Here is a 47,908-nt window from a genome sequence, read left to right as displayed (position 1 = left end):
GCGGGAATCTGGGTGTACACATTTCCTACACAATTTGGGATCCGACTAACGTTTGCCAGCCGTTAACTACCGCTCACCGAGCATCTCTTTATATAAGGCAGTCTCATGGTTAAAGCGGATACGTTCCCCTAGCTAAAGCACAGCCAGCATCGAGCAACTCATCACGTTTTTCCACCGAGAACCCCTCGGCGTAGACGCGCACCACTGGTTCGGTCCCGCTAGGACGGACCAGCAGCCACGTGTCATCCTCGAATGCTAAACGCAAGCCATCCATATGACTAACGTTTTGCGGCACCTTGCCACAAATCGACTTGGGGTTTACGCCCGGCAGCAGGGTTCGTAACGTTTCGGCATCTTCGGCCTCAAGGCGCAAATCGCGTCGACCGTAACTCGTCTTACCAAAACTGTCCTCGAGTTGGTCGACCAGAACGCCCAAAGGCGCGTCCGTCTTTGCCATAAGCTCACACAGAATCAGACAGGCGAGGATTCCATCGCGCTCGGGCATATGCGCGGCGATGCCGATACCACCGGCTTCCTCGCCGCCTATGAGGACGCCACCCTTCTTCATCTCTGCCGCTATATATTTGAAACCGACTGGTTTGACGGTCACGCGGCAGCCAAGCGCCTCGGCAATGCGACGCACGAGCGTCGAGCACGAAAGATTGACGACGACGCGTCCCTCCAAATTACGAAATTGAACCAAGTCGCCCAAAACGAGCGCCATGATCTGATGCGGATGTATGTATCTGCCGCGCTCGTCAACCGCGCCGATGCGGTCGGCGTCGCCGTCGGTCACCAGGCCAGCGCAAGCTCCGTCCTCGATAACCGTATGCTCGCAAGCGTCCACCCACGGCTCAACGGGGTCGGGGCAGATATCTTCTTGGTCAGGCGCCTGCCCGGCGTGAATCTCGTGCACCTCAACGCCAAGCTCGCGCAGCAAGTCGGCTAGATAGCCCTGGGCTGCGCCGCCCATGGGGTCAACAACCACGCGCAGGTGCGCGGCGCGGATGGCTTCGGCATCGACAAACGATGCCACCGCTTGCATATAGTCAGGAATGATATCCGCGGTGCGATATTGCCCCTCGATCCCCATTGGCTCGGGAGCCATGGTCTCTTCGAGCTCTTCGATGACATCCTGGTTGGCGGTCGAGCCGTCACCCATGCGAATCTTGAGACACAGATAACCCTGCGGATGATGGGACCCCGTCACCATGAGCGCGCCGCACGCCTCACCGTCATAAGCCGCCGCCCACGTAAGGGCAGGGGTCGGAACAGGTCGCGAAGCGAGCACGGCGTCTAGCCCGTGCGCTGCTAGCACACCCGCCGCAAGCTCAGCGAACTCGCGCGCCAGGGGCCGAGTGTCGAACCCTATATATACCGTTTTGCCCGGATTGGTCTTTTGCCACAACTCGCCGACGGCATCGGCGATACGGGCAACGTTATCGGCAGTGAAGTCCTCATCGACGCGAGCGCGCCAACCGTCAGTTCCAAAATGAATTATCGCGCACACGCGCAGACACCTCACAGTGTTTGGATCATGGTACGCATGAGGTATACCCGCGATACACGCTCGGCAACCTGCCGGCACCAGCATTCACCATTTGGGCAAATGCTGCCGAGGACATGCAGGCAATAAAAAAACCGCCCCGTATGGAGCGGTTTTGCCCTTTATATATCGAGCGCCTCGGCCATCGCTGCCGTAGTGATTGCCGTGGTTCCACAGCAACTGCCCACCATTGCGGCACCGGCATGTCTCCATTCGATGCATGCGCGCGCGAAAGCTTCGGGGTTCTCGTGCCATACGGGGCCATCCTGAGTCTGGACCGGATCGCCCACGTTGGGACGCACCGTGACGGGAGTAGTCGCCGATGCAACCATCCTGGGCACCGCCGCGTTCGCGGCCGCAAGCGAACAGCAATTAACACCAACCGAGTTTGCGCCGTGTTTTTCGGCGTACAAAACGGCTGCCTCGATGTTGAGGCCATCGCCCAACAGGTCGCCCTTATCGTCAACGACAAAACTCACCAGAACAGGCATGCCGTCGGCGGCATCTCGGGCGCCGGCAAGCATGGGCTGCAAATTACGGATAGACGTCACCGTCTCGATCAGCAGACCGTCAACACCAGCATTGAGCAAGGCGTGCGCCTGTTCGCGCGCAATGCCTCGGATCTCACGAAACTCGGCCGAGTCCTCGGCAAACCACTCAATACCGATCGGACCCATCGAGCCCAGCAGCAGCTGAGGGTGCGCCTGGCGGGCATCGTCGACGGCCCCGCGATTGACCTCTGCCACGGACGGCGCAATCTGGTCGTGCTTGAGGGCATAGCTTGATGCCTGAAAGGTATTGGTAATGAGTACCTGCGCGCCGGCGGCGACATACAAGCGATGGATACGAGAAACGGTCTGCGGCTCTGCCAGATTCCAAAACGCCGGTGGAATATCGGCGGCGTCGTACTCACTCAACAGAACACTGCCCATGGGGCCCTGCGCCAACAAGGTCTCGCTCGACAAGCGGCGCGTAAGTTCCTCGGCACCAAAGCGATTGTAATAACTCGTATCCATATATATCCCGCTATTCCTCGACGCTGATTCCCTGCTTTTCGAGATAGGCGAGCCAGCGGTTCATCGTGTCCTCGGATAGCGCATGCTCCATCATGCAGGCCTCGGAATCGGCTCGCTCAAATTCGACACCGAGCTCCTGAACCAAAAACGTGCGGACGAGGCGATGACGGTACCAGATAGCCGTACCAACCTCGCGGCCGCGAGCGGTCAGGACTACCTTGCCGTAGTGCGATTGCTCGACAAGTTCGGATGCCTTGAGCGCCGAAACCGCTTTATTGACCGATGCCTTGGAGACGCCAAGGCGCTGCGCGATGTCGACCGATCGCACGCCGTTGGTTTCCCCCTCTTCGCTTTCAATGCGAACCATGCACTCCAAGTAGTCTTCGTTCGCCACCGTCAGATGTAGTTCGCGCGAGCTATTTGTCGTATCCATGATCTTCCGTCCCTTCTGCATTCATTGGCTGATTCTACCCCATCCAAGCGTCGCGGCATGCCGTGGCATACCGTGCTAGAGTTCTTGTTGCACACGACGACCAAGATTGGAGCGGTCTTTATGGAAAACACCACCACGAACCCCGATGTCCTCGAGCGCTTTTTGCGCTACGTCCAGATCAACACGCAGTCCGAGGATGCAAACTGCGACCAGGTACCCTCGAGCGCCGTTCAGTTTGACCTTGCCAACGTGCTGGCTGAAGAGCTGCGCGAGCTTGGTGCGGAAGATGCCCACGTGACCGAGCACGCCTATGTCTGCGCGCATATCCCCGCAAGTGTGGGCGCTGAGGACAAGCCCGCCCTGGGCCTGATCGCCCATCTCGACACCACCGAAGTTGCACCGGGCGCCGGCGTGAAGCCGCACATCGTGCACTACGAAGGCGGCGACCTGGTCTGCGGCACGGTTGACGGTAAGCCCGTTGCCATGAGTACCGCCAAGCTTCCCGCCCTGAACGACCTCGCGGGTGAGGACCTGGTCTGCAGCGATGGCACCACGCTGCTGGGCGCGGACGACAAGGCAGGCGTCGCCGAGATCATGTCGCTTGTCGCGCGTATCGCTCAGGACCCTTCTCTGCCCCATCCCGCACTCGGCATTTGCTTCTGCCCTGACGAGGAGATCGGCCACGGAGCCGAGCTGTTGGATATCGATACCTTTGGCTGCAAGTATGCCTACACGGTCGACGGTGGCCCCATCGGCGAGCTGGAGTGGGAGTGCTTTAATGCCGCTGAGGCGACCGTCTGCTTTGAGGGCCAGTCCATCCACCCGGGCGACGCCAAAGGCCGTATGGTTAACGCAGGCAATCTGTTCTGCGACTTCAACGCGTTGCTCCCCTACGTGCAGCGCCCGGAGTATACGGAAGGCTACGAGGGCTTTTATCACCTTGAGGGTGTATCTGCGACCGTCGATCACGCCACAGCGCGCTATATCGTCCGCGACCATGACGCAGCCAAGTTCCAGCAGAAACTCGACCTTATTGATGCCGCCGCCTCGATGCTCAACCAGCGCTTGGGTGACAAGCGCGTGACGGTCGAGATTAAGCAGCAGTATCGAAATATGGCCGAGATCGTTCGTGACTATCCCGAGCTTATTGATGTTGCCAAGGAAGCCTACCTTGCCTGCGGCGTTGAGCCCCAAGTGCTGCCGATTCGCGGCGGCACCGACGGCGCGCAGCTGTCGTTCCGCGGTCTGCCCTGCCCCAACCTTTCCACCGGCGGCTATTGCTACCACGGCGTCAACGAGTTTGTCCCGGTCAGTTCGCTCGTCAAGATGACCGACGTCCTGCAGGAGCTCGTCGCCCGTTTCGCATAAGCCTGGCTGCATAAGCCCAAAAGACGAATCGCCCCGTCCTCAACCGAGAACGGGGCGATTTTTTGCTGCAATGAGAACAGGTTGACGCACGCCAGCCTCTTAACGCAAGGAGTGTCCCAAACTGCCGGCACAAAAGGAACGTCCCCAAGTACCGCAAAATGCCGGCGACGGCAACGCCAATGTCTTGGCAACGACAGCGAGCGGGCCGCATTTGAGACAAGGTGACGTGAAACGAAAGGGCGCTGACCTTCTGGTCGCGCCCTTGAAGTTGAACGTCAGATTGTCCAAATGCGGCCCGCGCAGCGTCGAGCCGTTACGGCGTTTGGCAAAACGCCGTAACTTAGTAGTTGGCCTCGTAACCGTTGCCGTCGCCGGTGGGCTCTTCGTAGTAGTCCGAATCGCTCGAATCGCTTGAGTCATCGGAATCGTCAGAGCTGACCGATGAGGTTGCGGTACCGTTTGCGTAGTCGTCAGACGTGTTGTTGCTGAGGTCACCGATCGTGGAGCTGGAGCCGTCGGAAAGACCCATGGTGTTGGGGCCCTTGGGGTCCTTGCCGGCGTCGACACGGGCCATCATTTCCTTAAGCTCGTCTTCGTAGACAAAGACATAGCTCACGCCGTCGATCATGGTGCTGTCGTCGGCGTACGAGGGCAGGTTGGCCGAGTAGATACCGTCGACATCCATACCGCGCATGGCATTGACCGTAGCCACGATATCCTGAACGCTCATATCGGTTACGAGCATATCGGACAGCGAATTAACCAGGCCAAAGATCTTCGTGGCATCGAAGTTATTGAGAATCTGGTTGGCAAGGGCGCCAAGCACCTGACGCTGGTGGCGCATGCGCGTGTAATCGCCGTCGGCATAGGTGTAGCGGCAGCGGGCATAGGTAAGGGCGGTGGCACCGTCCATATGCTGTTGGCCAGCGGTAATCTTAATATCCAGGTGCTCGGGGTCGTCAACATCATCGGTTGCGTTAATGTCGATACCGCCAACCGAATCAATCAGCGCCTGCATACCGTCGAAGCTGACCTCGGCATAGTGGGAAATCTGAACACCGCACAGCTCGTTGACCGCCTCGACCATGGCCTCGGCGCCGCCAACGGTATGGCAGGCGTTGATCTTCATGGTCTCGCCCTTGTACTCGACCTTGGTGTCGCGCGGAACGGAAATGAGCGTCGCCTGCTTTTGCGTGGGGTCGATGCGAGCCAGGATAATCGAGTCGGCACGATACGTATCCTCGCCCGGACGGCCGTCGGTGCCAAGAAGCAGCACGTAGAACGGATCCTTTGCCTCATCGGTGTCAACCAGAACCCGACGCAGATTGTCAGTAATGACATTAGAATCGCCGAGCTTGCCCATAATGGTGGCAAACCACAGGCCGGCAGCGGTAGTGGCACTCAGCAGCACGCCAAGCACGACAATGAGCGCGACGTGACGAATCGTGTGGCTACGGCGGCGTTGACGAGCGCGCTCGGAATAGCGAGCCACGTTATCGCGACTGTAGATCTTGGCCTGCGCACCAGTTGAGGGTCTTCGGGTGGTGGTATCCGCGAGGGGCTTTTTATTAAACATAGGCAACCTGTATTAGTAGATGACGGGATCGGGGACGGTAGCATGCTCGACATGCGCGCCAAGCGCCTGCAGCTTTTCGACAAACTGCTCGTAGCCGCGCTTGATGTGATGGATAGCCGAAACCTCGGTCGTCCCGTCGGCGATCAAGCCCGCTACGACGAGGGCCGCTCCGCCGCGCAAATCGGGCGAGGTAACCTGTGCACCCGAGAAGCCCTTGACGCCATGAATCATGGCATGATGGCTCTCGATACGAATGTCGGCACCCATGCGCACCAGCTCAGAGGCAAACATAAAGCGATTCTCGAAGATGTTTTCGGTAATAACGGAACTGCCGTCGGCAAGGGCGGAGAGCACCATAATCTGCGCCTGCATGTCGGTCGGGAAACCGGGGAACGGAAGCGTCTGGATGTCGACCGGCTTGATACGCTCGGCACGGTTCACATGGACGCCATCCTCGACGCGCTCGCAGTCGATACCCATAAGCTCCATCTTCTTGAGCACCATGCCCAAGTGAATGGGGCAAAAGCCCGTGACATCGACACCGCGATCGTCGGCCATCAACGCACCGGCAACGATAAAGGTACCGGCCTCGATGCGGTCGCCCACCACGCGATGGGTAACGGGATGGAGCTCTTCCACGCCTTCGATCGTCACGACGGGCGTACCGGCGCCAACAATCTTGGCGCCCATCTCGTTGAGCATGTTAGCGAGATCGACGATCTCGGGCTCGCGGGCGGCATTGTCGATAACCGTGGTGCCCTGTGCGCGCACAGAGGCCATGATGAGGTTCTCGGTCGCACCGACGCTGGCGAACTCGAGCGTGACGGTGGTACCGCGCAGACCTTGGGGCGCATTAGCGTTGATGTAACCGTGGGCGGTATCGAACTCAACGCCCAGGGCCTCAAGACCAAGAATGTGCATATCGATCTTACGAGCACCCAGGTTGCAGCCGCCCGGCATGGCAATTTTGGCGCGATGGAAGCGGCCCAGCAGGGGCCCCATGACGGCGGTGGAAGCGCGCATCTTGGCAACGAGCTCGTAGGGGGCCTCCCATGAATCGACCTGAGAGGTATCAATCTCGAGCGTGTGCTCGTCGAGAACATCGATCGTAGCGCCCATGCCCTTGAGCACCTTGCCCATCACGTGGACATCGGAAATATCGGGCACGTTCTGCAGCGTCGTCTTGCCCGGCGCCAGAAGCGTTGCCGCCATGAGTTTGAGCGCGGAGTTCTTGGCGCCCGAGACGGGCACGGAGCCTCCGATGGCGTGGCCACCCTCAACGCGGATAATATCCAAGGTCTACCCTTTCAAAAAGCATGCCCGGGGTGGCTGGGCCATCCCGGGCATGATGTGTTCGCAAATGGTCGAACGCTAAATCGTTTGACTATTGGGCAAGCTTGAGCTTACACCATGCGATTTCATTATAGAGGTAGGCGCGGCGTGCATCATCCTCCGACAAATTACCCAGCTTCTCTTCAAAACCTTGAATATCAGCTTTAAGCTTGTCGGCATCGACGGTCGCCAAATCGCAAGCGCGCTCGGCGAGAACGGTCACGACATCGTCCGCAACCTGGGCATAGCCGCCGGCCACGGCAAACGTGTGGTCGACAGTGCCCATGGCCTTATCGGAAACGCGAACGTAACCGCGGTCGATCGTGCAAATCTCGCTGGAGTGAGCAGGCAGGACGCCAAACTCGCCATCCGTGGACGGAATCGACACAAACGCAGCGTCGCCCTCATAGGCGCAGCTCACGGGGCACACGATGCGGATACGCATAACCTACTTCTCCCCCATCTTGCGGGCGCGCTCGCGCACGTCCTCAATCGTGGAAGCATAGCGGAAAGCCTGCTCGGGCAGGTCATCGGCCTTGCCGTCGACAATCTCGGCGAAAGAGCGGACGGTATCCTCGACGCGGACGTAGACACCGGGGTTGCCGGTGAACTTCTCGGCGACGTGGAAGGACTGCGAGAGGAACTGCTGAATCTTACGGGCACGGTTGACCGTAAGGCGCTGCTCCTCGGACAGCTCGTCCATACCCAGAATGGCGATGATGTCCTGAAGGTCGGAGTACTCCTGCAGGAGCTCCTGGACCTTGACGGCGACACGGTAGTGCTCCTCGCCAACGATCGAGGGATCGAGAGCGTCGGAGGAAGATGCGAGCGGGTCGATAGCCGGGAACAGGCCGAGCGACGAAATGCTACGCGAAAGAACCGTGGTGGCGTCGAGGTGCGTAAACGTCGTGGCAGGCGCCGGGTCGGTCAGGTCGTCTGCGGGGACGTAGACAGCCTGGACGGAGGTAATGGAGCCCGTCTTGGTCGAGGTAATGCGCTCCTGGAGGTCGCCCATCTCGGTTGCCAGCGTGGGCTGGTAACCAACGGCGGACGGCATACGGCCCAGCAGTGCGGAAACCTCGGAACCTGCCTGGGAGAAGCGGAAGATGTTGTCGATGAACAGCAGAACGTCCTGGCCGCCATCGCGGAAGTACTCAGCGGTGGTAAGGCCGGCCAGACCGATGCGCAGACGCGCTCCGGGCGGCTCGTTCATCTGACCATAGACCAAGCAGGTCTTGTCGATAACGCCAGACTCGCTCATCTCGAGGAACAGGTCGGTGCCCTCGCGGGTACGCTCGCCGACGCCGGTGAACACCGAGGTGCCACCGTGCTCCTGGGCGAGGTTGTTGATGAGCTCCTGAATCAGAACGGTCTTGCCGACGCCGGCGCCGCCGAACAGGCCTGTCTTGCCGCCACGGATGTAGGGCTCGAGCAGGTCGACGGCCTTGATGCCGGTCTCGAAGATCTCGGTCTTGGTGGTGAGCTCGTCGAAACGGGGCGCTGCATGGTGGATGGGGTAGAACTCCTCCACCTCGGGCATGGGCTTGCCGTCGACGGGCTTGCCCATAACGTTCCAAATTCGGCCGAGCGTCTTGGGGCCAACGGGCATCTTCATGGGCTCACCGGTATCGGTGGCGATGAGGCCGCGCTGCAGGCCGTCGGTCGAGGACATGGCGACCGTGCGGACGACGCCGCCCGGAAGCTGGCTCTCGACCTCGAGGATCGTGCTCAGATGACCGATCGGGGTCTCGGCCTCGACCGTGAGCGCGTTGTAGATCGGGGGCACCGCGCCGTCAAACTTGACGTCGACGACAGGGCCGATGATTCGCACGATGCGACCATCACCGGCAGTCGTCTTCTTGGTGGCTTCCTCGACCGCAAGCTTTACGGTGTTATTAGCCATTACTGTTCCTCCAATGCTGAGGCTCCGCCGACGATCTCGTTAATCTCGGTCGTGATCGAAGCCTGGCGCACGCGACTATACGTGCGGGTAAGGGTCGAGATGATCGCGGTGGCGTTTTCCGTCGCGGAGTGCATGGCCTTGCGGCGTGCACCCTGCTCGGCAGCCGCCGAATCGATCAGGGCCTGGTAGATGACCGTCAGGATGTAAGACGGCACAAGCTTGCCGAGAACATGCTCGGGAGAGGGCACGAACTCGAACGTGGACGAGATGCGCTTAGGGGCGTCGGTCTCGTTCTTACGCGGACCGTGGGCCATAGCGATCATCTCGGGGTCGAGCGGCAACAGATGCTCGACGCGAAGCTCCTGATCCACGCGGTTCTTGGCGTGGTGGTAGACAAGCTCGACACGGTCAAGCTCACCGGCACGATACGCATCGCAGATATGAGAGGAGATCATGCGGGCCTGATTGAAATCGGGCTCAGAGGAGTTGCCCTCAAAGTGCATGACAACGTTTGCGCGGTCACGGAAATACGTGGCCGGCTTACGCCCGCACGCGATGATCTCGCACTCGATGCCGTCGTTCGCCCAAGAAGCGGCGAGCTTTTCGGCCGTGCGCTCCACCGTCGTATTGAAACCGCCGGCAAGGCCGCGGTCCGAGGCAATAACGACAATCAGGCCATGCTTGACGCTCTCATGCTTCTGCAGCATGGGATCGGTGCCCGAACAGGAGGCGTCGCCGGCGACCGTCAACATGACGTCGGTCAGCGCCTCCTTATAGGGCTCGGCCTGCTTGGAGCGATCGAGGGCACGACGGATCTTGGCCGTAGAGACCATCTCCATCGTGCGCGTGATCTGCTTGGTCGTGGTAACCGAGGAGATTCGCTTCTTAATGTCGCGAAGGTTAGCCATGGGGCTTAGTTCTCCTCTGATCCAGAAACATCCGAATGGTGCTTGGCCATGAACTGCTGCTTGAAGTCGCCGATGACGCGCAAGAGCTCAGCCTTGGTGTCATCATCGATCTTCTTGGCGCGAACCTTGTCGAGCAGCGAGCCAAAGCCATTGTCCATGTACTCGATGAGCTCGGCACGGAAGGGCAGCACGTCGGCGATCTCCAGGTCATCCAGGAAGCCCTCGTTGCCAGCGAACAGCGTAACGATCTGCTCGCCAACCTCAAACGGCTTGTAACGCGGCTGCTTCAGGAGCTCGGTCATGCGAGCACCATGGGTCAGCTGCTTTTGCGTGGCCTCGTCGAGGTCGGAGCCGAACTGCGTGAAGCCGGCGAGCTCCTGGTACGAAGCAAGGTCCAGACGGAGGTTGCCGGCGACCTGCTTCATGGCCTTGGTCTGCGCATCGCCACCGACGCGGGACACGGAGATGCCCACGTCGACTGCCGGGCGCTGACCCTGGAAGAAGAGCTCGGACTGCAGGTAGATCTGACCATCGGTAATGGAAATGACGTTGGTCGGAATGTAGGCCGAGACGTCGCCGTCCTGGGTCTCGATGATCGGCAGTGCCGTCATGGAGCCGTAACCGTTCTTCTTGGACATCTTGACGGCACGCTCGAGCAGACGAGAGTGCAGGTAGAAGATGTCGCCAGGATAGGCCTCGCGTCCGGGCGGACGATGCAGCGTCAGCGACATCTGACGGTAGGCCACAGCCTGCTTGGACAGGTCGTCGTAGATGACGAGCACGTGGCCGCCGGGGTTGGTCTCGCTGGCGGGCTTGCCGTCCTCGCCGTTGTACATGAAGAACTCGCCGATAGCGGCACCGGCCATAGGCGCGATGTACTGCATAGGGGCGGAATCGGCAGCGGTGGCCGAAACGATGATGGTGTAGTCGAGCGCACCGTGCTGAGCGAGGGTCTCGCGGATGTTGGCAACCGTGGAGGCCTTCTGGCCGATGGCGACATAGATGCAGACCATGCCCTTGCCGCGCTGGTTGAGGATAGCGTCGATGGCGATGGCGGTCTTACCGGTCTTACGGTCGCCGATAATGAGCTCACGCTGACCGCGGCCAATAGGCACCATGGAGTCGATAGCGAGCAGACCGGTCTGAACCGGCTCGCACACCGGGGTACGATCGATGACGCCGGGAGCCTTGAACTCGATGGGGCGACGGTGCGTGGCGACGATGTCGCCCAGGCCGTCGATGGGCTGGCCGAGCGGATTGACGACGCGGCCGAGCATGGCACGGCTCACGGGGATATCCATAATGCGGCCAGTGGTGCGGCACTCGTCGCCTTCCTTGATGGAGTCGACGGCACCGAACAGAACGGCGCCGACCTCGTCACGGTCAAGGTTCTGGGCAAGGCCGAAGACGGTCTCACCGGTATCGGAGCTCTTGAACTCCAGAAGCTCGCCTGCCATGGCGCTCTTGAGGCCGGAGACGCGCGCGATGCCGTCGCCTACCTCGTCGACCGTTGAAACCTCATGCGTATCGACCGTCGCGGAGAGGCTCGTGAGCTGCTCCTGCAGTTTCTTGGCGATATCCTGGGCATTGAGGGTTTCGGACATTAGGCTTCACCTCCGTACGAATTAGCAGAGTTTGCGAGGGTCTCCTGCGCGATGCGCAGCTGCGTCTTGACGGAAATATCACGACGCTCGCCGCGGGCCTCGAGCACCAGGCCGCCCACGATAGACGGGTCGACCCGCTCGATAAGGAATACCTTGCGGCCGAAGTCCTGCTCGCATTTCTTAGTGATGGTTTGACGCAGCTCGTCGTCGAGCGGGATCGCCGTGGTGACGGTCACGCCCACTACATCCTCGTCTTCCTCGGCAACATACTTAAAGGCAGCTGCCACCTTGGGAAGAAGGTCGAGCTGGTCGCGCTTGGACATGGTGTCGAGCACGGCGATGATCTCGGGGCTGGCAGAAGCCAAGCGCTCGATCATCTCGAGGTCCTCGAACACATGGTTCTCGGCCTTAGCGGCTTCCAGAAGGGAGCGCGCGTAGGTCTCGAGCACCTTGTCCTGATAGCGGCTAGTCGGCATTCAGGCTACCTGCTTCCTGGATGTAGCGCTCGATGAGCTTCTTCTGCTCGGCATCGTCCTCGAGTGCCTCGCCTACGATCTTGGTGGCGACGGCAACGGACAGGTCGGCGATGGAGCTCGCGGCACCGGCGTAAATGGACTTGCGCTCGTCCTCGACGGTCGTATGGGCCTTGGCGATGATCTCCTCGGCCTCCTTGTGAGCAGCCTCGATGATACGGGCGCGCTCGGACTCGGCGTCCTTACGGGCCTCGAGAACGATGTCGGCAGCCTGACGACGGGCGTCGGTGACGATCGAGTCGGACTCAGCGCGCTTGGCGATAGCCTCCTGCTTGGTCTTCTCGGCCTCGTCGAGGCTCTCCTCGATCTTCTTGCCGCGCTCCTCCATGGTTTTCATGATGCCCGGCAGGGCGACCTTGGCCAGCACGATCCAGATAATCAGGAAGGCGATAAGCGCCGGGATGAACTCCGCCATCTTAGGGATGAGGATGTCCGCACCGGCAGCGCCGTCCTCAGCGAACGCGGAAACCGGCATGAGCAGCGCGGCCGCGGACGCGGAGAGTGCGATCGCGCTCTTCTGGGATGAAAGATTCATACTTGACGCTCCGTGCTATTTAACGATCAGCGCGACAACGAAGCCGATCAGAGCCAGAGCCTCGCCGAAGGCGGAGCCCATGATGAAGACGGTGAACACGCGGCCCTGGACCTCAGGCTGACGGGCCATAGCACCCGTAGCACCCAGAGCAGACAGGCCGATAGCAAGACCAGCGCCGATAACACCGAGACCGTAACCGATAACTCCCACGATTCCTCCTTTGTCGTGCGTGTCTTATTTCACGCAGGATAACCTTTTTTATAACTGCCGGGCTCCATGGGTACGGGCACCGGCGGTTTAACGAATTGCTTACCTTTAAGGCGCGAGCGGAAGGCTACTCCTCCTCCGCGACCTCCTCTGCCTCGGAGACATACACGGCGGTAAGGACCGTGAAGACGTAAGCCTGGATGGCGCCGACCACAAGCTCGATCGCATAGATCAGGATGAGGATGGCAAGCCAGGCTAGCGAAGGCAGGGCGCCAACGGCGTGGGCCGCGGAAACCTGCTGAAGCAGCGGCTGCATGAACATGCTCGCCATGATGGCGAACGAGCCCATGACCACGTGTCCTGCGAACATGTTGCAGAACAGACGGACGGCGAGCGTGATGAGACGCAGGAAGGTCGAGAAAAGCTCGACGACCCACACAAGCACGTTCATCGGGAAGCTTACGCCCTGCGGGGCGAGGCTCTTGATGTAGCCGATCACGCCGTGAGCCTTGCATCCGTAGTAGATGAAGTACACGAAGGCGAAGATGGCGAGCGCGGCGGTGGAGCCGATTGCGCCGGTGCCGGGCTTCATTCCCGGAATCAGGCCGATCATGTTATTGATCAGGATGAACAGGAAAAGCGAGCACAGGAACGGGAAGTGCTTCTTCCAGTTCTCACCCACGACGCCCTTGCCGATATCGTTCTCGACGTACTCGATGATGTACTCGAAACCGTTGACGAAGAAGCCCTTGGGGACCAGGGTCTGCTTCTTCTTGAACACGGCCAGGACGATCAGGAGCACGATCGTGGAGACGATCAGCCAAAACGAGTACTGCGTGATGCCGCAGCTCAGATCGCCCACGACAGGGGTGGAGCTGAACTCGCTGACCAGATGATTAATCTCATCAGGCAGCTTTTCAAAAATTTCCACGACTTACCTTTCGACCTCATGAGGATCCCGCAGCGCCTTGGCGACGCGGACCGTGCAGGCGGCCATAAAGGCCACAAAGCCGATCGCCTCGCCCAGGAGGAACATGCGAAACGCCTCTCCGAACAACGCGAACACGACCAGGGTAAAGGCAAGCAACGCGATCGCCGAGACCGCGAGACTCACCATGCCCTTGAGCATGTCCGCATTCTGTTTATCGTCAAGAACCGGCTTGAGCGTAAAAACAAAGGGAAGAAAGGCGACCGCGCCCGCGATGGCGCCTGCAACGATAGCGAGCAGATCGGCTATCTGAAACACTGGCGTCCTCACTTTCCTTTTTAACGCTTCACAGAACAGTTCCAGCCGAACATTGGTGACTATTGTACGAGCCAATCGCTAAAGTACAACCGAGAAAACATCGGTTAATACGCACCTGTTCATTTTCTTAAGACCTTCTTTATGCCGCAGGTACGGTAATACGTTTTTCTCGAACCCTGCAGGGTAAAACGTCCGTTAACAGGAGCGCGTGCGGTCGCCTTCTGCTTGACCGTGCGCACCATTTCTTCGTATTTGCGACCGTAGCCGACAAGGCCCAACGACTAGAGCGTACCGTAGATGCGGTCGCCGGCATCGCCCAAGCCAGGAACGATGTAGGCGGCCTCGTTGAGATGGTCATCGATGGCGCACGTATAAATATGTACGTCGGAGTCCTTTGCGGTCAGTGACTTGAGGCCCTCGGGCGCGGCGACGATACACAGCATGCGGATATCCTTGACACCGCGCTCGCGCAGGTAGCTGATGGCCATCTCGGCCGAACCGCCCGTGGCGAGCATGGGGTCGACAACCAGGCAGATGCGCTGGTCGATATCCTTGGGCATCTTGCAATAATACTCATGCGGCTCGTGGGTAACCTCGTCGCGCTCCATACCGATGTGGCCCACGCGAGCGGAGGGTACCAGGTCGAGGATGCCATCGACCATGCCGAGGCCTGCACGCAGGATGGGAACGATGGCGAGCTTTTTGCCGGCGAGCTGCTTAAACGTTGCGGTAGTGATAGGGGTCTCGACCTCGACGTCTTCCATGGGCAGGTCGCGCATGGCCTCGTAGCCGTCAAAAAGTGCGAGCTCGCGCACGAGCTGGCGGAACTGGTTGGTGCCGGTGCTCTTGTCGCGCAGGATCGACAGCTTGTGCTGGACGAGTGGGTGATCGACAAGAGTCACACGGGACGTATCGTAGGTGACGGTCATGGGTTGATGCCCCTTTCGTTGCGGCCGGAAGATGGCCTTGCTGACAAGGCGCATGGCGTCGTTGTTGCCGCGCGCCGTGCATAAATGTAACGGTCTGTTATATCGAGCAGCTCGTCGCAGCCCTACCGTACGGTGCTGAGCGAGCGTTTGACGGCATCCCGCCAGCCCGCCAGGTTTTGCTCGCGGCGCTCGGCGGACATATGGGGAAGGAAGGTCTTAACGATCTGAGCGTTTTGCTCCAGCTCCTCCAAATCCCCCCAATAGCCGACGGCAAGACCCGCCAAGTACGCGACACCGATCGCCGTGGTCTCCACCGTCTCGCACTGCAGCACGGGGATATCCAGCAGATCGGCCTGGAATTGCATGATGAACTCGTTGCGCGCGGCACCGCCATCGACGGACAGGCGCTCAATCGAAAGTCCCACGTCCTGCTCCATGGCGCGCAGCACGTCATAACTCTGGTAAGCCATGGACTCGCAGGCCGCACGCACAATGGTCGCGCGACTCGAGGCACCGGTCAGTCCGCACACGATACCGCGAGCATGCGGGTCCCACCAGGGAGCGCCCAGGCCTGCGAAGGCGGGGACGAAGTAGCAGCCCTCGTTGTCGTTGATCGAAGCGGCGAGTTGCGCGGACTCGCTCACGCTCGAGATGATGCCCATGTTCTTGCGCAGCCAGTTCACGGTTGAGCCGGCGGCAAAGATAGAACCCTCGAGCGCATAGCTGATCTTGCCGTCCGCGGCGATGCCGATCGTGGAGACCAGACCGTTCTTGGATTCGACGACCTCGTCGCCGGTGTTCATGAGCATGAAGCAACCCGTGCCATAGGTGTTTTTGGTCTGGCCAGGATGGAAACAGCAGTGGCCGAACAGCGACGCCTGCTGGTCGCCCGCCACGCCCATGATGGGTGGCATGTTGGTCATGATGTCGCTCGCGACGCGGCCGTAGTCGCCCGAGCTCCAACGAACCTCGGGCATCATGGAACGCGGGACGTCGAAAAGCGCCAGCAGATCGTCGTCCCAATCGAGCGCATGGATATTAAAGAGCGCGGTGCGGCTGGCATTGGTGTAGTCGGTGGCAAAGACCTGACAGCCAGTGAGGTTGTAGATGAGCCAGGTGTCGATGGTGCCGAACATAAGGTCGCCCGCCGCCGCGCTCTCACGCGCACCGTCGACGTTGTCGAGGATCCACTGCACCTTGGAAGCCGAGAAATACGGATCGAGCGTGAGTCCCGTGCGGGAGCGCACCAGCCCTTCTGCGCCCCGCTCGACCAGCTCGTCGATCAGGGGTGCGGTTCGACGGCACTGCCACACGATGGCGTTATAGATGGGTTGGCCGCTTATGCGGTCCCACACCACCGTGGTCTCGCGCTGGTTGGAGATACCGATGGCGGCGATGCGGTCAGAATGGATGCCGCTCTTAAACTGGACCTCCATCATCACGCCGATCTGGCTGGCAAGCACCTCCATGGGATCCTGCTCCACCCAGCCGGGGCGCGGGAAGCTGGTTTTGACGCTACGACGCGCCTGGGCGACGATGCAGCCGTACTCGTCTACGATGGTCGCGAGTACCGAGGTAGTGCCGCAGTCGAGCGCCATGATGTAGGAACAGCCAAAGCTAAACGAGGCGTCTTCCACACCCAGGCTACCTAGATTCAACGACATCGCATACGCCTTTCTATTGCATCGGGTCGGACAGAACCCGTTCGATATCTAATGCGGGAAGCGCGCCTTGGCGCAGGATCTGGAGCTCGCCGTGCTGAAACGACACAATGGTTGAGGCATCGCGGCACGGGGTCTCGCCGGCGTCGACGGCCACATCAACCCCCTCCAGGATGCGCTCCTCCACCGTGGCAAAACTTGCCGGCGCGGGCGCGCCATGCGTGTTGGCGCTGGTGCAGGCAAGGGGGCTGCCGCAGGCGCGGATGAGCGCTTGCACCACGGGCGAGGCCGAAGCGCGAAGTGCCACCGTGTCGTCGGCGGCGCGCATAAAGGTCGGCACGCAGGGGGCCGCCTTGACCACGATAGTCAGAGCGCCCGGCCAGCATCGTCGGGCAAGCGCGCGGGCCTCATTAGGGATATCCACGCCATAGCGGTCGAGCGCCTCGGCATCATCGACCAGCCAGGCAACCGTTTGGGTGAGCTCGCGCTGCTTAAGGGTAAAGATACGACGATAGCCGGTACCGAGTGCGGGGACCGCGGCGCCGTTGACGGTGGCCTGCGGATCGCGCGGCCACGGCAGAGGTTCACTTGTATCTTGTGGAACGGCATCCGAGAAGGCGTTGACCGCCACGGCGACACCGTAGACCGTCTCGGTTGGAATAAGCGCCAGGCCGCCGCGACCGAGTAGCTCGGCCGTGCGCTCGACTGCAAGCCGATGCGGCTCGCACGCTCCCTCGTATACCCGATAGACCGTCTGCATGTGTATGCCAGCCCCTCACGCTCTGATGCAAGTTTGTTTACTGTGGGGCATTCTCGCACGAAACGTTCAACCTAATTGCCCAAAGCGCATGTTGGTTTGGTGAGCGGCTCTAGTAGTCGGTGAAAGTGAGGGGGTTATTGGACGGCCACGAAGTTCTTTGGTCTTCCGGCGTGGCGTTCTTGGGCGGCGTAACGCTCGATGCTGTCTATCGTTATCATCCGACGGCCGTCGACGAGTTCAACATCGAGCTTTCCGGCTTTGACCAGCGCGGTAATCCGCGGAGCGGAGACTTTGAGGTCCTGCGCTGCGTCTTTAAATGTTCGGCACGCCGCTTCCCGAGCGTCCTCGTGGTCGATTTCGACTGAAAGGGCCACGACCTCGGCCGAGCGTTCGTACCCTGCCGGAGTCAAACCGTTGTTGAGGTCGTCGGCCAAAAACGCCATCAGCGCCTCGGTGGCATGGGCAATCGCTTCTTCGCGCGTATCGCCATCGGCAAAGGCGCCGGGAATCTGCGGGAAGCTGGCGCAGTAACCGTCGTCTTCTTTTATGAGAACGCAGTCATAGGTAAATCGCTGCCTCATTTTGCCTCCAACTACCATCCAGCTTGGCGTCGAATACTTGCCCACGTGCCCTTCTTTGGTCGATCACCACCAGAGCCGTTCACGGTGACGACACGGTCACCAGAAACATACTTAGCGTGACTACCGACTTGCGCGACCTTCACGAATCCATCGTGCTTGAGTAGGGCAATGATTTCCCGAAAGGTAGGAGGTTGCATGGGCCGACCTCTTTCAGCCGTCCTAATTATAAACTAATTTATAATTTTTGCTAACTAGTTAATAAATATTACTGGCGCTGCTTGGGCTCGGTGACGATAGCTCGGACGATGCGGGGGCGATCGGTGAGGTCGTGGACGATGCGTACGTCCGACAGACCCGCTTGACGGCAGAGCTCGGCCGCGGCATCGAGGGCGCCCTCGTAGAGCTCGCAGGCAAACAGGCCGCCGGCGCGCAGCATGTAAGGCGCCGCATTGAGCAGGCGGCGAAAGATATCGAGGCCGTCGGCGCCGCCCTCGAGCGCCAGATCGGGCTCAAAGTCCTTGACCTCGTGCGGCAGCGAGCGCATGACGTCGGTCGGGATATAGGGTGGGTTGGAGACGAGCACATCAAAGGTGCCCCACTCCTCGCGGGGAATGGAGCTCACCAGGTTGGTGAGGCTGAAGGCAACCTCATCTGCCGTGAGGCCAAGGGCGTCGCGGTTTTTGGTGGCCAAATCGATGGCGCGCGGTTCGATATCGGTAGCGGTGCAGGTGACGTGGTCGCGGCGCTCCCAGGCAAGGGAGAGCGAGATGCAGCCGGTGCCGCAGCCGACCTCGAGAACGCGGGCGATGCGGGGCTCGGCTGGGGCAGGCGCAGCGGCATCTTGCGCGGGAGTCGTCTGTTGGTCGTTGCCCTCAATGGCGATACCGTATTCGTCGAGATCGGGCTCGGCGGCTTCGGCTTCTGCTGCCTGCGCGGCGGCTTCCTCGGCCTCGCGGTCGGCCAGCTCCTCGGCATAGGCGCGGCTGCCCAGTACGTCGCTGCCTAGCGCCGCCTCATCAGCGGCCGTCAGGTTGGCAGCACGGCGCTCGGCGGTCGCGCGTTCGTCGGCCAGCGCCGCCTCGGCTTTGCGGGCCTGCTCGACCTCATCGTTCCAGGGCAGTTCCACGCGCTGACGGGCGGCGGCCTCGGGACTCAGCACCTCGGCATCCAGATAGTTCAGGACTTCCTCGACGAGCATCTCGGTCTCGGGGCGCGGAATGAGCACACCGGGGGCGCACGCGACGTCGATCATGCGAAACTGCGTGCTGCCCGTGATGTATTGCAGCGGCTCGCCCTTCGCGCGACGGACGACCGCCGCGTGCATGGTTTCGAGCTGGTCCGCGTTAAGCGTCTCGTCCATGCGCATATATAGGTCAATGCGCGCCAAGCCCGTGGCGGCGCACAGCAGCCACTCGGCAGAAAGACGGGGATGCTCCTCGCCGCGCTCGGCCAGGTACTCCTTGGTCCACTCGAGACAACGCTTGATGGTCCAGATCTCGTTTGCCATGGGGTCCTCCCCTCTTATGCGCCGGGCGGCGCGCGAATGTCGGAGCAGATTGTACGCGAGGGCGACGCACGACAAGGGACGATTGAAGGCGATTATCGAGAATCAGCCCAGAATTTTTGTTTGTCCCCGTCCAAAGTGTTCATTTGTCGACGTTCATATCTGCATCCGTCAAGCTTTTGGCAAGGTTGCCCCAAAACTGACCAATACCTAACCAAATACTTGCCACATCGCTTGACGCGCGACGCGCCAAAAAGGGCCCCGCGACTTGTTGGACGATTTTTTGAGCAATATTTTCAATTGCAGATGCATATCGTTAATTGCTTTAAGCAGGTAGCTGGCTTAATGGCCATCAAAGCCGATTAAATAACATCTCAAAGCAATGTGCACAACCTAGTCATTGGGGACGTTCTTAAACGACTAGTCATTCAAGAACGTCCCCAACGACTACTCATTTAAGTCTGTCCCCAATGAGTGCCCCGCCACAGGTTGAGCATAAGTCAGCGAAAACGCCCCTAAGCGAGCAAGGTGATGTGGAAGAGGAGGGAAGCGTACTTCGGTACGCGACCGACGATTGAACGTCAGATTGCCGCTTAGGGGCGTTTGCAGCGTCGAGCCGTTACGCGGTTTGGTAAAACCGCGTAACCTACTAAACGGCCTGTGCCAGCTTCTCGGCTCGCTCGGCGGCGGCAAGCGCCTCGATGACGGTGCCGAGCTGATCGCCCAGAAGGACGCCGTTGTAGGTGGAGTTGAAGCCGATGCGGTGATCGGTCACGCGGTCCTGGGGCTGGTTGTAGGTACGGATCTTCTCGGAACGGTTGCCGTGGCCAATCTGGCTCTGGCGCTCGGCACCGAGCTCTGCCTGCTGCTTCTCGAGCTCCATCTCGTACAGACGGGCGCGCAGCATCTGCATGCAGACTTCGCGGTTCTGGATCTGGGAGCGCTGTTCCTGTGACTGCACCACGGTGTTGGTGGGCAGGTGGGTGATGCGCACGGCGGAGTAGGTGGTGTTAACGCACTGACCGCCAGGGCCGGAGGCGCAGTAGGTGTCGATGCGCAGGTCGGACTGGTTGATCTGAACGTCGATCTCCTCGGCCTCGGGAAGTACGGCGACGGTAGCCGTGGAGGTCTGGATACGGCCCTGGGACTCGGTCTTGGGGACGCGCTGGACGCGATGCACGCCGGACTCGTACTTCATGACGGAGTAGACGCGGTCGCCCTCGACCTTGAACTCGATGGACTTAAAGCCGCCGGCCTCGCTGGGGCTGGAGTCAAGCACGGTGGTCTTCCAACCGCGCGACTCGCAGAAGCGCTGGTACATCTTGTACAGATCGCCGGCGAAGATGGCCGCCTCGTCGCCACCGGCGGCGGAGCGGATCTCGACGATGGTGTTCTTGTCGTCGTTGGGATCGCTCGGGATGAGCATGTACTTGATGTCTTCCTCGAGCTGGGGAAGCTTCTCCTCATTCTCGGAGATGTCCATCTGGAGCATCTCCTTCTCGTCCGCGTCGGTCGTGTCGCGGAGCATCTCCTTGGCGGCCTCGATGTCATCGAGCGCGCCGATGTACTCACGCGAGGCGGCGATGAGGTCGGACTGGTGCGCGTACTCCTTGTTGAGACGCGTGAACTCCTTGATGTCGGAGGCGACGGCCGGGTCGGAGAGCTTCTTCTCGAGCTCTTCGTAGGCCTTGATAATCTTTTCGAGCTTGTCGCGCATGGCGGGACTCCTTTATATGCGTGAAGGTGAAAATCGGCAGAGTTGATGGGGCACGCGGCGCCACTGCGGGGGTAAGCCCGGCTAGAACATGTCGATCTTCAGATACATGCGCATCCCTTCGCGTATGGGGTACATAGTTGCGGTCTAACCTATACATGATAGCGTGCGCAGGCAAACCTGCATATAACCCGCATGGAATGATTGGTGCAAACAAAGCTGACGTTAGATAACGATACTTTTGAAAACACTGGAAAATCAAGGTTTTTCGAGCGACGGACAAGCAGGGTATTGTACTAAAAACTGAATACGACGCAGAAGCGGCGTTTCTTACTCTCTACATGGGAGAACAGGAACGCCGCTTTTTTATGCCCTTTGTTACGCAGTAGGGGCAGAAAAAGCCTTGCTACAAGCGATTTTGCGGGCGCGTATCTGGCGCGGCAAGGGATTTATACCTTATCCCCCGAAACCGCGCTTCTACTGCGTAACAAATCCACAGCAAAAGGAGTGATTTACTATGGCAGTTTTCAGAGTGGAACGGAACAAGGGCTACACCGTAATGAGCAACCACCACCTACGCAACAAGGAGCTTTCCTTAAAGGCAAAAGGGCTGTTGTCGCAAATGCTGTCACTCCCCGAAGATTGGGACTACACCTTGAAAGGCTTATCCCTTATCAACCGGGAGAAGATAGACGCTATCCGCGAAGCCATTAAGGAGCTTGAACGCGCCGGGTATATCGTTCGGTCAAGGGAGCGCGACGAGAAAGGACGCTTGCGGGGCGCGGACTATGTGATATTCGAGCAGCCGCAGCCGCCTACGCCGGATTTACCTACATTGGAAAATCCAACATTGGATAATCCAACGCAGGAAAAACCAACATTGGAAAAACCTACGTTGGAAAATCCAACGCAATTAAATAAAGATATACAAAGAACTGACTTACCAAAAAAAGAAAAATCAAATACAGATTTATCAAGTACCCATTCCATTCCTATCCTTTCCCCTAACCCCTCTCCTTGCAGAGAAGCGGCTACGCCGCCGGAACGGAAAGGAACGGAAGCGGCAGCACAGAGCGCAGTTGATATATACCGGGAAATCATCAAGGACAATATCGACTACCACATTCTCAAACAGGACATGAAGTTTGACGGGGACAGGCTGGACGAGATTGTAGACCTCATGCTTGAAACCGTATGCACCGCCAGAAAGCGGGTACGGATTGCGGGGGACGACTACCCGGCAGAGCTTGTGAAATCTAAGTTTATGAAACTGGACGGCGAGCATATCCGCTTTGTGCTTGACTGTATGCGGGAGAACACAACGAAAATCCGCAACATCAAGCAATATCTGAAAGCAGCCCTTTTCAACGCCCCGTCCACTATCGGCAATTATTACACTTCCCTTGTCGCCCATGACATGGCAAGCGGCGCACTGTCACCGAAGAAGCCGCAGTACGGCGACCCGGACTATTATTCATTCAAACCGGGCGAAAGCCTGTAAAACAACAAAAGGAGGATTTTATTATGGCACAGAAAATGACAGGAGCATTGGTATTTGACGAGCGCACCGACCGTTACGACATTCGCTTTGACTTAAACAGCTACTACGGGGGCTTGCATTGCGGTGAGTGCTTTGACGTATTCGTGCGGGGCAAGTGGAAGCCGACCCGGATTGAGTACGGCGACAACTGGTATCTTGTGGGTATCAGAGCCGAGGACTTGAACGGGCTGCGGGTGCGTATCTGACCGCCGCCCCATAAAGAAACGCGAAAGGAGGACGCGAGGAATTGCAGGACGAAGTAAACGAAAAGACCATAGCCCTTTACATCAAGACCGGGAAGCTGACCGCCCAGACGCTCCAAAAGGCAATGAAAGCCATACTGTCAAAGGGCAAAAAGCAGCTTGCAAAACCGCCACAGGGAAAGCAGAGCTTAAAGCAGCTTATGAAGCAGAACGCGGGCGTTTCCAACATTGAGATTACCGAGGGCAATATCAAAGCCTTTGAGAGTACGGCGAAAAAGTACGGTATCGACTTTGCGCTGAAAAAGGACGCAACGGAAAGCCCGCCCCGCTATCTGGTTTTTTTCAAGGGGCGGGACGCGGACGTGCTGACCGCAGCCTTTAAGGAGTTTTCCGCAAAGAAGCTGACACAGGAGAAAAAGCCCTCTATCCGAAAGCTGCTCTCTACGCTCAAAGAAGCCGCACAGGGCAAGAACGCGGAACGGGCAAAGGTCAAGAACAAGGACAGGGAGGTATCGCTATGAAGCCGGAAATCAAGAAGCTGCTTATCCTAAATCTCCCGTATCTGCTCTTTGTCTGGCTCTTTGATAAAGTGGGCGCGGCTGTCCGTCTATCCCCCGGCGCGGACGCAAGCGCAAAGCTGCTACATCTTGGGGACGGTTTTACCACCGCCTTTTCCAGTATCGCGCCGAGCTTCCACCCGGCAGACTTACTTATCGGCATTGCGGGGGCGGTCATTGTCCGGCTGATTATCTACACCAAAGGCAAGAACGCGAAGAAATACCGCCGCGGGACAGAATACGGTTCGGCGCGTTGGGGCGGGGCTGACGACATAAAGCCGTACACAGACCCGGTATTTGAGAACAATATCCCCTTAACGCAGACGGAACGGCTCACCATGAACAGCCGCCCGAAGCAGCCGAAATACGCAAGAAACAAAAATATTCTTGTAATCGGCGGTTCCGGCAGCGGCAAGACCCGGTTCTTTGTGAAACCGTCGCTCATGCAATGTACGTCAAAGGATTTTCCAACGTCGTATATCGTCACTGACCCGAAAGGAACACTGATTTTGGAAACCGGGAAAATGTTGCAGCGGTACAAATACCGTATCAAAGTGCTAAATACGATTAACTTCAAAAAATCCATGAAATACAATCCCTTTGCCTATCTGCGGAGCGAAAAGGACATTTTGAAATTAGTCAATACCATTATCGCCAACACCAAAGGCGACGGGGAAAAATCCGGCGAGGATTTCTGGGTGAAAGCGGAAAAGCTCTACTACACCGCACTAATCGGCTATATCTGGTATGAAGCCCCAGAGGACGAGAAGAACTTCACGACGCTGCTTGAAATGATAAATGCGTCGGAAGCCCGCGAGGACGACGAGGATTTCCAGAACCCGGTTGACCTCATGTTTGAACGTCTGGAAGAAAAAGACCCGGAACATTTTGCAGTCAAGCAGTACAAAAAATACAAACTGGCGGCGGGCAAGACCGCACAAGGTAGCGCGGCGAGATAAACATTTCGTCGCCTACTTTCTTGCGGCTCTCCTTGCATCCCTCACGCGCTGCCTTTATCGCTGCCCCAAAAGCCTTAAAGTCGTATCGTGGTACTGGTCTTTTTGCCATAGTTATTCACCCTATTACATTTTACTGTTCCCCTTTCTTCTTGGATATGTCTACGTAGTTCTATCAGTTAGCCAAAATAATTCATATATATATATGTTGACAACAAGCTGCTTTTGTATATAATATTATATAAAAGGGGGGGAATGTTTATGTTACATAGCATGCGTATTCGATAAGCATTGAAATCAAAAAAGATTTTTCCCATTTTCAATATGGGCTTTTTTGTCATGCTTATTTTGCGTATGCTATACAACAAAACTAACGACGTATAGACATAGTATAAAAACTATGCCTTAATTTTGTTGTAGTATTATATGTATAAATGCAGGTCAATGCTCATGTTGAGAATTGACCTGCATTTTTTTGCGCAAAAGGAGAAATATTATGCTTGAAAAATATTGGATAAAATGTCCAATTTGTAACGGAAAGACGAGGGTTCAAGTATTTTATAATACGGTATTAAGAAATTTTCCTCTTTTCTGCCCTAAATGTAAATTAACGCATATCGTTGATCGTTGATGTTGAAAAACTAGAAATCATAATCAAAAACTCTGAAAAACAAACTTTTTAGTTTTGAAAAGGAAGGATATTTAAATGAAACACTTACCTAAAAGTACACCTACGGAAATATTGAATGACCCATACGGATTTACTTACAAAGAAATGTCGGAAGTAATTGGAGAGGATAAAGCAAGAGCCTTATATACGGAATTGTATAAACAGCCATTTCACAAAGAAAATCTATCAATATCAACAAAAAAAGTCTATAAAAGTAGCGATACTGAAAAGTATGTTTATGAATTGAAAGATAACAGGTATATTGAAACGGTTTTTATTAAACGGCGAGATGGTGGGACTGTTTGCGTAAGTACGCAAGTTGGTTGTTCTGTTGGCTGTATTTTTTGTGAGTCCGGACGCAATGGTTTTGTTCGTAATCTAACACCGTCTGAAATTGTGCAGCAGGTTGTATTGATACGTCAAAAAGTAAATCGTATCGTTTTTATGGGAATGGGAGAACCTTTATTCAATTACGACAACTTGATTGCAGCAATCCATATTCTTCGAGATAGAAATGGACTTAACTTTCCAACCGACGGCATTACCGTATCAACAGTTGGTCCAGTTAATCAATTAAAAAAATTGCGCGAAGAACATCTAAAAATTCAGTTGACAATATCTTTACATGCAGCAACACAGGCTGCGAGAAACTGTATCATTCCTCATATGCACATGTACGCTATTGAAGATGTTGTTAAGCAAGCATTGTCCTATTCTCAAAGGCATAATCGAAAAGTGGTATTTGCGTATTTGCTTTTACCAGGTATAAATGACCGTTCCTCAGATATAAGGCAACTTGCAAAATGGTTTAAGGGCAAAAATGTTATGATTAACGTGCTGCAATACAACCCGACGAGTAATTCAAAAATTAGAGCACCACAAAAACAAGAAATGGTTGCGTTCAAACATCAATTAGAGCAAACAGGACTTGAAGTTACCATGAGAGTTTCTCATGGTAGAGAGATTAAAGCAGCTTGTGGACAGTTAGCTAATACATATAATAAAGCCAAAAAACAACAGAAATAATTTAATTAAAAGAGCCAGACGCACAGACGCAGAGCCGATAATATGCAGTTTGAAATACTGCTGTTATCGGCTCTTTTTTGATTTTAATTTGTGCCCCTAATAACCATATTGGAGCAAAATCAGAACTGTTGCTTGTCGTTCTTTGATTTCCGCAGCAGCTTTGAAAAATCAAAGCCGCCGTTTCTTTTTATCTTCTAATGAAATGACGCGGTATCACTGTTGAAATCGGCGGCTAAAGGAGGTAGCCGCCATGAAGCAAAAAGCATATCGACAAAATCCGACAGTTATTGACTTATCAAAAAAAGCCCGCCCACCACCGGGGGAAACTACGCTTATATATATGAACTGTCTAATCATCTGGATACTGCTTACAATGCCTATGCGCCCGTCCGGGCTTTTCGGACGGGCGCATTTTGTACGTTCAAAAAATTTTTGAAGAAATTTCAAAAAATCTTCGGCGTTTTTGAGAAACGCCGTATTGCCCCGCGAAAAGGGGGGAAGCACCACCAACTTTCCAACGAGAAAGGAGGTGAGAATGTGGAACCTAATAGCAGGGAGTTTTACAAACAGTGTGCTTTTCAGAAGTTTTGTAATACGGTATTGCACAATGAAGCTTGCGACACCCATAGAGAACTTCGCAGACACAAGGCAAAGGAAGTGACCTTTTCCGACATGACCTTAGACGAAGCGCGGCAGCTTCATACGTTTGATGAATATTTCAAACGTGAAGCCGCCGAAACCGTCTTTGAGAAAGCCGGGAAGAAAATCACGCCAAAGCTGCTTCTTGAAGCAATCCGTACTTTGCCGGAAGAAAAGCGCAAAGCCATATTGCTGTATTACTTCGAGGGAATGAACGATACCGAGATTGCGGAGCTGTTCAACACGTCGAGAAGCACGATACAGTACAGGCGGACAAGCTCTTTTGAGAAATTAAGAAAATATCTGGAGGAAAATGCTGATGAATGGGACGAATGGTAACGAACCCGGCTACCCGGAAAATGCCCTTGTTCCTTATCCTGTCATTGTGGCAGCGACAAACCTGACCCCATTGCACCAAGGGCTTGCTTTTTGGCTAGAGCGTTTGGAGTAGAGCGACGAGGAAGCGGATGCCCTGGAGGTAGGCGCGGCGGGTGATGCGCTCGTTGGTGCCGTGGACGCCGCGATCGCACTCGTCGTCATCAACCACAAAGGCTGAGAAGCGAATGCACTCAGGGCAAATGTGCTGGTAATTGGCAGCGTCGGTCGCACCGATCACGGTCGAGGGCACAATTGCCACTGGCTCGAATGATCCGTTTTCCTCCGCCCCCTTTGGATCGCGGAAATAGCGGGCGGCGATGGAGTGAACCGCCTCGAGGCCGGGACCACCGATGCGCGGGGACGGCGAGGGTTCGGAGCTGCCGGGGCCCAGCTCCACTTCGACACGACCGGCAAGGTCCGCCCCGGCAACCGCCTCACGGCAGCGCGCCACAACGTCGGCCACGCTCGTGCCCTCGAGCATGCGGAAGTTAATATTGGCCCACATATCCTGCGGCATTACGTTGGCGCCGGTGCTGCCACCCTCAATCTGCGTGGGCGCGCAGGTGGTCGTCACCAGCGGATAGAGCTTCTTGCTGGCAAGGCAATCGCGGACAATGGCATCCCCGTTATCGGCAATTTTATCGGCCGTGTAGAGCCCCAACTCGACGAGCTGGGCGGCAAGCAAGTCGGTCACGCGCGTCGGCCACTCGATATCGCAGATTGCGGTGATGGCGCGGCTGAGCACCTCGAGTGACGTGCCACCGTAGGGGTTGGAAGAATGTCCACCCGCGCTCTTTGTCTTGAGCACAATGTCGGCATAACCTTTCTCAGCCAGGTCGGCGTGCATGAGCCAACCCTCGCCCGCGCTGTACTCGGCAGCCGGAACGATGCGGTAGTCGCCCTCGTCGATCAGGTACTCAAGCTCAATGCCGCGCTCCTCGAGCGCGCGGCCGATGGCGCCTGCGCCGTACTGCGTCGTCTCCTCGTCCTGGCCAAAGGCCAGGAGCAGCGTGCGCTCGTGCTGCCAACCGTGCGCCAGCGCATACTCGACAGCCTCGAGAATGCCTGAGACCTGGTCCTTCATGTCGATCGCGCCGCGGCCCCAGATGTAGGTGTCGTCCACGTGCCCGCTAAAGGGGGCGTGCGTCCAGTCGGCCTCGGTACCCGGCACCACGGGGACCACGTCCATGTGACCCATGAGCATAACGGGCTTAAGGGCCGGATCGCTGCCGGCAAGCGCCACCAGCAGCGAATGGTCGATAAGCTCGACCTCGCCCGCCGCAAACACGCGCGGCCAGGCCTGCTGCATATAGGCGCGCAGGTCGTTGAAGGGTTGCCAGTCCACCGCCTCGGCATCCATGCTCGAGACGGTCGGAAACGACAGCACGCGGCCCAGGCGCTCGCATGCGCCGGCCTCGTCTATATCGGCAAAATCGTCCTCATGCGCAAAGAAGCGCCAAACCTCGGCCATGACATCCTTTCGATTGTGACGACAAAGGCCGCCCCACGGGAGCGGCCCTGCAACGCAAGCGTTTGCGTCGGTTATTTGTCCTCGAGATAGCGAGAGAGGAACTCGCGAGTGCGCTGGTGTTTGGGGTTGCCGAAGAGCTCGGCCGGCGCGGCGTCCTCGAGCACCACGCCCTTGTCCATAAAGACCACGCGGTCGGACACCGTGCGGGCAAAGGCCATCTCGTGCGTGACGACCACCATGGTCATGCCGTCGGCAGCGAGCTTGCGCATGACCTCGAGCACCTCGCCCACGATCTCGGGGTCGAGCGCCGAAGTCGGCTCGTCGAACAGCATGATCTGCGGATTCATGCACAGGGCGCGGGCGATGGCCACGCGCTGTTTTTGACCACCGGACAGGCGACCCACGGCGGCGTGCGCGAACTTTTCGAGGCCCACGCTCGCCAGATGCTCCATCGCAATTTTTTCAGCCTCGGCCTTGCTCATCTTTTTGAGCGTGACGGGCGCGAGCGTGCAGTTGTCGAGCACGTCCATGTTGTTGAACAGGTTAAAGCCCTGGAACACCATGCCGATGTCCTCGCGGAGTTTATTGATATTGCAGCGCTCGGCCGTAAGGTCCTGGCCGTGGAACCAGATGTGGCCCGCGTCCGGGGTCTCGAGCAGGTTGAGGCAGCGCAGGAAGGTCGACTTGCCCGAGCCCGAGGCGCCGATAATGGTGACGACCTCGCCCGGGTTAACGGACAGGTCGATGCCCTTGAGCACCTCGAGCAAGCCGAAGCTCTTGCGCAGGCCCTCGACGCGGATGAGCGGCTCATTGGTCTGTGCGGCGGCCGCGGTGCCGGTAGTGGCGGTATCTGCCATGATGATTCTCCTCGTCTTGAGCCTAGTTGGAGCTGGGCAGCGTTGCCGGGGCCTCGGCGCCGAGCTTTTTGCCAAAGGCCTCGAGCAGGCGGCTCGCCACGAGCGTCAGGATCAGGTAAACCACGAGCGCCACGCAGTAGACCTCCATCTGGCGGTAGTACACGCCGGCGACGGTGGTGGTGGCGTACATGAGGTCGAACACGCCGATGACCGAAAGCACCGACGAATCCTTGATGTTGATGATGAGCTCGTTGGTGAGTGCCGGAATCGCGTTTTTAATGCCCTGGGGGAACACGACCTTGCGCATGGCCTGCCACTGCGACAGACCCAGCGAGCGCGCCGCCTCGGCTTGGCCGGCATCGATGGACTCGATGCCGCCGCGCAGGACCTCCATCATGTAGGCGGTGGAGTTGAGCGAGATGGTGACGAGGCCGGCGGTGAAGGTACTCCAAATCTGGTTGGCCTGGGCAGTCTCGAAGCCCATGCCGCGCAAAACGGTGAAGCCCGCGTAATAGATGAGCAGGCCCTGGACCATCATGGGCGTGCCGCGCACGATGGTGGAGTAGACGGTCGCAAAGCCGCGGCCGATGCTCTTAAAGAAGCGCACCAGGTCGTTGTCTACGCGGTCGAAGGTCTGAATACGCAGGAACACAAAGAGCAGCGCCAGGAAGAATGCGATGACGGTGCCGAAGGTGGCAAGCGCGATGGTGATCTCGATGCCACGGATGAAGAAGTCGCCGCTCTTGTAGGTCATGTAGACCAAGCTCGACAAAAAGTCGCTGGGGTTGGAATCCGAGACAATGCTCACCTGCACCAGATCGATAAACGACATGACGCAGCGGTCGACAAAGAAGATCGCCGCGATGACGACCACGACATAGCTGCCCAGGCGCGCGCCGCGACGGAAACGCTCGGATGCAAACGGTGACTTTTCGCGATAGTCGCTCCAGTGCATAACCTTGGTGACGAGCGCTGCCGCCGACACGACGATCCAGGCCCAAAGAATCGCCCAAAGGCAATCCTGGAAGATGCCGGTGGGCGCCAAAAAGCTCAGCGGCGTGGGGTTGCGCTGGCTAAATGCCAAGCCGAGCGCCGCGATAACGCTCGTGCCCAGGTACACATAACGGTGGTCGGCCTTGATAAAGGAGGCCAGACGATTGATGCCTTTCATGCTGCCTCCCTATGCCGGCTGACGGTCGAGGCACGCGTCCCACATTTGGTCGCGCTCCTCTTGGCTAATGCCCTTGAGTGTCTTGTCGATGAGCTTAAGCAGTTTGTCCGAGCCCTTGCGGCAACCGACATTTGCCGTGACCTCCTGCTTAAAGCCCTCGCCCTCGGCAAAGTGGATGGGGACGATACCGGGATTTTGGGCCATATAGCCCTTTTCGTTCTCCGTGTTGTAGGTCACGGCGTCGCACGTGCCCTGCAGCAGATTCGAGAACACCGTGGGGACCGAATCGACCGGGTTCTTGTGCACAACGCCCGGAATCTCGTCGATGACGGTATCGAGCATGGTGTCCTTTTGGCCGAGCACCGTGGCACCGCTGAAGTCGCTGAGCTTGGTCGCGTTTTGGTAGGGCGAGCCCTCTTTTACGAACAGGCCAAAGTAGCCGATAAAGTACGGGTCGGAAAAACCGACGGACTCCTCGCGCTCGGGCGTGGCGCTCATGCCGGCGATGATGAGGTCAATCTGGCCGTTGTTGAGCGAGTCGATAAGGCCCGAGAAGCTCTGCTTGACGGCAACGGGCTCGCCGCCGAGAGCCTTGCAGACGATCTTGGCGATCTGCACGTCGTAGCCATCGGCATAGGCGCCCTGCACGTTGTCGATGGGGATCGTGAACTCGCTGGCCTCGGAAACCTGCCAGTTGTACGGGGCGTAGGCCGCCTCCATGCCGATGCGGATCTTATCCTTGCCGATAACGGAATCGGACAGGTCATCGCGACCGCCGCCCGTCGTGGGCTGAACTACTTCCAGCGTGGAGGGACGCTGGCAGCCGGCAAGTGCGCCGGCGACGGCAGAAGCGCTCGCAGCGAGAGCGCTACCCAAAAAGATGCGACGGCTGCATACCGGCTGTGGATGCGCGTCGCGCTGTTGTCGAGATTGCATCTGATGCCTTCCCTATGTCGTTTTGCTGACAATAAGACAGGATATACGTCAACAACCAGCAGCGCGGCATGTGCGCGAAAAAATAATAGACACACGAAGACGATTGGCGCAAAGCAGCCTGCCCCCATGTACCACTTGGCATGAAAAAGGCAAGGCATAGACCTTCTGGTCATGCCGTGCCTTTTGAATGGCAAATTGTCGCTCTGGGTGGCGCGCAGCGTCGACCGGCCCGCCGTTCGTCAGAACGGCGGAACCTCTAGAGCAGGGTGACGCTAAAGCTGCGGACGTCCGTCTCGCCCGGCGCCAGCGTAATGGTATTGACCTTGTGCTCAAAGACATCGTCCTCGGTGTCCATGGTGGTGTGGCCGGTCCAGGGCTCGAGCGCCACAAACGGAGCGTCGTTGGCGGCAGACCACACGCCGATGTACTTAAAGCCCTCAAAGTCGATCTTGACGCCGTGGCCCGACTTGCGACCGCGCAGCGTGAGCGTAGAGCCCGGAGTATCGGTGAACATGATGGCATCGTTATCGAAACTGCGGTGCGTGATGGGCAGCACGTCCGAGTTATCGGGAGCCTTGTAACTACCCTCGAACGTCATAAGACCGTCGGGCGTGATGATGGGAGCCTCGTTCGTCCAGGCCTCGGTAAACGCCAGCTCGTAATCCTCGAACGCCTCGTCCTCGGCACCGGGAGCCGGTACGTTAAACGCGGGGTGGCCGCCCACCGAGAACGGCAGGTCCACGTCGCCGGTGTTGGTGACGGCAAAGGTCTGCGTGAGGGTGGCGTCGCCGGTCAAGGCATAGGTCATGCTGAGCTTAAAGTGGAACGGGAACGCCTTGAGCGACTCGGGCGTGTCGGTGATCTCGTACGTTACCGAGGAGCCGTCCTCCGAAACCTCGACCAGCTTGTGTTCGACGATGCGCGCGAGTCCGTGGCGCGGCATCTCGCAGGTGCCGGCCGCAGACGTCGCCGTGTTGTTGCGCAGCGAGCCCACAATGGGGAACAGGATGGGCGCATGCTTGCCCCAAAAGGCGGGGTCGCCCTGCCACAGATACTCGTTGCCGTTGAGGGCAAGGCTCGTGAGCTGGGCACCCATGGAATCGATGGCCGCGGTGAGGCCGCCGCGTTTGATGGTAGTGACGGTGGACATGCTACTTCCTCCAAAAGTAAACAACAGTGTCGAGGGCTATTGTCCCACTCTTGGCGGCGGGGTTGAGCGACAGGTGCAGTTATTGAGCAATAGCGTAAAGGTCAAACCCGCCCTGCGGCGTGCTATCGACCGTATCGGGCGCCTGTGAATTAAAACTCACCGGAACCATGCGCTTTGAGGCACGGTAACGCGTGCCGTCGGTGGCGACGGGCGGCTCATCGACCGTGAGCTCGTAGTCGCCGGGCTTGAGCTCGATGCCGTCACCTTCGGAATTGACGTATTGATACTCGTCGATTGCTTGTCCCTTGAGTGTGCGGCCCACGATATGGACGAGCATTTGGCTATCGCCGCGCGCGGTATCCCACGTCGCGCCGTCCTTAACCTCGACCGACACATGCACCGAGCGCGTGCGGCTGAGCGATTGTTCGACGGACATCTCGACCTTGGCGGCGTCTTTGCGCTGTTGCTCCACGTGACTCCAGACATTTCCGATCGCCGAGCAAGCGATGACGCCGGCCATAAAGGCGATGAGAATGGGGCCGAGCGGCGAGCGACGTCCCGCATCTTCCTCGCGAGACAGATTGGGGCGACGCGTGGGCGCGGGCGCCTGAGCACCCTGCGAGGGCACGTCGAGAATGCTGAAGGATGCCGTGCTGTCGGGGTCGATGTTATGGCGAGGTTGCGGGGTCTTTGCCGGCGAGATGGACATATCGGCCGGCTCACCGAGCGTGGCCGTGGCATCGGCCTTTGCCTCGTCGGCCTCGGCCTGGGCCCAGGCCTGCTCGAAGGTCAGGGGCTCGGCGGCATCGGAGGCGGCGTCAGGCTCGACAGCAGCATCGCTGCCGGTCTCGTCCTCGTCGCTCGACACGTCACGCGGCGCGGGCTCGTCCCACTCCTCGTCCGGAGCCTCGCCCTCGCTATACCACCATTCAAAGTTATCGATATCCATACGGGGCGCCCCCTTGGCCTCGCAAATAAACACTTGCTAGCCTTATACCCCCAGATGACACGGGAGCTCGCCGGCACAGACAGGAAAAGCGTCACAACATTCGACGCTTTTCCTCGTTTTCGAGATTTTCATCGAATGTTGTGACGGTTTGGGCAGCAGCCACACCACGAATGTGACGAAGGAGCAGTCCCCTTGTCACATCTAGAGGGCGACGGGGATTTGGATGCAGCAAAAGTCCTCTTGGTGGGACTCGTCGTAGCTCGTAGTATCGAGGTAGCAAAAGTCGAAGGCGTTGCCAACGGGCTGGAGCGCGTGCTTGTCCATGCAGGCCACGACGGCGCGGATGCCCTCGGGCTCGTACGGCATGCCCCAGCGGCTCATGCACAGATATGTGCCCTCGGGCAGCACTTCGATGCCGATCTCTGCCAGCTCGGCGGGATCGCTCGGCAGCAGCTCCTCGACACCGCGCGGTAGCACGGCAAAGGAGCCGGCGCCGGCGACGGGGTCGTCGGAATGCAGCGCCTCGCGACGCAGCATGGCGCCCCAGCCGCGCATGGGACGCGTGCCCGTCAGCGCACGCATGCGCAGGATTGCCCGCATGAGCGTGGGGTGAAGCATCGAGCGGCCGCGCTCTATATCGCCCGGAAACTCCTCAAAGACCACGTAGCGGCGCTCGAATTGCTTGAGCTCCGGCTTGCCCTCGCGCTCGCGCCAGTAAACCGCCTCGTCGTAAAAGCTTAGACGCTCCTGTACGCTCGCGCGCTCGGCTTTGAGCTCAGCGATCTGTTCATCGAGCGCCTGCACCCGCGAGCGCAGGTGATCGGTCATCTCGCCAATGTCGAACGTCGAGGTTAGGCGGTCGATCTCGTCGAGTTCGAGCCCCAGGTCGCGCAGCATGCAAATCAGACGCATGAGCGGGATCTGCGTGGGCGAATAGAAGCGGTAGCCTTTTTCGTTGACCACGGCGGGCTTAAACAGGCCGATCTTGTCGTAGTAGATGAGCGTTTGGCGCGAAACATTAAACAAGCTCGCCATCTCGCTAATCGCATACATGCCCGTCTGCATAAGTCCTCCTGACACATCCTTTTAGCGCACAAAGCCCGCCGCCCACAGGGGCAGCGGGCTCAAACACTACTCGTATCCTACCCTAAAGACGCCTATGACCAGCGCTTATAGTTTGCGCATGACACGCCGACGGCCTCGAGCGCCTTGGCGGCGATGTGGTGCACCGCGTCATCGAGCGTGGCGGGGCCGTTGTAAAACGTGAGCATGGGCGGCATGAGCATGACGCCCGGTACGCGCGCAAGGCGCGCCATGTTGTCGACATGAATGGCGCTGAAGGGCGTCTCACGCACCATGAGCACCAGGCGGCGCTGCTCTTTCATCTGAACATCGGCCGCGCGCAGCAACAGGTTTTCGCTGTAGCCGCTCGCGATGCCGGCGAGCGTCTTCATGGAGCAGGGCGCCACGATCATGCCGTCGACCGGATAGGTGCCGCTTGCGATGGCGGCGCCGATGTTCTTGTTGTCGTAGACCACATCGGCATGGCACGCAAACTCGTCGAGCGTCATGCCGAGCTCCTGCTCGATGGTAATCTCTCCCCCGCGCGTGACGACAAGCGCCGACTCGGCACCGGCCTGGCGCAGGCATTTGAGGCACTCAAGGCCCAGCGCGGCACCGCTGGCGCCCGAAACGCCAACGACGATGCGACGGGGACGGACAGAAGACTCAGGCATGACAACTCCTTGACTACTTGGTAGGGCTACTTACTAGAAAGCAATCTCCTTGGCCCACTTGTCCTTGTCGATCTCCATGAACTGCGAGCGGATGAAGTTCTTCTTGAGGTCGAACGGAACCGTGCAGTCGAAGATGGCCTTGCAGGCGATGCCGTGCTCGCGGATCGTGGGGTCGAACGCGGGGTCGTTGGACGGATCGAGCACGTGGCAGTGGCAACCGGGGATGGTGATGAGGTCCACGTCGGCCTGGAAGCGCGTGGTCATGGCCCACATCACGTCGCTCATATCGAAGATATCGACATCCTCGTCAACAAGGATGACGTGCTTGAGCTCGGAGAATGCCGAGAAGGCGAGCATGGCGGCGTTGCGCTGACGGCCCTCGTCATTTTTGCTCGACTTCTTGAACTGCATGATGGCAACGAACTTGCCGCCGCCGCAGGGGGCAGCGTGGACGTTGAGCAGGCGGCCCGGGATGGCGGTCTCGACCATCTTGTAGATGGATGCCTCGGTGGGGATGCCGGCCATGGACACGTGCTCGTGCGAGGGACCGATGCAGCTCTCCATGATGGGATTGACGCGCGTGGTGACGGCGGTGATCTTGATCACCGGGCAGACCTTGGCGCCACCGGTGTAGCCGGGGAACTCGGGCATGGCGTAGCCGTGGCCGTTGACGTCCTCGTTGATGGTCTCGTCGTGCATGAGGTAGCCCTCGAGCACATACTCGGCATTGGCGATGCACTTCTGCGGAACGGTGACGCAGTCGGCAAGCTCGACGGCGTGGCCGCGCAGGGCGCCGGCGATCTGCAGCTCGTTAAAGCCGAGCGGCGTGGTGGGCGCCTCGAAGCCACAGCACATGTACACGGCGGGGTCCAGACCGATGGAGATGGAGATGGGCATGTCTTCGCCGCGCTGGCAGTACTCGTCAAAGAACGCGCCAAGGTGACGGCTGCCCGGAGTGATCCACATGGCGAGCTTGTCCTTGTCGACGCAGGAGAAGCGGTGGATGGTCACGTCGGACTGGGAGCCGTCGGGGCTCGTGCCATAAGCGAGGCCCATGGTGATGTAGGGGCCGCCGTCGACGGGCGTGTTGGTGGGAGCGGGAACGATCTTGCGCAGGTCAAAGCCCTCGTCGGTCGCCTTGTACACGACCTCTTGGCAGTCGACGTGCGCACCCTCGGCGATCTGCTCGGGCGCGATCAGGTTCTCGAAGCGCTTGCCGATCTCGAGGCCCAGGTGCTCCTCGTCGAGGTCGAGCAGGGCGGCAACGCGCTTGCGGCTGGCAAGCATGCCGATGCAGACCTTGGCATCGTCAAAGCCCTTGACGTTGTTGAAGACCATCGCCGGGCCCTCTTTGGTCGGACGCATAACGGTGCCGCCGGCACCGACGCGACGATAGACGCCCGAGACCTCGGCGTCCGCGTCGACCTGGGTGTCGGTCTCGAGCAGCTGGCCCGGCATCTCGCGCAAAAAGTCGAGCGCGGAGCGCAGATCGTGGATCTGGGAAGCATCGGTAGTGGACATAGCGTGCTCCTTTCGGGAGAGTGTCCGGCGGCGGGAGTGCCGCCGGCTTGGTAACGTAATGGGGCCGCAGCGCTCATAGATGGGGCGCTCGGGCACTCGCAGTTCAAGCACTCGGCTAATTACAGCCAAGCACTCGACTGCTTACATCAGGCCAAAGAGGTGGAACCAGGCGGCCTCGACCAGCACGACGATAAAGACGACCGCAGTGAGGGGAATGCCCATGCGCATAGCCTCTTTGGAGGTGTAGCCGCCAGCGTCCTTGCCCTCGCCGATAAGGATCGGCAGGTTATGGAACGGCAGGATGTAGTGGATGTTGATGGACGTAAAGACGATGAGCGCCACGGCGAGCGGGCTCACGCTGGAGCCGGCCGCAAAGCTGATGAACGCCGGCACGCACACGCCGAGCACGGCCATGACCGAGCCCATGAACATGTGGATGATCATGGAAAGCGCGGCGACAAGCAGGGCGAACAGGAAGATGTTCTCGGGCACGGAGCTGGGAAGCACGACATCGGCGATCCAGGCGTTCATGCCGGTGGCACCGCCCACGGAACCCACGGCCATGGCGGCCGTCAGGAACATGAGGGACTTGATGTCGACAGCGTTCCAGCTGGCAGGAGTGAGAACCTCGCCGATGATGGGCATGGCGAGCGCGACACCGATGGCAAGTGTCACCCAGCCGATGTAATCGCCCGAGACGGTAAGCCACAGCGCGATGGCGATGACAAGCCACACGATGGTGCGGATCTCCTTGACGGAGAGCTTGCCGAGCGCGGCCTGCTTGGCCACGATCTGCTCGCGATCGTAGACGAGCTCCTTGCTGGGCTTAAAGAGGAAGAGACCCAGGAACAGGGTGCACAGCAGCGCGACCAGCATAGGCACGCTCATGTACAGGAACCAGTCGACAAAGGACGGGCTCATGCCGCCGGCCTCGGCGCTGTACTGCGCGACGAGCGGGTTGAGCGTGGAGTCGCCCGTCAGGAAGAACATGGAGCCCGGGGCAGCAGCGGCAAACACGAGGAAGCCGAGCTTGCCGCGGTCGTCGTCACCGTAGCCGGCGGACTCGGCAATGACCGAGACGACGGCGAGGATGAGGAAGGCGCGGGGGAACGGATGCGGGATCAGCAGCGACAGCACAAAGGTGAGCGCGAAGATTGAGATGATGAGCGACTTGGCATCGCGCACGAACTTGAGCATAAACGCATAGGCGATGCGCTCGCCCAGGCCCGACTCCTTGACCGCGCTGGCGATGAGGTAGGCGCCGATGACGAGCCACATGGTGGCTTTGGTCCACGAGCTAAACGTGGAGGCGACCGTCGCCGAGATGCTCGCGGCACCCGTGTCGTCCACGCACACCTTGAACAGAACGAGCAGCGCGCAATAGAGTAGGCCCACAAAGCCCGGCTGTGCCACGCCACACGCCCAGAACACCACCGTGGCAAGCGTCAACGCCAGACAGGTCTGACCGCCGGCCGTAAGCTCGACCGTCGAGCTCAGCTCCACCAAAGGAAGAAACTTCACCAGCAAAAAGACAACGATACCCAGCACAAAGCCAATTTCGCGCTTGGTGATCTTAAACGCCTTCTTTTCCGCTTCCATCTCCCCACCTTTCTTGTTGGGGGCGCTCCGGATTCGCGGCCACGTTGCCACTTAAAAAGGGGCGCCCGTTATCGGACACCCCTTACGTTGCGCTGTGTTGTGGCAATACAGTCAAGCGGATTTTTTTGGATGAGAAGCGATCCCCTGGACAAAAACCATCACAACATTCGACGCTTTTCCTCGTTTTCGAGATTTTCGTCGAATGTTGCGACGGTTTGGATGTGGCAACGGGACTGTCTTTTTTCACATAGCAAGGGCTGTGCGGATGGAGGGGACCTCCAGAGCCTCGCGGAGCCAGGGGGCCAGCTGCTCGGGGTGACCCTACAGATAGCCTTTGAGCTCGGAGGGCACCACGCGGCGCACCTCCGAGATCTCCTCTTGGTTGATATGCAGCTCGCCCGGCTCAACATGGGCTACGAACACCTCGCACCATTCGCACTCGCAGCGGCCGTCGCCGTGGTCCTCGCGGTACACCACGTGTCCGAGGTGCTTGAGCTGATCGGGCTCGCGCGTGATGCCAAGCTCTTCGTTGATGCGACGTGCCGTGGCGGCCGCGACGTCTTCCCCGGGGAGCGGATGGCCGGCACAGCCATCGGCCAGCACCCCGCCCCACAGGCGTTTGAGCGGGCTGCGACGACAGAGCAGCAGGCGCGCGTCTTCGCCCTGGCCCTCGACCAGAAGCGTCAGAAATGCCTGATGCAGGATTCCCTCGCCGGTATGGGCCTCGATGCGGTCGACGGGGCCAAGCGCCTCGCCGGTCGCGGCATCGACCGCCACGACCTCGGCGCCTGCGCCGCCCTCATCCCAGCCGGCGCGCAGAATGCGGGCTGCGGCCTCCTCGAGCGCGGCGATGAGTTCCTTGGTGGTATCGAGCATGCGCTTCAGGTCGTCCCCGCTTGCCTGTTCAACATGAAAACCCGTGCTTGCAACTACCGGCACACTAAAGCGCGTGGCCAGCGCCGCTGCGATATCGTGCGCCGGGATCTCGTCTCGATGGCACGGAACGGCCAGGATGCTCACCGTCGCCGTACGGCCGGGCTCGGGACGCGGAATGGCCTGTGCCGTGGCGCCCAGGTGCGCAAATTCCGGCGAGCAGGCGTACACCGCCATGCCTCGCGGCGTCACCGTCAACTGGGCCTCGAGCGCAAACTTGCCCTCGCCCACCACAACCTTTGTCGTGTGCATACCCATGGGATCTCCTGTCGCCCGCAATGTACCTGAGACCATCTTCGCCTGTATTGCGACTATACAGGCAAGCGCAGCCTGCGACAAAGGAGGCAGGCACCTGACACATTCTGTTAGAGTTGCAGGGATTGAATCCCGCTTATTCATGCGACATTGGAGTGACAACCTTGACCGCCGCAACCACGCCTAAAAGTAAGTCAACCGCCGCCGCGCTCTCCCCCGCGCGCACCAGGCTCTGCCTAGCGCTGCTCGTGCTGCTGGGATTCTCGCTCGGCTGCTCCGAGTTCGTGGTCATCGGCATCGAAAGTGACCTGGCGACGGAACTCGGCATATCGCTTGCCGCTGCGGGCCAGCTCATCAGCGTTTTTGCACTGGTCTACGCCATCGCGACGCCGGTGCTTGCGCTCAGCACGGGGCGCTTCCGTCGTTACCAGCTGCTCGTGTGCTACAGCATTATCTTTGTGCTCGGCAATCTGGTCATGGCGTTGGCGCCCAACTTCCAGGTACTGTTTATCTCGCGCATTGTCCTGGGATCCGTCTCGGGCGCACTGCTCGCCGTGGGCGTGACGTACATCCCCGAGCTGCTGTCCCCGCAGCAAACTTCGCTTGCCATCTCGGTCGTGTACGGCGCGTTTTCCGTGGCGATGGTCTTTGTGACCTCGATTGGCAAGTTTGTGGCCGACACGCTCGACTGGCACGTGGCCATGTACGGTACGCTGACCTTTGCCGTTTTGATCTGCGGAGCGCTCGTGGCGTTTATGCCGCGCGCCGGACAGACCGACGAACCCGCTACCTTCCGCGAGCAGGCGGGTCTGCTACGCGAACCGAGCATCATCACCGGCATGCTCATCTTTTTGTTTGGCGTGGGATCGGTCTATGTGTTCTACGGCTACGTGACGCCTTATCTTGAGCAGGTGCTGGGTATGGGCACTGTTCAGGCGAGCACCACGCTTATGGCCTACGGCGTGTTCTGCCTGGTCTCGAACATCTTGGGCGGATGGATCGACGCGCGTTTTGGCATGAAGGCACTGCTTGTGACGTTTGTACTGCAGGCTGCGGCGTTACTCGGGCTGTTTGCCGTGGGCGGCACCATGCCGCTCGCGCTGGTCTTTGTCTTTAGCTTGGCGTTGCTCATGTACCTGTTCTCGGTGTCGTGCATCACGCACTTTATGGACGTGGCACGCAGCCGCCATCCCAAGTCGATGGTACTCGCAAGTTCGGTTGAGCCCATGGCGTTTAACGTCGGCATCTCGTTTGGCACCGCAGTGGGCGGCGCCGTGGTAAGCAGCGTTGGCATTGCCTACGTTGGCGCGGTTGGCGCCGCGTTCTCGCTTGTGGCCTGGGCGCTCACGCTGGTGACGATTAAGCTGGCTCGCTGGGAGCGCAAGCGGGCGAGAGCGTAAGCACAGATGCGATACTCGAGCTCGATGATGGCGATCGAAAGGAAACCGCATATGCAACGCGTACTGTTTATCTGTCATGGGAATATCTGCCGCTCGACGATGGCTGAGTCGGTGTTTACCGAGCTCGTGCGCCGCGCTGGGCGCGAGGCGGAGTTTGTCATCGATTCCGCAGCGACCTCAACTGAGGAGATCGGCAACCCGCCGCATCATGGCACGGTCGCCAAGCTGCGCGAAGTCGGGATTCCCGTCGTTGCGCACCGTGCCCGCCAGGCGCATCGAGCAGAGTATGGCAACTGGGACCACATTGTCTATATGGATGCTGAGAACACGCGTGGCCTGCGTCGCATCTTTGGCGACGACCCCGACGGCAAGATTACGCGCTTGCTCGATTGGACCGGGCGCCCCGGCGACGTGGCCGATCCCTGGTACACCGGCAACTTCGATGCCACCTACCGCGACGTACTCGACGGTTGCACTGCTATGCTCGAGCAACTGTAGGCTATCGAGCGCGCGAACCGCGCCATCGGCATACATCGAGGGAGGATTTTCTCCCATATGCAAATCGAGGGTGGATTATCTCCCACTTTGAATACGAAATTGCGTCCAAAACGGGAGATAATCCACCCTCGTTATCTTGGCGGGAGAAAATCCACGCTCACCTATTCGTCGACGATCTCGGCAAGCCAGACGTTGAGGGTGTCGACCTCGGGGCAGCAGAACTTTGCCGTACCAGGCTCGTTGCCAGGCACGGTTCCGCCATAGCGCAGGATATCGATATAGGGAAAGCCCACATGGCAGGCCATGGCGCACATCTTGCCGCGGTCTCGGTCGAAGTCAAAAACGTCGCCCGGCTTGTGACCATGGTGGCAGCGGCACGCACCTAGCTGGTCCACGCAGCTCACGCGGATACGCGGACGCTTGCCACGCGGCGCGCCGAGCGGCTTGTTCTCGCCCGCAGGCTTGACGCCGCCCTCGCCAGCATTACTCATGGTCGATCACGTCCAAGCAGGCCTCGATGGGCAGGCCGGCCGACTTGTCCTCTTGATCGGCATTGCGCTCGATAAGCTCAGCCACCACGCGCATGGCATCGGACGTCGCGCGCTGCAGACTCCAACCTGCCATAACGCGGCCGACGAGCACTGCCGAGAACGTGTCGCCCGTACCCGGGAAATAGACCGGAATGAGCTCAAAGGGAATCGTGAAGTACTCCCCCGCTACATGGTCGTAACCGATAACCGCGTTCGTGCCATTGACCACGGCGCTCGTAATGACCACCGACTTGGCACCCAACTCGCGCACGGCGTCCACAAGGGCGCGGGCCTCATCGGGCGTGATCTGCTCTGCAATAGGCGTATCGGCGAGCAGACAGGCCTCGGTGTAGTTGGGCACCGCGTAGTCTGCGCACTCCAGCAGGTGCCGCATGAGGCCAATCGTGGACTCGGGCACGCCGGCATAGAGCTTGCCGTTGTCACCCATGATGGGATCGACGAACACCTTGGTGCCCTTTTGCGCACGGCGGTGGCAAAAGTCCGAGATGATGCGCGTCTCTTCCTCGGTCACGATAAAGCCGGTCGAGATGGCGTCGAACTCAAAGCCGAGCTCCTCCCAGATAGCGAGGCTTTGACGCACGTACTCGGTGGTGTCGTGGATGTAGAACTTGGGGTAGTTGAGCGTGTCGGACACAAGTGCCGTCGGCAGATTGTGGATACGGTAACCCATGTGCGACAGCACCGGCAGCATGGCGGAAAGCGCGACCTTGCCGTAGCCGCACATATCGTTAATCAGCAGCAGCTGAGTATTCTTCATGAGGGTCTCCCTTGTTTCGGGCGCGGCGCGGCAGCGCCACAGTGCGACTAAGTGTAGCGCAGGGGACGTTGTGAACGGGCGCTGGCACCGCAGAGGACGAATTGTTGCGGAAAGGTTACGGGAAGGAGGAAGTTAGTCGTTGGGGACGTTCTTAAATGACTAGTCGACACAAGGAGTGTCCCCAAATGCCGGCACATAAGGAACGTCCCTAAGTGCCGCTCGAACATAATAAGTTTGGTACCTTGACATTTATTTACCGTGCTCCTAAATTGGTTAGGCACAAAACAATTCAACTACCTAACTAAAGAAAGGAGCGAAGCTTAGATATGTGTGTTGAACCACTCGTCCTTCCGCATGAGCCCGGCGGTGACCCGTCGCAACCGGTAGACATACCCGAAGCGGTCAGCGCCGAAGACAAGCTTGCCAAGCGCATCCTCAATAATCTGGGCTTTTGCGGCCATCACTTGCACTTTCACGGTGGAGGTGTGTCCGGCAAGGCACCCATCATCTGCCTGCTCGCCAAACAGCCCGGCGGCGAGATGTCGCAGCAAGAGCTCGGCATGCACTTTGACCTTAAGCCGGGATCGCTTTCCGAAATCCTATCCAAACTCGAGGTCAACGGTCTTATCGAGCGCAGCCGCAATCCCAAGGATCGGCGACAGCTCACCATCCACCTGACCGAGATCGGCTGGAAAAAGGCCCGCATCGATCAGGCAGCCCGCATCCATTTTAGGGAGCAGGCATTTAGTGCACTCACGCCCGATGAGCGTAAGAACCTCGCCGATATGCTCGATAAAATCCGCGAAACCTGGGAGGGATTGGATGATTAAAACCCTTATGGGCAGCATCCGCGATTACAAGAAGGTCACGATCGCCACGCCGCTTTTGGTGCTCGGCGAGGTAATCTGCGAGATGATGATCCCGTTTATCACTGCCAACTTGATCGACGCCATCAAAGACGGCGCCACCGTGGCCGAGATACTTCCCACTTCGGGCGTCCTCGTGCTCATCGCGTTGATATCGCTCGCCTTTGGTGCGGCAGCCGGCGTCACCTGTAGCCACGCAAGCTGCGGTTTTGCCAAAAACCTGCGTCAGGATCTGTTCTACAAGATCCAGACGTTCAGCTTTGCGAACATCGACGAGTTCTCGAGCTCCTCGCTCGTCACCCGCCTCACCACCGACATCAACAACGTGCAGCAGGCCTTTATGATGCTCATCCGCATCGCCGTGCGCTCGCCACTGGTGCTGGTCTTCGCCTTCGTCATGGCTTACGCCATGGGCGGCAGCGTCTCGTTTGTCTACCTGGCCATGATTCCACTGCTGGGCTTTGGCCTGTTCTTTATTATCTACAAGGTACGTCCGATCTTTGCCCGCGTGTTCCACAAGTACGACGCCCTTAACGAATCCGTCGAGGAAAACGTCACCGGCATGCGCGTGGTCAAGAGCTATGTGCGCCAGGACTACGAGAAGGAAAAGTTCGCGACCGCTGCGCACGACGTACAGATGGACTTCACCCGCGCCGAGAAGCTCCTTGCCTTTAACAACCCCATGATGAACATCTGCGTCAACGGCGCGTTCGTCGTCATCATCTACTTGGGCTCCAAGCTCATCATCACGAGCCAAGGCACGCTGTTCGACGTGGGCCAGCTGTCCTCGACCTTTACCTACGGCTTCCAGATTCTGATGAGCCTGATGCAGCTGTCGATGATCTTTGTCATGGTGACCATGGCCGACGAATCGGCGCACCGTATTACCGAGGTGCTGGCCGCCGAGCCCACGATCACCGATCCCGCCGAGCCCGTGCACGAGGTGGCCGACGGCTCCATCGACTTCGACCACGTGAGCTTTAAGTATTCCGAGCATGCGAAGCGCCAGGCGCTCGACGACATCGACCTGCACATTAAGAGCGGCGAGACGATCGGCATCATCGGCGGCACCGGCTCGGCCAAGTCCACGTTGGTAAACCTCATCGCCCGCCTATATGACGCCACCGAGGGCACCGTGCGCGTGGGCGGCGTGGACGTGCGCGATTACGACCTGGACGCGCTGCGCCACCAGGTCGCCATGGTGCTGCAGAAAAACGTGCTGTTTAGCGGCACGATCGCCGAGAACCTGCGCTGGGGCGATCCGAACGCCACCGACGAGGAGGTCCGCGAGGCCGCGCACCTGGCCTGCGCCGACGAGTTTGTCGACGGCTTCCCCAAGGGCTACGACACCTGGATTGAGCAGGGCGGTTCCAACGTCTCTGGTGGCCAGAAGCAGCGCCTGTGCATCGCCCGCGCTCTGCTGCGTCGCCCCAGGATCTTGATTCTTGACGACTCCACCAGCGCCGTCGACACCAAGACCGACGCCAAGATTCGCGCAGGACTGGCAAGCTACCTGCCCAACACGACCAAGCTCATCATTGCCCAGCGCATCAGCTCGGTGCAGGATGCAGACCGCATCATCGTCATGGAGGGTGGCCGCATCGCGCAGATCGGCAACCATGACGAGCTGCTCCAGACGAGCGAGATCTACCGCGAGACCTTTACCTCGCAAAACAAGATGTCTGCCGAGGGCGAGGACGCCGGCGACGTTTCCGGCGATACGACCACGGCGGCAGACAACACCGACACGACCGCAACGCAAGCTCAGACCCAGGAAGGAGGCGAGGCACATGAGTAAGGCAACGACCGCCGAGCGCGCGCTCAACCGCAAGGGCGGCACCCTGCCGCGCCTCATCAAGACGCTCTTTGGCTTCTATCCCGTGCTTTTGCCCCTCGTTGCCGCCGGCGTGGTGCTCTGCGCCATCATCAACGCCATCGGCCCGATGTTCCTTCAAAGTGCCCTGCAGATTATTAGCGAATCGTGGCAGTCGGGTGATTGGGAAGCCGCGCGCCCGCAGATCCTACAGCTCGTCACGACGCTCGCCTGCATCTACGGCGTCGGCGTCCTGTCCTCGCTCTTCTGGAACCGCGCCATGGCCATCATCACGCAGGGCTCGCTCGAGAAGCTGCGCGAGATGATGTTCAACCGTATGCAGGACCTGCCGATCCGCTACTTCGACACGCATCAGCGCGGCGACATCATGAGCCACTACACCAACGATATCGACACGCTGCGCCAGATGATCAGCCAGTCGCTGCCCAACCTGCTTTTGACGGTCATCATCATCTGCTCGGTGTTCTTTATCATGCTGTACTACAGCGTGTGGATGTGCCTGGTCATTGTGGCAGGCGTCACCTTTATGACCTTTATGACCAAGCTCCTCGGCTCCAACTCCGCGCGGTTCTTTATCGCGCAGCAGACCGAACTCGGCGTGGTCGAGGGCCACATCGAGGAGGTTATGAACGGCCAGAAAGTCGTCAAGGCGTTCTGCCACGAATCTGCCGCCGAGGCCGATTTCGATGAGCGCAACGAGAAACTCTTCGAAGTCTCGCAGAAGGCCAACATGTACGCCAACATCCTCATGCCCATCCTTATGAACCTGGGCAACCTGCTCTACGTGCTGGTCGCACTGGCCGGCGGCATTTTCTTGGCGCTGGGCGTGCCCAACCTGAGCATCTCGGGCATGGGCCTGTCCATTGCCGTCGTGGTGCCGTTCCTTAACATGACCAGGCAGTTCTGCGGGCAGATCGGCCAGATCTCGCAGCAGATCAACGCCGTGGTCATGGGTCTGGCCGGCGCCGACCGCATCTTTGAGCTCATCGACGAGGAGCCCGAGGCCGACGAGGGCTACGTGACGCTCGTCAACGCGCAGGTGAACCCCGAGACCTGGGAGCTCGAGGAAGCCGACCACCACACCGGCATGTGGGCGTGGAAGCATCCGCACCGCGCAACCGGCGAGATTGAGTACGTGCCGCTGCGTGGCGACCTGGTCATGGACAACGTCGACTTTGGCTACACGCCCGACCACGAGGTGCTGCACGGCGTGTCCGTATTTGCCAAGCCGGGCCAGAAGGTCGCGTTTGTCGGCGCCACCGGTGCCGGCAAGACGACCATCACCAACCTCATCAACCGCTTCTATGACATCGCCGACGGCAAGATTCGCTACGACGGCATCAACGTCAACAAGATTCGCAAGTCCGACCTGCGCCGTTCGCTGGGCGTAGTGCTGCAGGATGTGAACCTGTTCACCGGCACCGTGATGGACAACATCCGCTACGGTAACCTGAATGCCACCGACGAGGAGTGCATCAAGGCCGCCAAGCTCGCCGGCGCGGACGACTTTATCACCCGCCTGCCCGACGGCTATGACACCATGCTCACCGGCAACGGCGCCCAGCTGTCGCAGGGCCAGCGCCAGCTGATTTCGATCGCGCGCGCCGCCGTCGCCGATCCGCCGGCGATGATTCTGGACGAGGCCACATCGAGCATCGATACCCGCACCGAGGCCATCGTGCAGGCAGGCATGGACAAGCTCATGGAGGGTCGCACGACGTTTGTCATCGCGCACCGCCTCTCTACCGTGCGCAACTCCGATGCGATCATCTGCCTGGACCACGGCCGCATCATCGAGCGCGGCAACCACGACGAGCTGATCGCCAAGCGCGGATATTACTACCAGCTGTACACGGGTGCGTTTGAGCTCGAGTAGGTAGGTTTGTTTCACGGAGGACCCCCAGGTGGGCCGGGGTGTAACCTCCGTGCTCAAACATTCTCGCTTCGCTGCGAAACTGCGCGCGGAGGTTACACCCCGGCCCGCCTGGGGGTCCTCCTGCGCGCAATCAGCCCGTCATTAAAACAGAATAAAAGTTGGTGAGGCCCTGGCCGTTTGGCCAGGGCCTCTTTTTGTAAGGATGTTTTTTCTGGGACGGGGA

At 58.9% G+C, this 47,908-nt stretch carries 45 protein-coding genes and 4 pseudogenes; 14 read left to right on the top strand and 35 right to left on the bottom strand.

All coding sequences use genetic code 11. The annotated features are described in order from the left end of the window. Positions 1-109: 109 nt before the first annotated feature. The 3 genes from DW003_RS08410 to DW003_RS08400 form a co-directional block, all read right to left on the bottom strand. On the bottom strand, positions 110-1,510 hold the full coding sequence (locus DW003_RS08410) for a phosphoglucomutase/phosphomannomutase family protein (RefSeq protein WP_233545554.1): 1,401 nt from the start codon (positions 1,508-1,510) through the stop codon (positions 110-112). A gap of 158 nt (positions 1,511-1,668) precedes the next feature. Beyond that, on the bottom strand, positions 1,669-2,562 hold the full coding sequence (locus tag DW003_RS08405; RefSeq protein WP_055252635.1) for a homocysteine S-methyltransferase family protein: 894 nt from the start codon (positions 2,560-2,562) through the stop codon (positions 1,669-1,671). A 10-nt stretch (positions 2,563-2,572) separates the two neighbouring features. Beyond that, on the bottom strand, positions 2,573-2,995 hold the full coding sequence (locus DW003_RS08400; protein ID WP_118388549.1) for a metal-dependent transcriptional regulator: 423 nt from the start codon (positions 2,993-2,995) through the stop codon (positions 2,573-2,575). A 120-nt stretch (positions 2,996-3,115) separates the two neighbouring features. On the opposite strand from DW003_RS08400, the gene pepT reads away from it, so the two are divergent. Beyond that, positions 3,116-4,363 carry a peptidase T gene (gene pepT, locus DW003_RS08395; RefSeq protein ID WP_117766202.1) on the top strand — a complete coding sequence of 416 codons (1,248 nt, stop codon included), beginning with the start codon at positions 3,116-3,118 and terminating at the stop codon, positions 4,361-4,363. A gap of 340 nt (positions 4,364-4,703) precedes the next feature. On the opposite strand, the gene DW003_RS08390 is transcribed toward pepT, so the two are convergent. The 18 genes from DW003_RS08390 to prfA all read right to left on the bottom strand — a co-directional run bounded on the left by DW003_RS08390 (position 4,704) and on the right by prfA (position 21,359). Then, entirely contained in the window at positions 4,704-5,939 is a 1,236-nt protein-coding gene (locus tag DW003_RS08390) for an LCP family protein (protein WP_118256294.1), read from the bottom strand. 12 nt (positions 5,940-5,951) lie between these two features. Further along, positions 5,952-7,235 carry a UDP-N-acetylglucosamine 1-carboxyvinyltransferase gene (murA, locus tag DW003_RS08385; RefSeq protein ID WP_035138796.1) on the bottom strand — a complete coding sequence of 428 codons (1,284 nt, stop codon included), beginning with the start codon at positions 7,233-7,235 and terminating at the stop codon, positions 5,952-5,954. Positions 7,236-7,323: 88 nt separating this feature from the next. Continuing rightward, positions 7,324-7,716, bottom strand: coding sequence for an ATP synthase F1 subunit epsilon (gene atpC / locus DW003_RS08380; protein ID WP_006235718.1), 393 nt, complete (start codon positions 7,714-7,716; stop codon positions 7,324-7,326). Between the two features lie 3 nt (positions 7,717-7,719). After that, positions 7,720-9,174 (bottom strand): F0F1 ATP synthase subunit beta, encoded by a 1,455-nt coding sequence (gene atpD / locus DW003_RS08375; protein WP_118388547.1) that lies wholly within the window; start codon positions 9,172-9,174, stop codon positions 7,720-7,722. Continuing rightward, positions 9,174-10,082, bottom strand: coding sequence for an ATP synthase F1 subunit gamma (gene atpG, locus DW003_RS08370; RefSeq protein ID WP_006235716.1), 909 nt, complete (start codon positions 10,080-10,082; stop codon positions 9,174-9,176). The genes atpD and atpG overlap by 1 nt, the downstream gene beginning before the upstream one ends. A 5-nt stretch (positions 10,083-10,087) precedes the next feature. Beyond that, complete coding sequence (gene atpA, locus DW003_RS08365) at positions 10,088-11,686, bottom strand: F0F1 ATP synthase subunit alpha (protein ID WP_035138794.1); 1,599 nt, start codon at positions 11,684-11,686, stop codon at positions 10,088-10,090. Further along, complete coding sequence (locus DW003_RS08360; RefSeq protein ID WP_117779406.1) at positions 11,686-12,162, bottom strand: FoF1 ATP synthase subunit delta; 477 nt, start codon at positions 12,160-12,162, stop codon at positions 11,686-11,688. The genes atpA and DW003_RS08360 overlap by 1 nt, the downstream gene beginning before the upstream one ends. Beyond that, positions 12,152-12,754 carry a F0F1 ATP synthase subunit B gene (gene atpF, locus DW003_RS08355; RefSeq protein WP_006235712.1) on the bottom strand — a complete coding sequence of 201 codons (603 nt, stop codon included), beginning with the start codon at positions 12,752-12,754 and terminating at the stop codon, positions 12,152-12,154. Before atpF ends, DW003_RS08360 begins: the two co-directional genes overlap by 11 nt. 15 nt (positions 12,755-12,769) lie before the next feature. Beyond that, the gene (locus DW003_RS08350) at positions 12,770-12,964 is read right to left on the bottom strand and encodes an ATP synthase subunit C (RefSeq protein WP_022094262.1); all 195 of its coding nucleotides are present in this window, start codon (positions 12,962-12,964) and stop codon (positions 12,770-12,772) included. Positions 12,965-13,088: 124 nt separating this feature from the next. Next, complete coding sequence (atpB, locus tag DW003_RS08345) at positions 13,089-13,892, bottom strand: F0F1 ATP synthase subunit A (RefSeq protein ID WP_022094263.1); 804 nt, start codon at positions 13,890-13,892, stop codon at positions 13,089-13,091. A 3-nt stretch (positions 13,893-13,895) separates the two neighbouring features. Beyond that, complete coding sequence (locus DW003_RS08340; protein ID WP_118388545.1) at positions 13,896-14,207, bottom strand: hypothetical protein; 312 nt, start codon at positions 14,205-14,207, stop codon at positions 13,896-13,898. Between the two features lie 281 nt (positions 14,208-14,488). Beyond that, entirely contained in the window at positions 14,489-15,136 is a 648-nt protein-coding gene (upp, locus tag DW003_RS08335; protein ID WP_118388543.1) for a uracil phosphoribosyltransferase, read from the bottom strand. 122 nt (positions 15,137-15,258) lie between these two features. Beyond that, a complete protein-coding gene (glpK, locus tag DW003_RS08330; RefSeq protein ID WP_118388541.1) occupies positions 15,259-16,800 on the bottom strand; it encodes a glycerol kinase GlpK in 1,542 nt (513 codons plus the stop codon). 13 nt (positions 16,801-16,813) lie between these two features. Next, a complete protein-coding gene (locus DW003_RS08325) occupies positions 16,814-17,557 on the bottom strand; it encodes an L-threonylcarbamoyladenylate synthase (RefSeq protein ID WP_118388539.1) in 744 nt (247 codons plus the stop codon). Between the two features lie 134 nt (positions 17,558-17,691). Continuing rightward, positions 17,692-18,183 carry a type II toxin-antitoxin system HicB family antitoxin gene (locus tag DW003_RS08320; protein ID WP_147352195.1) on the bottom strand — a complete coding sequence of 164 codons (492 nt, stop codon included), beginning with the start codon at positions 18,181-18,183 and terminating at the stop codon, positions 17,692-17,694. After that, positions 18,150-18,335 (bottom strand): type II toxin-antitoxin system HicA family toxin, encoded by a 186-nt coding sequence (locus DW003_RS10155; protein WP_089573106.1) that lies wholly within the window; start codon positions 18,333-18,335, stop codon positions 18,150-18,152. Before DW003_RS10155 ends, DW003_RS08320 begins: the two co-directional genes overlap by 34 nt. A 68-nt stretch (positions 18,336-18,403) precedes the next feature. Further along, entirely contained in the window at positions 18,404-19,645 is a 1,242-nt protein-coding gene (locus DW003_RS08310) for a HemK/PrmC family methyltransferase (protein ID WP_118388535.1), read from the bottom strand. Positions 19,646-20,291: 646 nt separating this feature from the next. Continuing rightward, on the bottom strand, positions 20,292-21,359 hold the full coding sequence (gene prfA, locus DW003_RS08305; protein ID WP_118388533.1) for a peptide chain release factor 1: 1,068 nt from the start codon (positions 21,357-21,359) through the stop codon (positions 20,292-20,294). 514 nt (positions 21,360-21,873) lie between these two features. Between prfA and DW003_RS08300 the strand changes: the two genes are divergently transcribed. From DW003_RS08300 to DW003_RS08285, 4 genes and pseudogenes are all read left to right on the top strand, one after another. Beyond that, positions 21,874-22,857 (top strand): DUF6017 domain-containing protein, encoded by a 984-nt coding sequence (locus DW003_RS08300; protein ID WP_002569163.1) that lies wholly within the window; start codon positions 21,874-21,876, stop codon positions 22,855-22,857. A gap of 23 nt (positions 22,858-22,880) precedes the next feature. Continuing rightward, positions 22,881-23,102, top strand: coding sequence for a DUF5348 domain-containing protein (locus DW003_RS08295; RefSeq protein WP_002569164.1), 222 nt, complete (start codon positions 22,881-22,883; stop codon positions 23,100-23,102). Positions 23,103-23,143: 41 nt separating this feature from the next. Next, positions 23,144-23,620, top strand: a complete 477-nt coding sequence (locus tag DW003_RS08290) for a PcfB family protein (RefSeq protein WP_002569165.1) — start codon at positions 23,144-23,146, stop codon at positions 23,618-23,620. Further along, positions 23,617-24,597: pseudogene (locus tag DW003_RS08285) on the top strand (type IV secretory system conjugative DNA transfer family protein); the annotation flags it as partial. The gene DW003_RS08290 and the pseudogene DW003_RS08285, both read left to right, overlap by 4 nt. Here DW003_RS08285 and DW003_RS08280 read toward each other — a convergent pair. Further along, a pseudogene (locus DW003_RS08280) lies at positions 24,596-24,724 on the bottom strand (transcriptional regulator); the annotation flags it as partial. The pseudogenes DW003_RS08285 and DW003_RS08280 sit on opposite strands and share 2 nt — an antisense overlap. Positions 24,725-25,108: 384 nt before the next feature. Between DW003_RS08280 and DW003_RS08270 the strand changes: the two are divergent. The 4 genes and pseudogenes from DW003_RS08270 to DW003_RS08250 all read left to right on the top strand — a co-directional run. Then, positions 25,109-25,295: pseudogene (locus DW003_RS08270) on the top strand (cysteine-rich KTR domain-containing protein). A gap of 23 nt (positions 25,296-25,318) precedes the next feature. After that, positions 25,319-26,308, top strand: coding sequence for a 23S rRNA (adenine(2503)-C(2))-methyltransferase RlmN (rlmN, locus tag DW003_RS08265; RefSeq protein WP_002569187.1), 990 nt, complete (start codon positions 25,319-25,321; stop codon positions 26,306-26,308). A gap of 537 nt (positions 26,309-26,845) precedes the next feature. Next, positions 26,846-27,286: an RNA polymerase sigma factor gene (locus DW003_RS08255; RefSeq protein WP_002569188.1), complete on the top strand. Its 441-nt coding sequence runs from the start codon at positions 26,846-26,848 to the stop codon at positions 27,284-27,286. Then, positions 27,267-27,356, top strand: a pseudogene (locus tag DW003_RS08250) (helix-turn-helix domain-containing protein); the annotation flags it as partial. The gene DW003_RS08255 and the pseudogene DW003_RS08250, both read left to right, overlap by 20 nt. A 24-nt stretch (positions 27,357-27,380) precedes the next feature. Here the strand turns inward: DW003_RS08250 and DW003_RS08245 are convergent. The 11 genes from DW003_RS08245 to DW003_RS08195 form a co-directional block, all read right to left on the bottom strand. Further along, positions 27,381-28,796, bottom strand: coding sequence for a M20/M25/M40 family metallo-hydrolase (locus tag DW003_RS08245; RefSeq protein WP_118388529.1), 1,416 nt, complete (start codon positions 28,794-28,796; stop codon positions 27,381-27,383). Positions 28,797-28,867: 71 nt separating this feature from the next. Next, the gene (locus tag DW003_RS08240; protein WP_118388527.1) at positions 28,868-29,653 is read right to left on the bottom strand and encodes an amino acid ABC transporter ATP-binding protein; all 786 of its coding nucleotides are present in this window, start codon (positions 29,651-29,653) and stop codon (positions 28,868-28,870) included. 22 nt (positions 29,654-29,675) lie between these two features. Continuing rightward, positions 29,676-30,824, bottom strand: a complete 1,149-nt coding sequence (locus DW003_RS08235) for an amino acid ABC transporter permease (protein ID WP_118388525.1) — start codon at positions 30,822-30,824, stop codon at positions 29,676-29,678. 9 nt (positions 30,825-30,833) lie between these two features. Next, a complete protein-coding gene (locus DW003_RS08230) occupies positions 30,834-31,760 on the bottom strand; it encodes a transporter substrate-binding domain-containing protein (protein WP_118388523.1) in 927 nt (308 codons plus the stop codon). A 256-nt stretch (positions 31,761-32,016) separates the two neighbouring features. Further along, positions 32,017-32,910 (bottom strand): aldose 1-epimerase family protein, encoded by an 894-nt coding sequence (locus tag DW003_RS08225; RefSeq protein ID WP_118388521.1) that lies wholly within the window; start codon positions 32,908-32,910, stop codon positions 32,017-32,019. A 79-nt stretch (positions 32,911-32,989) separates the two neighbouring features. Beyond that, on the bottom strand, positions 32,990-33,859 hold the full coding sequence (locus DW003_RS08220; protein ID WP_118388519.1) for a hypothetical protein: 870 nt from the start codon (positions 33,857-33,859) through the stop codon (positions 32,990-32,992). 201 nt (positions 33,860-34,060) lie between these two features. Continuing rightward, positions 34,061-34,924: a MerR family transcriptional regulator gene (locus tag DW003_RS08215; RefSeq protein ID WP_118388517.1), complete on the bottom strand. Its 864-nt coding sequence runs from the start codon at positions 34,922-34,924 to the stop codon at positions 34,061-34,063. 92 nt (positions 34,925-35,016) lie between these two features. Next, on the bottom strand, positions 35,017-35,595 hold the full coding sequence (locus DW003_RS08210) for a UbiX family flavin prenyltransferase (protein ID WP_118388515.1): 579 nt from the start codon (positions 35,593-35,595) through the stop codon (positions 35,017-35,019). A 33-nt stretch (positions 35,596-35,628) separates the two neighbouring features. After that, positions 35,629-37,116 (bottom strand): UbiD family decarboxylase, encoded by a 1,488-nt coding sequence (locus tag DW003_RS08205; RefSeq protein WP_118260166.1) that lies wholly within the window; start codon positions 37,114-37,116, stop codon positions 35,629-35,631. A 141-nt stretch (positions 37,117-37,257) separates the two neighbouring features. Beyond that, positions 37,258-38,715, bottom strand: coding sequence for an SLC13 family permease (locus tag DW003_RS08200; protein ID WP_199665672.1), 1,458 nt, complete (start codon positions 38,713-38,715; stop codon positions 37,258-37,260). Between the two features lie 321 nt (positions 38,716-39,036). Next, complete coding sequence (locus DW003_RS08195) at positions 39,037-39,906, bottom strand: isopentenyl-diphosphate delta-isomerase (RefSeq protein WP_158573215.1); 870 nt, start codon at positions 39,904-39,906, stop codon at positions 39,037-39,039. 152 nt (positions 39,907-40,058) lie between these two features. Between DW003_RS08195 and DW003_RS08190 the strand changes: the two genes are divergently transcribed. Together DW003_RS08190 and DW003_RS08185 are read left to right on the top strand one after the other, a co-directional pair. Further along, positions 40,059-41,303, top strand: coding sequence for an MFS transporter (locus DW003_RS08190; RefSeq protein ID WP_233545553.1), 1,245 nt, complete (start codon positions 40,059-40,061; stop codon positions 41,301-41,303). A 51-nt stretch (positions 41,304-41,354) separates the two neighbouring features. Then, entirely contained in the window at positions 41,355-41,801 is a 447-nt protein-coding gene (locus DW003_RS08185) for a low molecular weight protein-tyrosine-phosphatase (RefSeq protein WP_187361918.1), read from the top strand. A 161-nt stretch (positions 41,802-41,962) separates the two neighbouring features. Here DW003_RS08185 and DW003_RS08180 read toward each other — a convergent pair whose 3' ends face one another. Next, a complete protein-coding gene (locus tag DW003_RS08180; RefSeq protein ID WP_192934641.1) occupies positions 41,963-42,292 on the bottom strand; it encodes a TIGR04076 family protein in 330 nt (109 codons plus the stop codon). Then, complete coding sequence (locus DW003_RS08175) at positions 42,285-43,109, bottom strand: PfkB family carbohydrate kinase (protein ID WP_117797594.1); 825 nt, start codon at positions 43,107-43,109, stop codon at positions 42,285-42,287. The genes DW003_RS08180 and DW003_RS08175 overlap by 8 nt, the downstream gene beginning before the upstream one ends. Before the next feature lie 326 nt (positions 43,110-43,435). Here DW003_RS08175 and DW003_RS08170 point away from each other — a divergent pair, with 326 nt between their 5' ends. Genes DW003_RS08170 through DW003_RS08160 form a run of 3 tightly spaced genes read left to right on the top strand, consistent with a single transcriptional unit; the run spans position 43,436 to position 47,685 of the window. Then, complete coding sequence (locus DW003_RS08170; RefSeq protein WP_118388509.1) at positions 43,436-43,939, top strand: MarR family winged helix-turn-helix transcriptional regulator; 504 nt, start codon at positions 43,436-43,438, stop codon at positions 43,937-43,939. Continuing rightward, positions 43,932-45,773: an ABC transporter ATP-binding protein gene (locus DW003_RS08165; RefSeq protein WP_118385010.1), complete on the top strand. Its 1,842-nt coding sequence runs from the start codon at positions 43,932-43,934 to the stop codon at positions 45,771-45,773. Before DW003_RS08170 ends, DW003_RS08165 begins: the two co-directional genes overlap by 8 nt. Then, positions 45,766-47,685, top strand: coding sequence for an ABC transporter ATP-binding protein (locus DW003_RS08160; protein ID WP_118385011.1), 1,920 nt, complete (start codon positions 45,766-45,768; stop codon positions 47,683-47,685). Before DW003_RS08165 ends, DW003_RS08160 begins: the two co-directional genes overlap by 8 nt. The last annotated feature ends 223 nt before the right edge of the window (positions 47,686-47,908 follow it).

This window comes from Collinsella sp. AF36-3AT (assembly GCF_003475205.1).
In the GTDB taxonomy this organism is placed as follows: Bacteria; Actinomycetota; Coriobacteriia; order Coriobacteriales; family Coriobacteriaceae; genus Collinsella; species Collinsella aerofaciens_AF.
Note: the sequence above shows the minus strand (reverse complement) of the source record. Positions and strands in the feature narration are given on the sequence as shown.

Bases quoted from the DNA above. Each gene is read 5' to 3' on its own strand.
- DW003_RS08405 (WP_055252635.1), bottom strand. From the start codon at position 2,562: ATGGATACGAGTTATTACAATCGCTTTGGTGCCGAGGAACTTACGCGC.
- DW003_RS08400 (WP_118388549.1), bottom strand. From the start codon at position 2,995: ATGGATACGACAAATAGCTCGCGCGAACTACATCTGACGGTGGCGAAC.
- pepT (WP_117766202.1), top strand. From the start codon at position 3,116: ATGGAAAACACCACCACGAACCCCGATGTCCTCGAGCGCTTTTTGCGC.
- DW003_RS08390 (WP_118256294.1), bottom strand. From the start codon at position 5,939: ATGTTTAATAAAAAGCCCCTCGCGGATACCACCACCCGAAGACCCTCA.
- atpC (WP_006235718.1), bottom strand. From the start codon at position 7,716: ATGCGTATCCGCATCGTGTGCCCCGTGAGCTGCGCCTATGAGGGCGAC.
- atpD (WP_118388547.1), bottom strand. From the start codon at position 9,174: ATGGCTAATAACACCGTAAAGCTTGCGGTCGAGGAAGCCACCAAGAAG.
- atpG (WP_006235716.1), bottom strand. From the start codon at position 10,082: ATGGCTAACCTTCGCGACATTAAGAAGCGAATCTCCTCGGTTACCACG.
- atpA (WP_035138794.1), bottom strand. From the start codon at position 11,686: ATGTCCGAAACCCTCAATGCCCAGGATATCGCCAAGAAACTGCAGGAG.
- DW003_RS08360 (WP_117779406.1), bottom strand. From the start codon at position 12,162: ATGCCGACTAGCCGCTATCAGGACAAGGTGCTCGAGACCTACGCGCGC.
- atpF (WP_006235712.1), bottom strand. From the start codon at position 12,754: ATGAATCTTTCATCCCAGAAGAGCGCGATCGCACTCTCCGCGTCCGCG.
- upp (WP_118388543.1), bottom strand. From the start codon at position 15,136: ATGACCGTCACCTACGATACGTCCCGTGTGACTCTTGTCGATCACCCA.
- glpK (WP_118388541.1), bottom strand. From the start codon at position 16,800: ATGTCGTTGAATCTAGGTAGCCTGGGTGTGGAAGACGCCTCGTTTAGC.
- DW003_RS08325 (WP_118388539.1), bottom strand. From the start codon at position 17,557: ATGCAGACGGTCTATCGGGTATACGAGGGAGCGTGCGAGCCGCATCGG.
- DW003_RS10155 (WP_089573106.1), bottom strand. From the start codon at position 18,335: ATGCAACCTCCTACCTTTCGGGAAATCATTGCCCTACTCAAGCACGAT.
- DW003_RS08310 (WP_118388535.1), bottom strand. From the start codon at position 19,645: ATGGCAAACGAGATCTGGACCATCAAGCGTTGTCTCGAGTGGACCAAG.
- prfA (WP_118388533.1), bottom strand. From the start codon at position 21,359: ATGCGCGACAAGCTCGAAAAGATTATCAAGGCCTACGAAGAGCTCGAG.
- DW003_RS08300 (WP_002569163.1), top strand. From the start codon at position 21,874: ATGGCAGTTTTCAGAGTGGAACGGAACAAGGGCTACACCGTAATGAGC.
- DW003_RS08295 (WP_002569164.1), top strand. From the start codon at position 22,881: ATGGCACAGAAAATGACAGGAGCATTGGTATTTGACGAGCGCACCGAC.
- rlmN (WP_002569187.1), top strand. From the start codon at position 25,319: ATGAAACACTTACCTAAAAGTACACCTACGGAAATATTGAATGACCCA.
- DW003_RS08245 (WP_118388529.1), bottom strand. From the start codon at position 28,796: ATGGCCGAGGTTTGGCGCTTCTTTGCGCATGAGGACGATTTTGCCGAT.
- DW003_RS08240 (WP_118388527.1), bottom strand. From the start codon at position 29,653: ATGGCAGATACCGCCACTACCGGCACCGCGGCCGCCGCACAGACCAAT.
- DW003_RS08235 (WP_118388525.1), bottom strand. From the start codon at position 30,824: ATGAAAGGCATCAATCGTCTGGCCTCCTTTATCAAGGCCGACCACCGT.
- DW003_RS08230 (WP_118388523.1), bottom strand. From the start codon at position 31,760: ATGCAATCTCGACAACAGCGCGACGCGCATCCACAGCCGGTATGCAGC.
- DW003_RS08225 (WP_118388521.1), bottom strand. From the start codon at position 32,910: ATGTCCACCGTCACTACCATCAAACGCGGCGGCCTCACCGCGGCCATC.
- DW003_RS08220 (WP_118388519.1), bottom strand. From the start codon at position 33,859: ATGGATATCGATAACTTTGAATGGTGGTATAGCGAGGGCGAGGCTCCG.
- DW003_RS08215 (WP_118388517.1), bottom strand. From the start codon at position 34,924: ATGCAGACGGGCATGTATGCGATTAGCGAGATGGCGAGCTTGTTTAAT.
- DW003_RS08210 (WP_118388515.1), bottom strand. From the start codon at position 35,595: ATGCCTGAGTCTTCTGTCCGTCCCCGTCGCATCGTCGTTGGCGTTTCG.
- DW003_RS08205 (WP_118260166.1), bottom strand. From the start codon at position 37,116: ATGTCCACTACCGATGCTTCCCAGATCCACGATCTGCGCTCCGCGCTC.
- DW003_RS08200 (WP_199665672.1), bottom strand. From the start codon at position 38,715: ATGGAAGCGGAAAAGAAGGCGTTTAAGATCACCAAGCGCGAAATTGGC.
- DW003_RS08195 (WP_158573215.1), bottom strand. From the start codon at position 39,906: ATGGGTATGCACACGACAAAGGTTGTGGTGGGCGAGGGCAAGTTTGCG.
- DW003_RS08185 (WP_187361918.1), top strand. From the start codon at position 41,355: ATGCAACGCGTACTGTTTATCTGTCATGGGAATATCTGCCGCTCGACG.
- DW003_RS08180 (WP_192934641.1), bottom strand. From the start codon at position 42,292: ATGAGTAATGCTGGCGAGGGCGGCGTCAAGCCTGCGGGCGAGAACAAG.
- DW003_RS08175 (WP_117797594.1), bottom strand. From the start codon at position 43,109: ATGAAGAATACTCAGCTGCTGCTGATTAACGATATGTGCGGCTACGGC.
- DW003_RS08170 (WP_118388509.1), top strand. From the start codon at position 43,436: ATGTGTGTTGAACCACTCGTCCTTCCGCATGAGCCCGGCGGTGACCCG.
- DW003_RS08165 (WP_118385010.1), top strand. From the start codon at position 43,932: ATGATTAAAACCCTTATGGGCAGCATCCGCGATTACAAGAAGGTCACG.
- DW003_RS08160 (WP_118385011.1), top strand. From the start codon at position 45,766: ATGAGTAAGGCAACGACCGCCGAGCGCGCGCTCAACCGCAAGGGCGGC.